This window comes from Flavobacterium geliluteum (genome assembly GCF_017948595.1).
Taxonomy (GTDB): domain Bacteria; phylum Bacteroidota; class Bacteroidia; order Flavobacteriales; family Flavobacteriaceae; genus Flavobacterium; species Flavobacterium flavipigmentatum.
On sequence record NZ_JAGFBV010000023.1, the window covers coordinates 1 to 57,671 of the forward strand.

The window sequence follows — 57,671 nt, forward strand, 5'->3', positions numbered from 1 at the left end:
CGTAACTTAATCGTACTGCTGATGATTTAAACTCAGCACTGTAAACTCGTTTTTTCATAATTCTAAGATATTTATTTTTATTTAAACAGTCTTAAAATTTATGTCCCAGTAAATGTAGCAACTCCAAGTTCCGAAATACCGCTTTCGAGATTCTTTTGTGAATTCCCAAGGAGCATGTCCAGTGCTACCTTTGCCTGTGCTGTTGATTTTACAAGCTTTTGATCTTTATTGAAGTTTTTATTCTTTTTCATATTAAAAATTTATAATTAGTATAGTTGGGAGTGTGCAGGTATTCTATTGTGTTACCGGATTGCTATCGTTAAGGCAGTCCTCTTTTTTAATCTTTTCAAGTCCTCTTTCCCGCATAAGCTGGCCTGCATCCATCATTTTAACCAAATAGATATAGGCTGTTGTCAGATCTCCATCAGATTCTACAGTGTGGGTAGACAGTGAGAGATGTGTTATTTCGCATAGGAAAAATTCAAATTCCCCCAGCGATTTCTCAGCAAATGCTTTTTGGAACACGGCAAAAGGATCTGCATACTCTTTGGCGGTCAGTGAAGCCTGATGCAGGACTGATCTGCAATCAGATGCTTCTTTGATTTTCCACTTTCTGCTCTTGGATTGCAGGCAGTAACAGGCTTTAATAAAAGAGTGCATTGCAGTATAGAAAACAAAGACTTCTCCCGGATAATCTTTTTTATATACTTCTCCCTTATTGGCATAAGAAACCACATCTCCCAATGTATGTTTATAGGAATCCAGATGCGCATAGTCAAAAAAAGCATCGACCACCTCAAACGGATTTCCTATCTCATAGGCTGACCAGAAACTGGTTTCAAAAGACATTTTATTCTTTTTCATAATTTATATAGTTTCATTATTCATTTTCTCTATTAATTTTCCTGATCACTGGCCTGCTTTTTTAAATTATCCAGTCTTTCAAGTTCTTGATATCCCAAAGTGTACATCTCATTATAAAAGTCTTCACACTTGGTGTAGAGCAGATTGCTGTCATCGATACTGTCCCGATTGAGATCTTTATGCTTTATCATGTCTATATGGGCAGAAAGCAGTTCCCTGAGTTTTCTGTCCTGTTCTGAATCCGAAAAAGGCAGCTTAATTTCTGGGATGCATCCCAAAAGCCGGAACAGGTAAGGGATTGAATATATAGCAGGATGGTAGCTTAGAAAAAGGTCAAGCTGGGCAGTTGCCACCAGCTGGACAGCCTGCTGGATCAGTGCATTTTTTACAAGTGCCTCGTCTGGCTCGGTGCACTCTTGGGCTGTCATCAGAAATTGTTCAGCCCCGAGCATGCGGTTCTTCCAGTAGTTTCTTGTAAATTCAATATCCCTTTCTGCATCTGCATTTATGGGATAGACAGTATACTGGCTGTCACTGCAAGCCAAAATGCCATTGTCCATAACTTTATCAAGGAAATACTTTTGGTTATGGCTCTGACTGCGCAGGTTTTTCACCCTGTGGATTAAAATGGTAGCCGTATATTTGTTTCCAAACTTTTCCTTTATCAAAGACTGTAATGACGGCACGGCATTTTCCTTATATTCACTGCTGAGCACCAGCAGGTAAAAGTGATAGCCCGGCAACTGCTTATTAAATAGCTTCTTGTTTTTTTCCTCTTCATCAATATTGATCCTAGAATATCCAAAGCAGTAAACCGCACGTATTTTTAAAAAACCTGATATGGCTCTGCTTATCTCTGACAGCGCATGTCCTATGAAATAGTTTGAGTTCATTTTTTGAGTCAGGATTGACTGGCCTGAAAATGACTGTTTGTCAAACTGCTTCATTTTTGATTTGAATTCCTTTTTATAGCCCGAAAAAAGACGGCGGAACTCTTTTTCCAAAAGTTCAAACTTTAGCTTTGCCCTTTCCAAGACCGCTGGATTGATGTTGATATCAATTGTATTGTCACTATGGTAAGTATGGGCAGAACTGAGCTGGCCGATAATTTCCTTGTCTTCAGGAGTGCCGTAATCAAGTATTTCCCTCAGCGATGGAACAAACCTCACCACTGTCTTATAATCATGCAAGAGGCTTGGCCTGCCCATATCTTCGCCGATCTCACCTACAAGAAACCACAAATAACAGCCATAGAGATTCCAAATAGCAATACACATGAAGTACCCCGCTTCTTTATTGTTGTTAATTGTCATGTAGGCTGATGCTGTATGAAAATGAGATATAGTATCTTCCACCTGATCTTTAAAAGAAAATTTTGCCCATTGCATAAGTTCTTTTGCATCGCCATTTAAAGGATAAAACACCTTATTATCCGGCTGGTAATAAACAAGTTCAGCGACAGTACAATGGCGCATAAGATAAGGGAATCCCTCTTTAAATCCATTCGAAGCCCGGAACGCATTGATAAACTTGAAAATAAACTGAGGATGGCAGTCCGTTATTTTTTTCGATACTTTCTCTATTGCATCCCCGCTGTATCCGCAGTTCTTTTTCAGGATAAAGGTTACTATAATCGGCTGACTGCCCTGCCCATTATTGGAGATGTAGATCGTTCCTGCGTGTACAAAAGTCAGCAGGTCGGTAATTGCTCCTTTCAATTGCTCCCGCATTGGCTGGTTCTCTGGAATTTTTAACTGATAATTCATAATTTAATAATTTGAAGTTGTACATAAAATGAAAAAATTGTATTTTTGCTTAACACACAGGCAAGTAAGCAATTACCCGTTTAGTACCGTATCAATTTGTCCCGTACCGTACAAGACTGATTTCTATATTGCACACAGGACTGCCTTTTTTATTCTTAATTATTATCTTTGAGCTATGAGTACAGTAACAAAACCAAATCACATAGGGCGCAAAATCAGCCGTATCCGTGAACTAAAAGACATGAAGCAGGAAGCACTGGCGCAGGCCTTGGGAACAAACCAGCAGGCGATTTCAATTATGGAAAACAGCGAGACGATAGAAGAAGAAAAATTAATCGAAGTAGCGAAAGCTTTGGGTGTAAGTGTGGAAGCAATCAAGAACTTTTCAGAAGAAGGTGTGTTTAATTATTTCAATAATTTTTACGATAATAGTCAGGGTGCAAATTTTGGAAGCAACAATACATGCAATTTTAATCCATTAGACAAGCTAATGGAATCCGTAGAAAAGAATGAAAAACTTTACGAGAGATTATTGAAAGCAGAACAAGATAAAATCGAATATTTAGAAAAACTACTAAAAGCGAAATAAGCTTTTATAAAATGATATATATTAATTCATTAAGAGACTTTCGAGTCTCTTTTTTGTTTCCAGACATTTATATATTTTAATAAAAGCGTTGTCCTAAAAATAGTGTGTACAATTTATAATTATTATTTTGATTTCTTAAAAATATTACTACCTTCAATATTATTCACCTTAAAATTAGTGACATATGACAGAAGAAGAAGATTTTATTAGAGTTGCAACAAATGTATTTAGTGGAGTTAAAGTAGTAGATTTTTTGAATGATAAAAGTGTAGTAAAAAAAGTAGAAGAAGCAGAAGGACGCTTAAATGAATTCGAGAAACAAACCAATAATGTTATACAGATATTAGATGATCGTATTATGTTTGGACTAATTGATAAAGATGAAAGAGATCGACTTGTTAATGAAATAGTGAGAATAAAAAACGAATATTTGAACAATTAAATAATAAGGAAAGTTGCTATTCAGCAACTTTCCTTATTTTATTAGAAATTAATATTTAAGTTCTGTATATGACTTTTTTTAATAATCTTAGATATATTAAGTTTCTTCTTTTGGCACTTATGCTGGCTAATGCTGTACTATGGGTTTTATTTATTGACAACTACTATCATACTTTAAAATTACAAAAAAAGCTTGATCAGATAAATAAAGAGCTTTATTTGAAAGAGATAATCCAGAAAAAACAGTTGAAAGAATATGAAAAGAAGGCAAAACAGCGTCAGAAAAAGCTTGAACGGATGAGATCTGAAATTAAAAATAGTATATAAAAAATTGATCAAGCAGATCAGTATTTGATTATTTTTGTATTGTAACATTTTAATTTTTCTAATGAAAAAATCACTTCTGACCTTTCTGGTTTTAGCTTGTAGCTCTATTTATAGTCAAACAAAAAAAGACACTACTGATCTTCTAAACTTCGAGTATCGGAATTATGATATAACTCCCTGCCAGACCTGTCCGCTTAAGCCAGGGGATAAAGTGCCTTACACACATCCTTATGCAAAATATATAAATGATGAAAGTCTATGGGAGTGGATAGAGATTGACCTTGGTGTAGGGAAACCGCAGAAAGTATATGATCTAAAACCTCAGTATAAAGATACCCTGCGATGTTATGACGGTACGATAATTGAAGTCCCGTTTTGGATTAAAAACAACACTAAGAAAAATAGAAAAACCACTCCATTGAATGAGTGGTTTTTTATTTTATTAAAAATTGCATATGCAAAATGAAGTAAATCTACAACATTGGTTTTGTGGGTATATCTACATTACTACTTTTTTGCTATCAATTTCCTATAGCAAAACCAGACTAATCCTAAAAAAGCTATCACCACTGAGACTATCTTAGAGATAACAAAATAGTCAAGAACATAGTATGTGTCGCCATAATTATAGACGAAGCGGTTTTCCTTCAGCAAAAAACCTGTGGTCAGTACAAGAGCAATAACCAAAGTTAACGAAATTATAATTCTATACTTTTTCATAAATTGACATCATCTAAAAAAAAAGCGTTAAAATAAGTAAAATTGCCCATATCTACATCTGCATAATTTATATTAGGTATTATTTCCGTCACCAATCTATCAGGGAACTTGTTAAAATTCATTTCACCTAGAATGTTACTTATAATTGCTAAATGAGATTGAAATTTTCCAGTTTCCGCTTGTAAGTCTCTTTCTGGCAGTGTTGTCCAACGATACGGCTCTAACTCTATAATGTTTTTTAAGGTATAAGCGTAGTAGTATGGTACCAATAAGCTTATATTAATGCATAATTGATATAACACATTTTCTTCAATAAAATCAATCTTATAGCTGAGACATCTATCCGAAGATTCTAAAGTTAAATTCTCAAAATCTTTTAAAATCTCGTTTTCCTTTAACTTGTCCAATATTTGTGAATCTAAGCGTTCTTTATGAATTACAGCAAATGAAGAATTTACTTTATCGATGAGATTTTTGAATTCAAAACTATCGACATATAAATCTCGATTGTTCATTGCACAAATACCTACAGGATAGAATGTATATGCTAAATTTTTTAAAATTATTTCAATCATAATATTACTCGTGTTTAAAGACGGTTGGAGTAACTGAATGGTTCTGTGAATTAAAATTTACTCTTGCCCCCGGTATACTCATTTGATATTCTCTTTTAAGTTCTGTTCTAAAATATTGTTCAATTTGCATTGGAGATGCTTCTGTTCCTGCAAATAGGTTAGCTGTTTTTGACATAACTCGATTAACAATATTTGCGGTCGCCTGTGATGCGACCTCGTTTGTTATATCGGTATTACCAACACTTAGATTTGCTGGAACAGTGAAAAGTATTGCTTGATTAAAAGTTAGAATAAAATCATAATTTATTTTTACTCCGTTTGGTCCTATTTTAACTAATGCTACATTAAAGTACATTCCCATTACTGCTGATTCTTGCCACCCCTTCTTTGTTTTAAATTTAAAGGACTTTGGGTCTGGATAGTCCTCAATTGATGCACTTTTAGTTGACTTGTTTGTCCCAAAAGAATCTGTTTCACTCTCAGCTCCATTTCCTTCTGATTTTTTTCCATCTCTATTTGCATCTGCACCGCCTCGACCATCTATATCATTTCCGTTATCATCTATTTGTTTTCCAGAATTATTCGAAAAAGTACCGTCATTGTTGTTTGTCCATTTTGTTCCACTTTCCGAATTCATCAGCTTATCCATGAACGATTGAGAAAGCATTCCATCAGGATCAAGGAAATACATTGGATTATCCATTGCGTAGCAATATGGCGACCATCTGCGACCTTTTTCCGCCAGAGGATCAATATTCATAAATCTTCCAATTGCTGGATCATAATTTCGAGCATCATAGTCATACAACCCAAGCCCCAACTCGTCTTGCAACTCCTTCCCATTGTACTTATACTTATAAGGGTTTGCGACTATTTTTACAAGTTTTACCTGTTAAATACAATATTTTTAAGAACATAATTATGCAGGATAAACTTAATGTTTTATTGCTCAAATCCAAAAATAAATCTTTAAAACTGCCATAAAAATCACTAAACTTTTACTGAAGCAGATTGTCCTGCGATTGAGTCTTTTAAGATGAGTTCTCAGTGTTAAATTTTTCCTATCAATATGATTGGTACCAAAACGTTTTACAGAATGTAATTCTCATTAATCAGATATCTGTAGTTTTTTAATCTGTCAGTAAATATCTTTTTAGCGTCGGATAGTTTTAAAGTATCCAGAACACGGCTTAGGGTTTTGTTGGTTCGTTTGCCAACATTAAAACTAACAACAGTTTTAGAATTCTTGTCCAATGCATAAACCAGCCAGATAAAATTTCGCTTATTGCTTATGTAAGTACACATTTCATCAACTTCATACGTTTTACCTTTGCTTATAATCGGCTGATTAATTTTTCTGGCAATTGACACAATTCTTTTCAACAATGTTGTCGTTGAAATTTTTAATAATCTTGCAGTGCTTCTTATCCCTAAACCTTCTTTGGTAAACAAAATTATATTTTGATTGATATTCCTTTTGTATGCATTATAGCCATAGCCCGATTGTTGTCGCTTTTGACAGACACGGCATTTATATCTTTGATTTCCGTTAGATTGAAATCCATTCTTTATGTATTTACCATTGCAAAAACTACATTTTATTTTCATGACCTAATTTGATACACTAAGGTACAATAAAAGCATTTTTAAGGCTTTTTAAAATATTAAAAACAGAAGAGACGACCTGCAGGTCGTCTCTTTTACTATTCAAAAATTACAAATTTATATTGTCTTTCAGGTAGTTAAATCGCTAATATGTAAAAACACCTAATCTGATACACTACCTGAAAACGCTACGTTCTGTCTTTATATTTAAGTTGCTACTCGTTTACAAACTAGCAATAGAGAAAGTGAACAAATGAGCGCTAGATGGGATAATAAGTTTTTAATTTAGTTGCATTACTATTCAAACTTAATAGTTTTAAAAGATTCAATTAAAATTTCTTGCTCTTCTTTATTTAAATTTTTACCTACAATTGATAATGCATTCTTGTTAATTTTACTAAAATAAATCCCTGTTTCACCTTGCTGATATTTTTTAGGAATTTTTATTTTTCCAACTTTTTTGTTGATAGTATCATAATAATAATACTCTTGTAAAAAAGTTCCTTGCGCTTGGTCAATTTCTGGAGTATCCGAAAAGTGAAGCCCATTAATATTCATTTTTAAAGAATCGTATTTTTGAATCTGTTCTTTACTAAATACTTTATTTGTTTCATTAAACTCTTGGGAATACTGTCCCAAATCAAAATATATTGAATCATTGTTTTTAGTTACAATTAAATTTACTTTCGAATCGATTCCTTTTACTTTAATTTTTTTCCAACTTGAAGGAAGAGACATAGAAAAACCATCGAAACTGAACTCTTGGAAATTATCCTTCTGATTACAGCTATAAAACAATAAAGATATAATCATATATTTTAACAATATTTGTCTTTTTTTCATTTTACCAAATTATATTATTAGTACTTACAAAATTATTTACTTGAGACTTGATACCACTTTTATAACTAGTGTTCACACTTGATTGGAGATAAGTACCATTACCTGTTGTTTGCGATATTTGACCAGCTCCTCCATTTATTATTTCTCCTCTTTCTTTTTGGTTTGTACTTAATGAACCATTTACACCAGGGTTCATTAAACCACCATTTTTATGAGATAAACCTAAAAGATGTCCAATTTCATGCGTTGCAACCTCATTAAAAGACTTATTTGCAATTGTACCTTTCTCTATTGCGCTTACCCTTCCGCCCTTATCAGCCAGTCCAACGGGGTCAATACCATCCTTCATCTTTGGGATATTATCAGCTAATATCATCACGTGGTCATTTTTCCCAACATCTGATAAAGATTTAACAACCTTATATGTTACTGATACGGTTAAATTATCTGAATTTGTAATATCAAGAGCTCGATTATCAGTTTGTGCATTTCCAGATAAGGATGATAACGCTACACTGCCTGAGGATTTATTGAACATTGTTTTAGATAAATCTACACTATCACTATTAACAATAGTTAAGGTCATAGTCATGTTAACATCTCTTTGTTTATAATGTTTATCTCCTTTTGTATTTGAAACTTTAGTTATGATATCATTAGGGTCGCGTGCTTCCATACCATCGGGGTCAATAAAATAAACAGGATTATTAAGAGCATATGTGTATGGACTGAACCTGCGAGATTTCTCTGCTAAAGGGTCAATGTTCATCCAGCGACCTAAAGCAGGGTCATAATTACGTGCCCCATAATCATACATGTTAAGCCCTAGCTCGTCTTGAAGCTCCTTTCCATTGTATTTATACTTTTGAGCATCATTATTTCCTAATGAAGTATTTGGTGGATTATACCCATTATGCTTCAACCCAAAAGGATAATAATTGTTTTCTTCGATAATTTCAAGAACATTTGTTACAGGGTTTTTAGCGTAACTCAAACGTATGTTACCCAAATGGTCTTTGTACTGAAACACATACGAAAGCACTCCCGCATTGTTTTTGACATAACCTTCTGCCGTTGGGAAAAACTGCAACACATTGTCTTTGTACTGAAAACCTCCCAAATAATCGGTGGTAGTTTCTACTGCTCCCTCAGTTACAATTTTCCTTAACTTTTGGCCTGCCGCATTGTAAATATAATCAATACTACCCGTTGTGCCAAAAGTAATTTTCTTAGGTAAATTGAGTTGATTATACTGTATCTGGGTGATGTTTTTGTTTTTATCAGTAATCATGTTGCCATTGGCATCATAGCTGTAATCATCACCACTTTTATTAGCATCATTATAACCACTAGTGTTATTAGCATTATCGTCTACTTTGTTTAACTGGTTAGAGTTAGCAGGATAATCATACGCCAAATTATCAATCTCAAAGGGTTGAATCTGTGGGTCGATATCGCCGTTTCTGCCCAACGATACAATATTTCCGTTTTTGTCGTACGAGAGACTTTCATTGTAGGCATTGGTTACCAATCCGTTTTTGGCGTACATCGCATTGGTCAATCTGTTGAGATTGTCATACTGGTAGCCATAACCACGTTCGGCATTATCCGAAGCGGTTTTCCAAAACGTTTCTGCAATGTTTCCGTTGTAAAGTGCCCTAACAGCAGGATTCATTGGGTTATCACTATAATTTAACTTAAAAGCAAACAAATCAACAGGATCGGTATCTTGCTGTAAATTATCCATTTTATTAATCTCTGTCAGCCAGCCTCTGATATTGTAACTAAAATTGACTTTCTGCATCGGATTTCCTGTGCTGTTTCCCACACTTTTGCCTTTCAGCTGGCCTAATTCATCATATTCATTAGCCGCCAAAAGCATGACCGTACCCCCATTAATCTGGTGCGTGTGTGTGAGCAAACGATCTTGCGCCGTATAGGTAAACTCTTCTCGTATACTGATCTCAGTGTCCCCCGAGCTGCGCTTGTGTTTGGTAAGGGTGTAAAGTGTTTTTCCCGAAAAATCGATTTTACTATTGGAAGAGGTGTACCCTCCTAAATGGTTTTGGGTATAGCTGCCTATGGGTCTCGCTTTGGCATCATAAAAAGTAGTAGTGGTTTCACCCAATATCGCCGCAGCGGTGGTTACCACGCGGGTCCAACTGCCTGTGGCAAGTGTTTTGGTATTGGCCAAAACAGTTTCTCCTTCGATACTCGTAGGCACTGCCGGAGCATTGGGATAAGCATAATTATCGTAATAATTAACCGTTAGGAGTTTGAAGACCTTAGGCTCTATATTGTTGCTGTAATTGACCGAAATCCCATCGATAGTACCTGAAGTTTCTTTGCTTTCGAACAATAACGTGGCTCCATTTTGAGCATCCTGCAATGACTTTCTTGCCGCTGAGGTACACGTTTGACCGCTCCAGCCTGTATAGACAGGCCTGCCAAAAGCATCGTATTTGGTAATGAGCCAACCCTGTGCTGTTTCGTCTTTAAAAGGTGAAAAAGCAGGTCCTGTGGCTACAGGTCGGTCTAGTTTGTCATAAACAATAAACTCCCATTGTTTGCCTGGTAATTTTTTCTCGACCAAACGGTTGCGATGATCGTATTTGTATTGGTAACAGAGTCCGTCTAAGACGTCAGAGTTAATAGCGCCTGATACTTTGGGCGGAAGCACGTAGGTTAAATTCCCGTAAAGATCATACACATAGTAAGTGTCGTGTTTATCACCCGCAGCGTAGGTTCTTTTGAGGATTACCTGTCCTTCTTTGTTTTTAAATTCTATGGTAGCACCTGCAGTCTCTATTGGAGTTGCAGTGGTATTCTCATCGTAGGTTACCGTTTTGTACAATTCGCCAGCTGTATAAGTACCGTCTTCTGCAAGGCTAATTTCGTACAAACCAGAACCCGCTTGCCAGCTCGCTGTGGCTCTGTATAATTTTACAACATCAGTAGCCGTATTGGTCTGATAGTCGAGTTTGATTTCGTGACCGGAATTCATAGCCCAAGAGCTACCAGGTGCTGCTTGTTTTAAGACCCTGTTTAAGGGTGAAGCTTCTAATTTCTTTTCAGAGAAAGGATTATCGGTATTCTGGTACTTGTTGTTATAAAATACTCTTGTGGCATCTATAGCAGATGTAGGGTCTATTTTTGGATAATAAGTACCGCCATTAGAAGCCGCGTACGGCAAATACTCCTTGAGCTGCCTGCCAAAACCATCATACTCTACAGGGGTAATAATATCCAAACCATTATTTCCCTGCCCAATAGCAATCGTTTGTATCGGACGGCCTAAACCATCAAAATACGTCACATTTTGACTGATTTCTTCTTTAGTTAAGGTATTAAAATTAGCCGCTTGCACCGCTTTTTTGGGCGCTGCAGTGTAAATGAAGTTATCATCGCTAAAGGTTTGGGCTACTACACCTGAACTCGTAAATCCTAATAAAATTAGTAGTAATATATATTTTTTCATGAAGGTACTTATTTGATTTTCGTTCCTATAATAAACAATTTATTGATCCGTATTGGTACATTTACCATTTGCATTGGCATAAGCTTGACCATCTAATTGTGCCTTATTATCAGCATCTGCTTGCGAAATAGTGGAAGAATATTTTCCTGCAGGAACGGTATAATTTACTTCGGATCCGTATTTTCCTTTCGGGCAATTATTTTTCCAAAAAGAACTTCCTGTTTGAAAATTTTTAAAAGTACAATAACCGTTGGTATTAGCGTAAGCTTGTCCGTTAGTATAAAACATAGTTAGGGCTCTTGCATCTGCATCAGCCTGAGAAACGGTTGAGGTAACGGCACCAGAGGCTAAACTAAATCCGACATTAGAACCTGTTCCACCAGAGGCGCAATTGTTTTTAGTAAAAGTACCGCCTATGGCATTGCTATAAAAAATACAATAGCCACTGGCATTGGCATTAACCTGACCTTGCGCATTAAAATAAGCAAGCGCCTGAGCATCGGCATCAGCCTGTGAAGTAGTCGAACTAAAAATACCTGCTGCCAGACTAAAACCAACATTAGATCCTGTTCCGCCAGAGGCGCAATTGTTTTTGGTAAAACCTCCGCTTCTGGCAACATTATAAAAAGTACAATAACCCGTTGCATTGGCATTGGCCTGACCTTGTGCATTAAAATAACTGAGAGCCTGAGCATCCGCATCGGCCTGTGAGATCGTAGAGGTAAAACTACCTGCCACAAGGTTAAAACCTACACTAGAACCCGATCCGCCTAAGGCGCAATTGTTCTTGGTAAACGTTCCACTTAATGCTCCACTGCTAAAAGTACAATATCCACTAGCATTAGCGTTGGCCTGACCATCAATATTAAATTTGTTTAAGGCTTGGGAGTCAGCATTAGCTTGAGAAATAGTTGAAATGACAACTCCTGCCGATTGGCTATACACAACGCTTGAACCAACTCCTGCTGAACCACAACTATTTTTTGTAAAAAAACCACTCAAAGCAACACTGCTAAAGCTACAACCGCCCTGAGCATTAGCATTGGCCAGACCATCGGCATTAAATTTATCAAGACCTTTTGAATCTGCATCTGATTGCGAAATAGTCGAAGTCACTGCACCTTCTGCCTGAGAAAAAGGTATACTTAAACCTGTACCTCCAGCTCCGCAATTGTTTCTTGTAAACGATCCACTTCTAGGAGCACTTTTATATAAAACTACACTAGTTGATGTATTATCTGAGCAATCCACTTGTTGCCCCTTATAATTGTAACAGTATTTTTGAAGAATATTTAAATCTTTATCTTTTATAAATTTTAAGCGATTAAAAGCATCGTACTCATAATAAGATGGTATTGCTTTAGGGTCGGTAATACTGGTTACACCAACAAGAGGATTATACGTGTAGGTTGTCACCATGGCGTTAGAAAAATTAGTTCTTAGAGAATTTAAGGCAACTCGCAAATTTTGTTCTTTACAACTGCTAGACATACAATTATCATCGTCCTGATTAGACAAATTTTGCAAATTCGATACGTATTGCTCTAGTGCTGTATACGCTACATTTTCTATTTTAGCAATAGGCTGTGTTTTATTATACCCCCAAATTATAGAAACGGGCATTCCACTTTCAATAGTATACTGTAAAACATTTCCCTTTTCATCATACTTATCGTAAGTTATTTTTTTATCATTAAGATTATCTATAGTAAGTTCTCCCTTATTTTCATAAACATATTTTGGCAATAAAAGATTTGCAGTAGAAAAATCAATAAGATATTCTGTTTTCTGTTCTGATAATTTTCCCCCTTGGAAACTCTTAGTACTAATAGGTCTGCCGACTAAGTTCCTAGCTATTAACTCATTTATAAAAGGCTCACTTTCCATTTCACTATCGGTTGGATAGAAATATTTTGTAATTAAATCTTCTTTTTTAGAATTTTTAGTGGCCTCACTTTTAAGATTTCCCGTATCTAGGTCGTATGTATTTACCGTACTTTTTACTAATTCATGACCATTGAGAAAACTGATATTATCAACTTTTTCTAAAAAATAATTTTCAGATTCTGACCTAAAAGTTTCTGTTACGAAATCACTCAATGGTCTAGGATTTATTGGAGAACATTCTAGACCTCCAATAGTAGTATTAAGACCGAATGTAGTTCGGACAGCCTTACATTCTAATCCTAAAACAAACCTCTGATTATTGGGCTTTATATTATTTAAGTAAGTATTCTTTTGTTTTTGGATATCTTCCCCAGCCTTTGATTTTATAGTTTTTTCTTCTAATTGTCCAACATCGAATCCTTCATCATGCAAAAAATTCACCGAAATTCCTGAATATGAAAACACTGTTTTTCCATTATTTTCATTATTAGTACCCTCAATTTGTTCTACAATTTTATACAATACTGGACTTCCTCTAAAATTAGAAAGGGGAGCAACACTATTATAGCTGTAGTAATATGTACTGCTGCTTATAGTACCATCATCTGATAAACAACTTCTCCTGTCAGTGAAAGAGGACCCTGAATAAAATTTTGGTTTTTGAAGCATTATACCCGTGCTCTTACCAGATTGAGAATAGTTGTAAGTTGTTGTAATACATTGATCATTAAAATCACAGTTTTTTACCTGTTTAACTCTTATTCCTCCAACAGTTTGGTCAAAACTTGGGGCAGATTGTTGGAGCGTGGTAGTGATATGCGCCATAGATCCCGCACTTGATCCTGCTTTTAGAAAATACTTGCCCGGCGAAGTTATAGTAATTCTGGTTTGATTAGTAAATGATGTTTGCACCGGATCCCAATTCCCATCTTTTGTCCAGACTTGCCTGTTTTGAAAAATTGGGTTAGATTCTTGTCCTTCCATGTATAAAAAGACTTCAGAAAATCTCTCACAACAACCACTTTTCTGAGTATCGTTCGATAATACATTATAAAGATTTAACGTTACAGGAACAGACGTAACATCAAAGCTCACTTGTTGAATTCCACCGATATTTGTGGTCGTTGTAGTTAAAGTTTTAGATATATTTGAATCACTTGGATAAGGAAAATTATAATCTATCAAATTCATAAAAACAGAATTAGGTTCATACTCAATAAGAGAATATCCCTGTGTTTGATATGTTATTTTTTTGAGACTTCCAATCTTAGTACTTGCAAAATTAGGTTTGATACCAGGGTTATCTAAAGGATTCAATGGAGCATTATTAAGTGGTAACGAACCATTACTATTGTAGTAACCCCATAAATCTTTTTTTGACAAATCAACCTCTGAAAAAACAGGATAAACTAAACTTTCATCATATTCCATTGTATTGATAACTTGACCATTATATTTTAAACTTAACAAATTTCTTCTTCTTCCTGTCCATTGTGAATATGTAAAATCGTATGTATTAACTGGATTTCCAATTTTATTCTTTATTTCCAATTTTGTGATTACAGAAACTGCTGATTCCGTTGGATTATCGCCGTATTGCAGTTCAATTGTACAGTTATTGGTGATTATTTTAGAAAGTTTTGTGACAGTAGAATTTGTTTCAGTCCGGCTCTTTGTTGTTGACCAATTATTATAATTATTCATAATAGTGTTGACCGAACTATAACTGTCATAAAGATCATGTAAGTTATTTGGAGATGCGTACTCAAATAGAATCTTGTTGTTAGTGTAAGGAAAATTGATTTCTGTTATTAAAAAAGAAGAGTTGTAAGCATAGCCCTCGCTACTTGAACTAGTATTTTGACTTATTTGAGGTAAATTAAAAATATAATTAATTCCCTTATCATCTGTTAATGTAAACCCTGAAGATGAATTTCTTACAAGCTTATAATTTTCATTTTTCAAAAAAACAGGATTATCATCTTTATCCAAATAAAAACTACAACCAATATTTCCAATATTAATAGAATACTTGTCCGGCCTACCATCTATTCTTCCCTCTGCAACCTTTTCAAATAAATCTAAGATACGAGCCTTTGATTGTGGAGAATTCTCGTCCTCATACGGAGCAAGCTTATTAAAATACTTATAAATTGTATTTTTATCCAATGGATGATCTTCATCATTAGCCCCTTTTATTGTATGCATAATGGCCCCTCCAATATTAAAAGTCCAGCCAACTCCTGCATATCCAGGAGTTTCATCTACTATAAGACCAGAGTAATTATATGATAAATTAATGGGCATCGTAAATTCCCCCTCCTTAATTTCGAAGATTGGAATATTATAATTGATTTTTCCAGTAGCGATGTCTACTGGAATTTCATTTACCTTGCTCATGGAAGCAACTTGCGGTGTTGCTACAGTTATATTTGGAATGTAAGATTTAGTGATTTCATCCTGACATTTTGCATTTTGAATATTAAAAAAAATTATAAAAAAAATAAGGGTAAAGATATTTGATTTCATACTAATTCAAACTTGATATAAGTAAAGTTTACGAAGAGATTATTTAACTGATTTTATAATTTTTACAGAATCCGTTTTTACATCAGTTTTCACATTAATTATATAAATTCCTTCTGGATAACGACTCAGATCGATAGGAACTGTGCGGTTTTTAATGTCCAGGTGTTGCAGGATTCTACCTGAAACATCAACCAATGTGGCAGAGCCACTCTCATAATCAAAACCGATAATGATATTGGTAAATGTTGCTGCAGGATTGGGTATGGCCTCTATATTGGATTTCTTTTTCTCAATTTTTTCTTTGTCTTTTAATTTGACAACCCAAAAATCATTGCCTCCTATATTCGAATTTTTGTCTTTTGAGGAACTTGAGTTAGATGTTCCTGCCATCAAATAACCACCATCCCGGGTTTCGATTAATTTTCTAAGGATATCTTCGCCTCCACTTCCTACTGTTTTATTCCAAAGTTCTTCGCCTTTATCGTCAATTTTTAGAGCCATATAGTCGTTTATACCGTCTTTTTCCTTGGCAACCAAGCCTTGGGCTTTACTTAGCACACTTTTAGAGTTGTTCTTCATTTCGCCTTGAGCGTAACCTCCAATCAAATAGGTGTGATCGTTATTTTCTACCAGTGAAGTCAGGATATCTACTTTTCCAAAATCATAGGTTTTGCTCCAAATCACGCCACCTTCTGGGTCTAATCGTAAAATCCAGTAATCGGTTCCGTTACTTACAATACCGCCAAGAGACGTTAGCGGATTTTTGCTGTTGGAATTTCCACCCACAATGTAACCGCCATCAAAAGTCTGTTTGATTACATACGGCTGATCATCGCCATCTGCGCCGTAGGCATTTTGCCACTGAATTTCGCCCACATCATTGATTTTTAGAATCCAGAAATCCCCAACACCTTTATTGGCAACTGTTTTATCGCCCGAGACAGGCGAACTGGAGTAACCTGCCAAAATATATCCGTTATCACTGGTTTGCTCCATGCTTCGAAGTAGGTCTGCATACTGACCTCCATAGGTTTTTTGCCACTGAATCACTCCTTCTTTGTCCAGTTTTACGACCCAATAATCCATGTTGCCTCTACTTTTTTCTGATTTATTGTACAAATCTGTTGGGGTAGTTGCAGGAGATTTTGAATCTAATCGATCATTAAGTGGTGGATTGGAGCTGGAAGAACCTCCTAAAATATAACCCCCGTCTTTGGTTTGAAATGCGCACAAGAGTTCGTCCTGACCACTGCCGCCAATAGTTCTTTGCCATTGCTCCTGACCAGAGGCATCTAACTTTATCACCCAAAAATCGGTAATCCCTTTACAGTCTTCTTTCTTCTGAAAACCTTGGGAAGATCCAGAAGTACCCGCCAGAATAAATCCGCCGTCTCTGGTAATTTTAATGCTTTGAAGCAAGTCAAAACCGCTTCCGCCAATGCTTTTTTGCCAATCAAGATCTCCTTTCTCGTTCATTTTCCAGATCCAATAATCCAGATCACCGTGGTTGTCGTCTGTTTTATTTCCTGTTTTATTAGACAGAGAACTTCCTGCTAAAATAAAACCGTAGTCGGCAGTAGGTTGCGCATCAAAAAGATAATCGGCATGTTGTCCTCCATACGATTTTTCCCAAAGAACATCTTGAGAATAACTAAAAAACGATAAAAGGAAGAGAAGTAATAAATAAAGTTGTTTCATTAGCGGTTTTTTGTAAGATTTAGCATAATTAAATTTCGCAAGCAAATCTAAATTATTTATTTGAAATAATTTTAAGCAATTATTTATTTTACTTTCTCTTTTAATAGGCCAATCAATTGAATTACGAAGTCATTAATACAAATCACTACTGTACAAGATATTAGCAAAACAGTCAAAAATCTTCGCATAGTACATTACGTAAAAAACAAGTATTTATACGTAATATTTTATTTATACAATATGAACAAGACTTCATCTTTAAATTTTGAGATAATATTAGGATCCAGACTTTTTTTTCTTATGAATTATAAATAAAATAAAATAATTTTATTTTTCGTTTAACGACTATCAATCACAACATTTAACGTGTTTACCTCATTTTGTTTAATCGGTGTACGATATCCATCTTTTTCAAACCCTTTTCATATCATACAAAAGATCGCATTTAAACAAAAAAGAATATTTATTTCTAATTTGTTTTAATTTAAAATATTCTACTTAAAATTAAAACATGTTTAATTTATTCAAATCATCTACAAAACGGTTCGAGAATTGTGCCGTCAGGGCTACTAGAATAAGTAAAAGCCTGAGAAATCTAGATTTCTTAGGCTTTTTTGTGATTCGGGAAATCTTGTTTCATTTTTTAAAAATAAAAACCACTAGTGTTTTCAAGGAAAATTGGTTCAAATCCCGTTAAGTTAAACCTACAAAAAACAATTAAGCACGTAAACTCAAAGTAAATCTTTAAAATGACAATCAAAACTACCAAACTTTTACTATAGCATATCGTTTTTAGATTTAGTCTTTTAAGATGAGTTCTGAGTGTCAAATTCTTCCTTTCAATATGATTTGTTCCGAAACGTTTTATCGAATGCCGTTTTTCATCAATCAGATATCTGTAGTTTTTTAATCGATCAGTAAATATCTTTTTAGCCTCTCAGATAGTTTTAGAGTTTCCAGAACACGGCTCAGCGTTTTATTGGTTCGTTTCCCTACATTAAAACTCACAACTGTTTTAGAATTCTTTTCCAATGCATAAACCAGCCAGATGTAATTTTTCTTGTGTCTGATATAAGTACACAGCTCATCGACTTCATAAGTTTTGCCTTTGCTGATAATTGGTTTGGTGATATTTCGAGCGATAAAAACGATTCTTTTTAATAATGTTGTCGTTGATATTTTCAATATTCTTGCTGTACTTCTTATTCCCAAACCTTCTTTAGTTAATTGAATAATATTCTGGTTTATATCTCCTTTATAAGCCAGATATGCATAATTTTCAACTTTGGTTTTCCCGCATACTCTGCAAATATATCTTTGATTACCAGACTTTGTCTTTCCATACTTTATCATCTTTCGAATATCACCAACACATCTGTAACACCTAGTCTGGTTTGACTCCATTTTTTTCGATTTAAGGCTTTATAAACTAAACCACTCTGCACTGAAAGTGCAGAGGTTTGTTTTACGAGGGACTGAAAGTCCCTCTTTCTATTTCATTCAAGAATGAAATTTGAATTATCATCTCCCTCTTTTCTTCTGTGATGTTCTAGATAATCATTTACCATTTCATCGGTAATATTTCCTGTGCTCCAAACTCCATAGCCACTTGCCCAAAAATGCTGACCCCAATAGCGGGCTTGAAGTTCTGGAAATTCCATTTGCAACTTTCGTGATGTTCTTCCTTTTAAACTTTTCAAAATTGTGCTGACATTCTGCTTTGGCGCATATTCGATATGCATATGCACATGATCTGAACTCACAACTCCTTTTAAAATCTCAATACCTTCTGCTTCACATATTTGTATTAAAAGTTCACGACAACGCTTTTGAACATCCCCTTTCAAAACTTTAAATCTATACTTGGTAACCCAAACAACATGACAGGTTAATCTGCTTACTGTATGCGAACCTTTTCTTATATCTGTACTCATAATCTAAAGATAAAGATTTTTTCGCATTACTAAAGTACTGCAATAAATTGCAGGGTTTTAAACCCGAATCTGAGACCAATAAAAAAACAGCCCAAAGACTGTTTTAATTTTTATGCGATATTAATATAAATATCTGATTTTCTGTAAATGTTATATGCAATAATTAACCACCAACCCATCTGATACATTACCAACACAGATTATAAATCTGCGCTATCGGGGAATCTATATTTTTTCAATGAACTCTATAAAAGTCTTATTTAAAAAAATTGCTTCTTCTTTTGACATTCCGATAAATGGCATTTCGTAAATGTCACCAGTTTTTTTTTCTATTGCAAAAGCAGTATCTCCTCCATCAGAGCCAAAAATAAAAAATTCAGGAGCGTATTCTTCTACATTATAATCAACATTAAGCTGAATCATATCAGTCAATGACCATAAAATAATATACTTTTCGTCGGTACTAATATCAGCACCATTTGCTTCTTTAAAAAAATTCATAAATCCTTCAGGTAAAATAAAATTTACTTGCTTTAAAAAAATTTCAACTTCTTCAGAAGTTGGTGCAGAATTCTTATCTATATTTTTCATTTTATTTTTTAATATTTCTCATTAATGAATTCCAATAATTAGTATATGCGCTGTGTTGCGGTTGTGTTAAAAAGGTCTTGTTTAACAAATCTGTTGCACTACCTCCAAATTTTACTGGATGTATTTCATGAATCTGTAAACCTTTTAATGCTTCAGGGTTTGCTCTACGGATAGTAGCATTTGTAGAGTTTGCTAAACTCACTCCTCTCCTTCTAATAATCTAAAAGGTCCTGTTGGCTTGACTCCACCTGCGGGATAACCATTCCAATCAACGACAGAATACGAGCCTTGCTCAATACTTGTGCCTGCTTTAACATTATTAGTTTCAGAATTTACAACCAATGGAGCTAATTCTGCTGTTGTTCCTAATTTTAAATATAATCCTTGTACACCAGTTTCCCAAACTCTACCAACAGATGCAAAGACTATTAAAACTTTATTTAATGGTAATAATTTTTCTTCATTATATTTTCTCCATTTTTCTTGTTCTTCTGGGGACTGCGGGTCTACATTTTTTTTCTTACTAGGAGGGTCAATTCCATTATCATTAGATGTATTTTCAACAGTATTTTCGTTTGCAGTATCTCCTGAATTATCTCCACTATCACCTCCATTCCTGTATTTATCACTCCAATGTCCTCCATTTTGATTTAAAAACGTGCTATGAAAAAAGGTGTTAGCTTGCCTTCCGTCAGGGTCAATAAAATATACTGGATTATCTAATGCATATGTATATTGATTAAATCTCCTCGTAAGTTCTGCTAATGGGTCAACAGTCATAAATCTACCAAGAGCCGGATCATAATTCCTAGCCCCATAGTCGTAGAAGTTAAGCCCTAACTCATCCTGCAATTCCTTCCCGTTGTAGAGAAGTTTTTGAGCTGGATTTGTAGAAGTAACCGTATTATTATACCCATTATGCCTGAGCCCAAATGGATAATAATTATTCTCTTCAATAATTTCAAGAACATTTGTGGTTGGGTTTTTAGCATAACTCAAACGGATGTTGCCCAAATGATCTTTGTACTGAAACACATACGAAAGCACTCCTGCATCGTTCTTGACATAACCCTCGGCCGTTGGAAAAAACTGCAACACATTGTCTTTGTACTGAAAACCTCCCAAATAATCAGTGGTAGTTTCCACTGCTCCCTCAGTTACAATTTTCCTTAACTTTTGTCCTACTGCATTGTAAATATACTCAATACTACCCGTTGTGCCAAAAGTAATTTTCTTTGGCAAATTCAGATGGTTGTATGCTATGGTGGTGATGTTTTTGTTTTTATCACTAATCATATTGCCATTGGCATCATAAGCATAATCATCGCCCGTTTTATTACCGTCTATAAAACCTGCGGAATCATTACCTCCTAAACCATCTGTAACTTTTGTCAACTGGTTAGAATTTGCATCTGCGTAATCATATGTTAAATCATCCATGCCTCCAACATAAGAATTAGATGAGCCTCCCCCCATATTCTGACGCATTAAATGTTGTATATTACCATTTTTATCATAATCCATGCTTTCTCCAAAATAATTTTTGTTATTTGTAAGAGAAGGAGTCTGATAAGTAGCATTTGTTAATCGGTTTAAATTATCATACAGATAACCATAACCACGCACAACACCTGTATTATCATTTCCAGTAATCCATTTGGTTTCAGAAATATTTCCATTAAACAAACCCTTAGCCGCATTTGCATCCCATTCAGGCTGATCATAATTCAACTTAAAAGCAAATAAATCTAACGGATCAGTATCTTGCTGTAAATTATCGATTTTATTAATCTCCGTCAGCCAGCCTCTTATATTGTAACTAAAATCGATTTTCTGCATCGGGTTTCCTATGCTGTTTCCCACACTTTTGCTTTTTAGCTGGCCTAATTCGTCATATTCATTAGACGCTAAAAGTTCTACTGCACCTCCATTGATTTGGTGCGTGTGTGTGAGCAAGCGATCTTGCGCCGTATAGGCAAACTCTTCTCGTATACTCAGCTCGGTGTCCCCAGAGCTACGCTTGTGTTTGGTAAGCGTGTAAAGTATTTTTCCTGAAAAATCGATTTTACTATTGGCTGAGGTGTACCCTCCTAAATGGTTTTGGGTATGGCTGCCTATGGGTCTGGCTTTGGCATCATAAAAGGTAGTAGTGGTTTCACCCAAAATCGCCAAAGCGGTGATTACCGCTCGTGTCCAACTCCCAGTGGCGAGTGTTTTGGCATTGACCAGAACAGTTTCTCCTTCTATACTCGTAGGCACTGCCGGAGCATTGGGGTAGGTATAATTATCGTAATAATTAACCGTTAAGAGTTTGAAGACCTTAGGCTCTATATCGTTGCTGTAATTGACCAAAATCCCATCGATAGTACCTGAAGTTGCTTTACTTTCGTACAATAGCGTTGCCCCGTTTTGAGCGTCCTGCAATGACTTTCGTGCCGCTGAGGTACACGTTTGACCGCTCCAGCCCGTATACACAGGCCTGCCAAAAGCATCGTATTTGGTGATCATCCAACCCTCAGTTGTTTCGTCTTTAAAAGGTGAAAAAGCAGGTCCTGTGGCTACAGGTCGGTCGAGTTTGTCGTAAACAATAAACTCCCATTGCTTGCCTGGTAATTTTTTCTCGACCAAACGGTTGCGATGATCGTATTTGTATTGGTAACAGAGCCCGTTTAGAACATCAGCACTAATAGTGCCCGACACTTTGGGTGGCAGTACGTATGTTAGATTCCCGTAAAGATCATACACATAGTACGTGTCATGTTTGTCACCCCCTGAGTACGTTCTTTTAAGGATTACCTGCCCCTCTTTGTTTTTAAATTCTACAGTAGCACCTGCAGTCTCTATTGGTGTTGCTGCGGAGTTCTCATCGTAAGTTACCGTTTTGTACAATTCGCCAGCCTCATAAGTACCGTCTTGGGCAAGGCTAATTTCGTACAAACCAGAACCCGCTTGCCAGCTCGCTGTGGCTCTGTATAATGTTACAGCATCAGTAGCTGTATTGGTCTGATAGTCGAGTTTGATCTCATGACCGGAATTCATAGCCCAAGAACTACCCGGTGCCGCTTGTTTTAAGACCCTGTTTAAGGGTGAGGCTTCTAGTTTCTTTTCAGAAAAAGGATTATCGGTGTTCTGGTACTTGTTGTTATAAAATACTCTTGTGGCATCTATAGCAGATGTTGGATCTATTTTTGGATAATAAGTACTGCCATTAGAAGCAGTGTACGGCAAATACTCCTTGACCTGCCTGCCAAAACCATCATACGCTACTGGGGTAATAACATCCAAACCATTATTTCCCTGCCCGATAGCAATGGTTTGTATCGGACGACCCAGACCATCAAAATAAGTCACATTTTGATTGATTTCTTCTTTGGTCAACGTATTAAAATTAGCCGCTTGCACCGCTTTTTTGGGCGCTGCAGTGTAAATGAAGTTATCATCGCTGAAGGTCTGGGCATGTGTACTTATCCACGACAACAAAAAAAATAATAAGGATGTATATATTTTCATATGGATTATTTTATGTTATAACAATTTCAATAAATTCAAATTTGTTAAAATTCTTTTGTAATTAAATTTTCAATAAAAATTGATACTAAACTTTAATTTTATGATCTCATCAATGATTGCTATAAGTACAGGTTCCATTTGAATTTGCATAAGCCTGACCATTATCATTTACCTCACTCAGGGCTAAAAGATTAGCTGCTCTTTGACTTGTACTTGAAAAATAAGTACCTGCAGGAATATTGTAAATCACCGTTGAGCCAACATAACCTATTCCGCAATCCTTTCTGGTAAAAGTACGGCTAGTTTGAATGTTATAAAATCCGCAAACACCATTTGCGTTTGCATAATTTTGTCCATTCAAAGTGACATCATTTTGAGCTTTCATATCGGCATCTGCTTGCGATATTTCGGAAGAATAATTACCCGCAGGAATGCTATATGTTACTATTGATCCCGTACCTGCTGAACAATTATTTTTTATAAATACACCACTGTGTGCTTTACTTTTAAAAGTACAAAAGCCATTTACATTTACATTATTTTGTCCAAATATGTCACACCTTCGAATAGCTTTGCTATCTGCGTCTGCCTGCGAAATATTCGAAGTAAAGGTTCCGGCACTTATCGTATAAGGCAAAGAAGATCCTACACTGCCTTGAATACAATCATTTTTAGAATATACTCTGTTGACAACTGTGCTGAAAAAAGTACATAGACCATGAGAATTAGCGTAAGCTTGACCATTTAAAGCTATTTCTGACAGGGCTTTTGCATCCGCGTCCGCCTGTGAAGTGTTAGAAGAATATATTCCTGCTGCTACTGAATAATTTACACCAGATCCTGTTCCACCTGAAACGCAGTCATTTTTTACAAACAAAACAGATTGAGCTTTATTTTTAAATGTACAAAAGCCATTAGTATTGGCATAATTCAGACCGTTTGCAGCAATGTCTGCTTGTGCTTTGGCATCAGCTTCTACCTGCGATACATTCGAAGAATATTTTCCAGCTGGTACGCTGTAATTCACTGATGATCCTATTCCTCCTAAGCTACAATCATTTTTTGTAAATACATCACTTTGGGCTGTATTTGTAAAGGTACAAAAGCCATTTACATTTACATTATTCTGTCCAAATATGTCACATCTTTGAATAGCTTTGCTATCTGCGTCTGCCTGCGAAATATTCGAAGTAAAGGTTCCGGCACTTATCGTATAAGGCAAAGAAGATCCTATACTGCCTTGGATACAATCATTTTTATAATATACTCTGTTGACAACTGTGCTGAAAAAAGTACATAGACCATGAGAATTAGCGTAAGCTTGACCATTTAAAGCTATTTCTGACAGAGCTTTTGCATCCGCATCCGCCTGTGAAGTGTTAGAAGAATATATTCCTGCTGCTACTGAATAATTTACACCAGATCCTGTTCCACCTGAAACGCAGTCATTTTTTACAAACACAACAGATTGAGCTTTATTTTTAAATGTACAAAAGCCATTAGTATTGGCATAATTCAGACCGTTTGCAGCAATGTCTGCTTGTGCTTTGGCATCAGCTTCTACCTGCGATACATTCGAAGAATATTTTCCAGCTGGTACGCTGTAATTCACTGATGATCCTATTGCTCCTAAACTACAATCATTTTTTGTAAATACATCACTTTGGGCTGTATTTGTAAAGGTACAAAATCCATTAGTATTGGCAAAAGCCTGACCGCTTGCGACAACATCTGCTTGTGCTTTGTTATCAGCATCCACCTGTGATTTATCCGATATATAAGTTCCCGCAGCTACAGTATAAGTCATTGAGGAGCCTACACCACCTGGAATACAATCATTTTTAGTATAAAATCCACTCTGAGCTATATTATTGTAAATAATTTGTCCTTTATAGTTATAAAGATATTTTTGTAAAACATTTGCATCTTTATCCTTAATATACTTTAATCTATTTAACTCATCATACTCATAAAAAGTTACCAAGCCTTTCGGATCAGTAATGCTGCTTATTCCTACAAGTGGTATATAAGTGTAGGTAGTTACCATTGCACTGGCTAATCCAGAATCATTGCGCAATGAGGTAAGGGCATTTAACAAAGCTGTTTCGTTACCAGTAGTACTGGAAGAGGCGCTTTCTATGGCTGTAATTAAATTAGGAGAGACAGTAATTGGTGTAGCGCTCTCTATTTTTGCGACTATTTGGCTTTTATTATATCCCCACACCACTGTAGTATTAAGTTCTCTAATCATTAAACGTGGTGTAGCATTATCTGTAGAAATCACTCCAAAATAATTAATATTCCCATCTGAATCGTAACTATAAGAATTTCTTTTTTCCAGAGGATTATTGTTTTTGCCCTTTGAAAAAGATATAGGTTTAAATAAATTAGTAGAGATAGAACTAAACTGATAATTGTATGAATCTGTAATTTCTCCATTTTTTTTATTTACAATTTTTACTACTGGCGAGATGAAGTTTTTATTTACCATCTCCTGAGAAACATAATCCGTAAAATCATAAGGATAAAATATTTCATTTGAAATACTATTATTTACATCCAAGGATGTAGTAATTTTTTTTTGCTTAAAATGAGTATTATATTCAATTGTGACGCTTTTCTCTGTAGGCTGATCATGGTGGTATTCAATTGTTTTTTTATTGTAGACAAATTTTTCTGTATCAAACTCTTTGTAAATATTAAAATAGTAAAAATCTTTAACAGTATTCAGTGGGTCAATTTCTTGCTGAAAGCTCCTAATAACCTTATAATCAACTTTTAAACTTTTAGGATAATTAGTATTATTTATGATAGTTGCTGGCGCATACTCTGGCTCTTTGGTGTCAAAATAAAGATTCGTTTCTTCAAAAAGTTTTTTATTATTTGTATTAATATCATTACCTGAATATATTAACTTCCCTTTTTCACTACCAATTGATAAATCCTGACCAGTTGGTTGAGATGGAAAAATATCTGGAGTTAGCGATGGAGTGTAAAATTGGGTCATTTTATAACCTTGAGGATAAATACTTTTTTTAACACCATATACTCCTGGTAAATAAGTATACGATACAGAATTATTTGTATCCCCTCCAAAATTACCACCACAATTTCTACAAAAAAACTTCTCCGATTTTATACTTTCATTTCTTATTACGCATTCTTTTACAGAAAGATATCCTACAGGAGAATTATTGTTTAATCCCAGATTATAAGGCTTTGAACTCACATTTAAAACATTAATATCTTGTGGTATTATAGCGTAGGGAAGCTGGTACCCTGATCCATTTAATATTGTTTCTTTCGTTCCAAAAGTGCTATGTAATTCAGTGCCATTAAATTGAATACCACTGCATAATCCATCAACATCTGTATAATCATAGTCTTTTGATATTGGTTCTCCTTCAACAGGATTATCAACCGTTGAACGAACTCTTATTCCCCCTACAGGAATGACCACCTCACCTTTAGTATATTGCGCTACATCAGAATCATAAAAATTTAAATTTATTTGCGCTTCTAAGTTTTTTGTTCTGTTATAATCTGTTCGAATTTTAAATTCATAAGTACCAGCAGGAATGATAAACTTACCGCCGCTATTTTTACTTACTGCACAATTATTAAAACTAATACAATTACTATCTATTTGGGACATTTCATTTAATTGCAAGGATATCTTAGGAATTTCTATTCCATCTCGAACACGAGTTAGCGCAAGCAAAAGATAATAAGGTGTGCTATTATCATTACCAAAGGGTTCACCACCAACTTTTTTAATACTGATATCAATAAAATTTACATCTCCAATATAATGACTCAAGGTTGCTAATACATCCTTATCAAAAGTTTTAGTAAATACACTTTCTTTAATAGGATTAGCCGCAGGTAAAAAATCGGACTTAAATTTTAACTGAATACCTACATTTGGCTCATTTTTCCCAGTTATACTAGTGCTAATTAAATTTGGTTCGTAGGTTACGACCGTAGTCCCTCCTGTAGGATATTTTATTGTTTTCAAAGCACCTTTCTCTGTTTCGATAAAATCTGACTTTCTATTAGCTTGATAATTAGTCCCTTCAACAAAAAATGGAGTAGAATTATTCGCACCATTTGAAAATCCCCAAAAATCCTGATTATTTGGATAATCATGAATAGACTTAATAAAATTTGGCAGATCTGTACCATAATACTCAAAGCCATAAAAAAACATATTATTTTTAATTATATTATCCAATAAATTTCTTCTGCCTGAATAACTAAAATTGTACGAGTCAACAATTTTACCACTCATATCTTTGACAATCATTTTACTGTAAACTTCATAATTATTCAATTTTATATAATCGAAATTAATTTTGAAATTTCTGGAATTAATAGATTTTAAAATCTTCCTTTTTATAATATCATTTGTACACCCTTGATTATCAACATCGGCAACAGCAGGAACTCGATTTCTTATCTGAAGACTTGCGTAAAAACTATAGGTTTTAAAATCATTGTCATCGTAAATAAAGTTTATTTGCTCACCATTATTTACTATGATCTTTGATAATTGCCAGCTCGAAGTATAGGAAGGGAAGCTCTCCTCAAAAAAAGAACTGTATCCTTGAAATGGCTCATTTATCTCTTTCTCTTCGAAAAAATACTGATTTGCATTAGCATCTGTCAAAATAAAAGCTTCAACAATTTGATTGTTACTTAAATTCTTTACAATTTGTACTTTATTTTCATGTTTTGATAAAAAAGCAGGAGTTCCATCTAAACCAATTTTAAAAGAAAAATGTATCCCATTAACGCTTACGTTATATTTATCTGCCTCCCCATCATAAAACCCAGAAGCTAGTTTGTTGGCATAATTATCCGTTATGGTATTGCTATTAATATAGTCATTAACTATTACTTTAACAGCTGTATTGTTATACCCTCTAGGATGTTCATCTGGTAACCCTCTTACTTCTCTGCTAACTACACCACCCAAATTCAATTGCCAACCTAAGCCTATTATCGATGGTGTTTCTTCTAATCTGTTTCCTGCATAATTATAACTTAGCTGAATAGGGAGATTAAAATCCCCTATATTACTGTTGAAGAGCTCAATATTTTTTTCTAATCTACCATAAAATAAATTTACAGGTATCTCTCCAAAAGTACCTAATCTGGATACCTCTGGAGATACTGGAAATGTTAACAAGTCTGGATTTAGGGTATTTTGCTGACTGTAACTAGTACTCCAAAAAACAAAAATCAACAAAAAATTGGGTATTATTTTCTTCATATATTATATTATTACCTAAAGACTAACATTCAAATAGAGAGCTACGTTCTGAATATTATTTTCTTTTAAAAAATCTTTTTTTATTTAATAGTTTTAATCACTTTAACAATTCCACTCCCGGCATTGGTCTTTACATTAATAATATAAATCCCTTCTGGATAACGACTCAAATCGATAGGAACTGTGCGGTTTTTGATGTCCAGATGTTGCAGGATTCTTCCTGAAATATCCACCAAAGTGGCAGAGCCGCTCTCATAATCAAAACCAATAATGATATTGGTGTAAGTCGCTGCTGGATTGGGTATGGCCTCTATATTGGATTTCTTTTTCTCTATTTTTTCTTTGTCTTTGAGTTTGACCACCCAGAAATCATTTCCACCAATATTCGAATTTTTATCTTTTGAAGAATTAGAGTTAGAAGTACCCGCCATCAAATAACCACCATCCCGGGTTTCGATTAACTTTCTAAGGATATCTTCACCTCCACTGCCAACGATTTTATTCCAAAGTTCTTCGCCTTTATCGTCAATTTTTAGAGCCATATAGTCGTTGATACCGTCTTTTTCCTTGGCAACCAAGCCTTGGGCTTTACCTAGCACACTTTTAGAATTGTTCTTCATTTCGCCTTGAGCGTAACCTCCAATCAAATAGGTGTGATCGTTATTTTCTACAAGGGAGGTCAGGATATCTACTTTTCCAAAATCATAAGTTTTACTCCAAATCACGCCGCCTTCTGGGTCTAATCTTAAAATCCAGTAATCGGTTCCGTTACTTACAATACCCCCAAGAGACGTTAGCGGATTTTTGCTGTTGGAATTTCCACCCACAATGTAACCGCCATCAAAAGTCTGTCTAATAGCATACGGCTGATCATCGCCATCTGCGCCATAGACATTTTGCCACTGAATTTCGCCCACATCGTTGATTTTTAGAATCCAGAAATCCCCAACACCTTTATTGGCAACTGTTTTATCGCCCGAAATAGGCGAACTCGAATAACCTGCCAAGATGTATCCGTTATCACTGGTTTGCTCCATGCTTCGCAGTAGGTCTGCATACTGACCTCCATAGGTTTTTTGCCACTGAATCACTCCTTCCTTGTCCAGTTTTACGACCCAATAATCCATGTTGCCTCTACTTTTTTCTGATTTATTGTACAAATCTGTTGAGGTAATGGCAGGAGATTTTGAATCTAATCTGTCATTCAGTGGAGGATTGGAGCTGGAAGAACCTCCTAAAATATAACCCCCGTCTTTGGTTTGAAATGCGCACAAGAGTTCGTCCTGACCACTGCCACCAATGGTTCTTTGCCATTGCTCCTGACCAGAGGCATCTAATTTTATAATCCAAAAATCGGTAATCCCTTTACAGTCTTCTTTCTTCTGAAAACCTTTGGAAGATCCAGAAGTACCCGCCAGAATAAATCCGCCGTCTCTGGTAATTTTTATGCTTTGAAGCAAGTCAAAACCGCTTCCGCCAATGCTTTTTTGCCAATCAAGATCCCCTTTCTCGTTCATTTTCCAGATCCAATAATCCAGATCACCGTGGTTGTCATCTGTTTTATTTCCTGTTTTATTAGACAGGGAACTTCCTGCTAAAATAAAACCGTAGTCGGCAGTAGGTTGCGCATCAAAAAGATAATCGGCATGTTGCCCTCCATACGATTTTTCCCAAAGAACATCTTGAGAATAACTAAAAAACGATAAAAGGAAGAGAACTAATAAGTAAAGTTGTTTCATAAAAAAGTTCGATATAGGCTATTTATTTTCGCTCGCAAATCTAAACAACTAATAGGTTACGATTTTATGCTTTCCCACATTTTTTGAATTTATAATTTAAAAAACAAGTATTTCTACGCAATATTATACCCACAAAACATACAAGTAATGATTTACCTTACAGAATGTTTATTTCTCTTTTTCTTGGATTTAAAAAGCATTTTATAATCAAAGCTTTTTCAATAATTTGTATCATTTAGTCTTTGTAAATCAGCCCTAAAATGGTTCGAGAAGTGTCCCGTTAGGGCTCCGAATTCATGTCTAGCAGCATAAAACATTGTTAATACGACTAAACCAAAAACCATAGAAACTCCTACAAACTCAATTCCTAAATTAGGAATTCCAAGTGCAAAGATTGCCCTTCTACAACCCTTCCTAATACCAAAGAATAGATTCCAAAAAATTATGCAAATAACATTTTCACGATTTAATTGTTTACTAGTTAATCTTATCATTTATAATGTTGAGCTTAACAAATAAAAAAGGTTATCTAAACACGAAAATAAAGTATGCTTAGTAGTTTACTTTCACCTTCAAATAGCAAAAAGTTATATGTGTTTTTCTTTTTAAATAGCTGTTTTGAAACCAACTAATGCATAAAATTGTAACTGAAAGATAATTTTATTTTTATAAATTCCTCCTTTAAAAGTAGTTAACGGGATAATTTATAGATTAACGTTCTAATTTTTTAAAGTATCGTAATCTTATATTTTTAATGTAGAACCATAAAGAGATCTGTTGTAGCTTATTTTTGTTAAAAACGACATTTATAAAAACAAGTGATCTTCCTCTTTTTTTCTGATATTATTTTTTTTTGATACTATTTGACAATTTCCAACGTCATTTCAATATTTTCAGTGATAAGAAAACACAGTAATATCATATTGGGGATCTGCGCAAGTTTAAAAGCTACTGTCACTACTGAGGATGTGGCTTAACTTTATTTGTTATTCTATTTGAGTAGATTTTAAATATCTACATCAAAAGGTCTCTTATTCTTCTATTATCTTATTTAATTTCGTCACAAAGTTCGGGAATCACTCGCGGGCGCTAGTAAAAAATTCCCCCATAAATGCAGGGAAAAACTCCTGCTTTATTGCGTTGCTTTTTGCGCTTGCTAAGCGATTCCCGGTGGATGTTCCATAATTAATTTAAAATATAGAAATTATGGAAACTTTAAATCAAAACTGGCAGACCGTATCTGAAATTGAACTGATTTATAAATCAAAAGTAAAAAACTCTGAAAGACCACAAATCAAATCTTCCAAAGACGCATACCGGCTGGCTCTCTCAGCTTGGGATTACAATAAAATAGAACTCTTCGAGCAGTTCAAAGTATTATTTATGAATCAAGCTTACAAAGCACTTGGGATTTACGAAATTTCTTCTGGAGGGATAACAGGAACTGTTGTAGATCTTAGATTAATATTCTCAGCAGCTCTTAAGGCAAATGCTACATCTCTGATGATGATTCACAATCATCCTTCAGGAAACCTCACAGCCTCTGAAGCTGATAAACAGATAACTCGAAAAGTAAAAGAAGCTGGTAGACTTCTTGATATCACATTACTGGATTCACTAATTATAACTACCGAATCTTATTACTCCTTTGCTGATGAAGGTGCTTTATAAGCACTTTTAACATACTAGGATCTCTATAATATTCTTAAATTTTCAATATATAAATTTAAGATGGTTCTGTCGCATCTATCAGAATCAAATATAAGAATTTAAGTAATTTAACAGTTAGCCCGCAAATTTACAGAATGATTTAAACATAAATATCCCTGATCCAACCATTTGATTCTTTCTCAGCATATGCACAACTTCAATTCCGCTTAACGTCCGTTTGGCCGATTCAAAACTTTTAAAACCTAATCCGTTTTGGATGCGCCACTTGATGAACCGATGGTCCTGTTCGACAATATTGTTGAGATATTTACACTGCCGAATTTTAATCTTTGAGAAAGAACGCCTGTTATAAACTTTAATTACTGCCGTATTAGAACCGCTTTTATCAATGTTTATTAATCTTGGCCGGCAGTTATTACTAATTGCTTTAATTAGAAAAGACTGAGCGCTCATTCTTTGTCTTTTTCTGGTCAAAAGAAAGTCAACCGTATTGCCTGATTTATCTACTGCCCTATATAAATAACAACAAATACCTTTCACTTTGATATAGGTCTCATCCATTCTCCAACTTACTGCCAACGTCTACTTTGCGCTTCTTCATTTGCATCTCCATTAAGGGTGCAAACTTAAATACCCAGCACTGGACGACAGCATGATCAATAAGAACTCCTTGCATTTTCATGATCTCTTCAACATCTCGATAACTAAGTGTAAATCTTAGTTTGAAATATACTGCCTGAAGAATTATGCATTTTGGATAACAATGACCTTTAGCATTCATCTTTTGATCGGTTTAAAATTCTAAAGATAAAAGTTATTCAAAGATGCGACAGAACCCAAAAAGTAATTTAGTGTAAACAAATATATAGTTACCAAAATTATTTTAGAGATTATATTCTAAGAGGAGTGTATCTTATATTTCTCTTTAATTAATTCTAATTCATTCTCAAGCCTGATCAGTGTCGTTAAATCTTCCTTTGACATTTCAATTTTTTCAGGGTTCAGTTTTTTATTCAGCAGTGTCATTTCCCGGCCTATAGTAGCTTGTTCTGTGATAGCGTAAGATTCTGTCTGTTTAACTGATGAATGTCCGAGCATTTCCTTTACCACATTCATTGGGACATTATTGTTTAATGTTACTGTACTTCCAAATGTTCTTCGTGCCATATGTGTATTGAGGGTGAAAGGAAAACCGCATAATGCAGCAATTTCTTTAAGGTATTCATTCATTTTCTGATTAGAAGAAACCGGTAGTACAGTTCCGCGCTTAAGACAGAGCGGATGATCTTTGTATTTTTCAAGAATTTCGATCGCCTTTGGAAGAAGCGGGATTCTTGCCGTAGAATTTGTTTTCTGCCTCTCAGATAAAATCCACTGATTTCCGTCAACGCCATCTTTTATATCAGCTTTCTGGAGCTGAAATGCATCAATATAAGCAAGTCCTGTGTAACACTGGAAAACAAAAATATCACGCACGGTATTGAGTCTTTCCGTTGAAAATTGGCGTCTTTCCAGTTCAGCCAATTCTTTTGCAGATATAGGCTTCTTTACAATTTTAGTTTTTTTCCCTTTGAAATTCTTAAATGGATCTTTGATAATGATTTCTTTGTCTATTGCTCGTATTACAATTTTCTTGAAATTGGAAATGTATTTAAGTGTGGTATTATTTGCGCACTTCCTTATAGTACGGAGATAGAATTCAAAGTCTTTTATGAATTCAAAATTTAAATCAGCAAATTCAAAATCACTAGTATTGTATTTGAATTTAATGAAAGCCGTTAGGTGATTTTTAGTGATATTGAATCTCTCCAGTGTGGCTTCTGTATATCCGTTGCCAATCAGGGCTTTCATTTCATCATTGTGTTTTTGAAATTCTTCCAGCACCTTGGCTCTGGGTGTCATTCTTCCCATAACATGATCCATAATCTTTTGGGAAGTTATGGGTTTTCCGGTGTACATAATTTCGGATTTGATTTCATGGATTTTCGCAGTGAGTGAATCCAGAAAAAAGTTCAGCGATTTCGCATCTTCTTTTGTGCCTGCTGCTCTTTCGGTTTTCTTGTTCCATCGCTCGGTGTCCCACTGGCGTCTGGTGGATGCTTCTCTCGGGATTCCATCAACGGTTATCCTGAAATAAACACTTCTAATGTTACTCTCATTGTGTCGGGGTGCTTTCAAAAAGAAAATCAACCCAAAGCTGTTCTCTAGCATAATTCAACTTATTAGATTAGTAAATGTAGAATTATAACCTCATTTAAACAAGATGTAAACGTGCTTAACCCCTTTGATATCGGGACTTAAGATGAAATTTTGTGGCGCAACTTTGAACTTTGAAAATGCGCCACGAGTGCGCCACAAAGTTTTTGTGCGATTTTAAAAATATTGAAAAGCGGTATAAAGGAAAAAACCCTGCAAATCGTTGGATTTGCAGAGTTTACCGCTCTTTTTGACCTTTTTTGAAAACTTTGAAAATGTTATTTTTCCTTTGTTTTCCGGCCTTCGCGGAGAAAGAGGGATTTGTTTTCCGACTTTAATACGTTGATATGTAGAATTTTAATTTTCTATTCCTAAATAGGGTCTCGCTTTTGCTCCTCAATTCTGACTTGCAAATTTTCGAATCCATCCATTACAAATATAATTAAAAAATATCACTAGCCAAAAAAGCTTAAATTTATTTGTTCAATGGTTGAACTGGTTGATGAACTTGTTTAAAAACTGAATAGCAAATCTGCTTTTTCTAATTTGATTTGAGGCTTGTTTAATTCGATTACTGCTGATTTAACTTTAATCTGGTCTTCCCTTGATAAAAATATTGGGATGAGTTCTTTTATATCAATTTTCAATAGTCTATTTATTATAATTAAATCTTTAAGAGTAAATGGCTTTATTCCGTTCATTAATTCGGACATGTGCGTTTTACTTTTGTGACCCAAAATATGACCTAAATTTTCTTGGGTCAAATCAAGAGCTTTTAATTTTTTGCGAATCTGTTGTTTTCTGTTTTCTAAAAAAACTCTTTCTCGTTCGGCAATAATTTCAGACTTATCACTTTCAATTACTTTTTCATCAGTCAAATTGTCTAAATTAGACCACTCTTTATTTTCATATACTTCAATTAAATCTCTTAATTTTTTTCTAAGATTTTTGAAATGCACACTTTCTTTAGATAGCAATCTTAACTTTCTATCAGCAATAATTGCTCTTTCTAAATCCAATTCATTATTAATTGAACCGCTCTCAATGAATTTTTCTATATCAAAATTTGTTTTCATTATTCAATATGGTTTTTATCTCTAAGCCATTTTTCAATGGTTGATTTATTATTTTTAAAAACTCTTTCATATTCCTGATGCGTTCCTGTCCAAATTATTGTGGCTTCGCCGTCATCATCTAACTCAACTAAAATTAATGTCCTGTGGATATTAATATCAAAAAAGTAGAAACCATCGCTGTGAACACAATCCGCATCTTTTCTTATTTCAGTTAGAACGGATTGCTTTGGGTCAAATTTTTCTAAATCTTCTATCAATTTATCGACTTCATCGCATAATTTTCTATTGCCGATGTTTTTCTTTTTTAATTTTAAAATTGTTTTCTTACCTATTACTCTCATAATAATTACAGCAAATATAAAAAATAAGTTCGGAATATAACCGAACTTTATGTTAATTTTTTAGTTGGACATTTTTGAGGTTGGAAATAAATCGTCCAAATCATTCTTAGGAATTTTAATTTCACTTTTTCCATATTCAAATATTTCAAGATATGGATAATTCAAAGGTCTTATAAAATTATTTGGAAATGGATATTCCTTCAAATGCTTTTGAATTTGATATAAAACTTCTACACCTGAAATGAATGGATTAGAATATGAGAAAACATCCTTAATTATCTTTTGAAATCCTTTTAAGTCTATGGTTGATTCAGCACTTGAACGGAAATAAATCAAATCTATACTTGAGTAAAATGATGAATCAATATCAATATTGTCAAAAACCTTTGTATTTGAATCAATACTATAGTCTAACTTATAAAGCCAAGCAAAATTCTTTAAAATACTATGTATTGGATTTTGATAATTATTGATGTTGAGATTTGCTGAATAAGACACTAGCACATTCAATCGAAATTTTCTTTTAACTTTCTCCATATTACTATGTGGATTCTATTTTATTTAGTTTCTCTAAAATAATTAATTAGGGTGTTAAAATTAAACCCTAAGCCTGCAATATTTGGTTCAAGAATTATTGAATCTGCTATCGCACCTCCAATGCCTTTTTTCTTCTTACTGATTATTTTGAAATCATCTAAATCTTGACCTTGCTTGATTTTTGAAAATATAGTTTGAATTAACGACACTACTTCAGTTGAATTTTCACAATACTTTTTTAAAGGGAATAATATGAGTTTTAAATTAGATTCTAATTTTTCCTCATCAGAATTATTAGAGCGTTTTCTAAATTCCGCAGGGTGTCTATTTGTTACTAATATGGCAGGTAATAATTCATTTTTATCTACATCGTCACCATTGATGTTATGCCAAGATAATACTTCATCGCTAAAATGAACACCTGCATCAGTTTTCATAATTACAACTGCATTCTTTTGTTCTGAAGCTAACGTAGCCATTTGTCCGAAGTTCTTCATCAAGATTTCGCTTAACGGCTCTTGCCAACCATAATCAAGTAAATAAATAAAGTAATCTCTACTGTGTTCTTCAGGCATTCCTTCCAAACTATGAACCATTAGTCCCATGTTTTACATTTTAAGTGTTTTTATATTGATGTTTTATTTTTGTATTAAAGGAGGTCTTCTAATAATTCATAGTCCTCTAACTCTTTAAAAACACTTGAAATTTCGCTATTTAATTGTATTAAATATTCCTTACAAATATTGTGATACAAATCTTCTGTTTCATCTTCTAGTTTAAATTGAAATAACCCATTTTTTAGTTCTTTAAGAAGTTTATTAAAAACATCTTTAACGTTATTAGGGTTATCATCAGTTAGAATAATTTCAAACTCTTCTGTGTTAACTTGCAATATCAAATGAGTATTTTGTTCTTCACGTCTAATTGTTGCTCTGTTAGTTTCCATAAATTTTTCCTCTTTCGCCGAAGGCTTCTTTGCCTCCTTCTAATGTTTTCATACTAATTTCTTTCCAATCTAAGTCTGGTCTTGTCCCATAAATACATTTCAAAGTATTTGAAAATGGATTTCCTGTTAAAGTAAAATATTGATTAGCGTCATGAAGACGATAAATAGAATTATAGGGTAAGGTTCTCACTGCAATGTTGGCATCGTGAGTTGCAATAATAACTTTTTTACCTAATAATGCTTTTTCTTTTAGCAAAGGAACAATTACATCATTAATATAATCATTACCTAAGCTTTTTTCCGGCTCATCGATAAGATAAATATCTTTGTCATCTTGTAATTCTTTGTGTAATAAAATCATTGAAGACTCTCCATTTGAGGGTTGGTACAATTTACCATTTAGTGAAAAATGTCGGTAGAAAAGCAATAAATCGCTCAAATTTTGAATGGTTTCCACACTTTCAACCTCATTCATTTCGGCTATTTTTTCAAATAGCATATTAGAATAAATGTGTTTTGAAATTGAAATAATTGCTTTTACGAATTCTTTCTGAGGAGTTTTTTTAACATTTTGAACAGTAGTATAGCTACTATCGGTAAATGCCCCATTTTGTATAGTTAGATTAGTTTGACAATATAACTCCCCTTTTACTCCAAGGCTTCCGATGTAAGCATCAATGGCGGAAATTTTATGGTTTATGTTAGTCAATATTTTATTAGTCGCAATTTCTATTTTGATTCTATTACTTGCGTATTCTGCAAATCCAGTTTTTGTTGGTTTCTGAGGTTGTCCAGTTTTTTTTGAAATTTCAGTTGTAAATACTTCAATTATGTTGTTTAGCAAATTTATACTTCGGGAATTGAAAAACGTATTTTCAGTTTCGGAATTGAGCTTTAATATTATTTTTTCAATAACAACAATTAATTCGTCTATGTATTCAATATCAATATATTCGTTAAGTTTTTCGTTCGATTCTATATAGATTTTAAATTCTCTAAACTTTGATAATATTGAGTAAACCTCATCCAATTTTCTAATAGGTTGAGATTCGTCAAGCTTAGTAATATTTTTTATTTTAAGTGTTTGCGAAATTTTATTTGTCTCTTGATTTGAAAAATGAAGAAAATATTTAGAAAGACTTGTAACTTCTTCTTCTGTAACTTCTTTGATGAATTCAATTTCAGATGTGCATTCATCAATTTGTAATTGGGAAATATCGATGCTGAAATTGCTCCCTTTGACATCAAAGACATCATTCAGATGCAAATCATTAGATTTATATACATTCGTTTTATGACCTTTAGCATTAAAATATTTAGATAATGCTTCAAGTATTTCTGTTTTCCCAGTTCCTTTAGAACCAAACAAAATATTAATATCATTGTATATGTCCAATCGTATTAGTTCAGCCGCTGAAAATGGTGCAATTTCAATGTTTTCTTTAACTTTTTTGTTTAAAAGAGTATTAATTGTTGCTTCATCCTTTTCAAGTAAAAGACAAAATTGTTCAAAACTTTCTACAGGCAATCTCAATTCTGGTAATTCTTTTGAAATATTTATGTAATCGTCCCAATTATGTACATCCGAGCCATAAATCGAATTATGACCATGACTTATATAAATCCCAGCGGAGATTGAATTAGTAGCTTCCTTTAATATTCTTTTCGGATTTGGGATTAATTGGGTCAAAATTTCAATTTCTTTATCTCCAAGATTAGGTTTCTTAACAAAATAATGAGCAATATATATACAATCTAAATCTTCAAAAGCCTCAACAGTTTCCTTGAGAGAAATAGTAAAAGTATCTGGACTGTTACCTAATAAAATTTTATTAGCTCTGTCGTTAAACTGTGTAGAATTTTGTGGATTTGCAATTACTAGTAGATGTGCTCTCTTACCATTTTCTAAAATGTCTAATTCGATTCCTGGCCAAATTTGACAACTATCTGCAACTTCATCCCTAAGTTCTTCAAATTGTTTTAAATCAAAATGATTATGGTTAGTAATTGCTAGTATTCTGACATCTGTGTTTTTTATAATTTCACCAAATCTATCAACTGCAATATTTCTAGTTTCAGCATCTCCAGATTTAACCTTTCGGGTATGAACGTGTATATCTATTTTCATAATTGTAAGGTTAATGAATACTAAGCAGTAATAAATTAAAATAACTTGTTGATTTCGACAAACATTTTTTCAAATTTATCAAGTGTTGTTGGTTTAAAATAATTTTTATCAACCCCTAATTGATTTAATTTATTGGCAGGTCGATAATGATTAAATCTAGGCTTATTAATTACCTTATTGATTTGTTTAAGAATTGTATCTAGGCTATTGTCTAAATCTGCTAACTTAATTTCTGAATATTCTTTGTCAAATGCTAAATTGAATAATTTTAAATATTCTTCTTTATCAAAAAGGTCTTCTATATCAGCAACTGATTTGCCGTTGTCTGTAAATTCATTAAAAAATCTAATATTTTTATCCTTAATAATTTTGTGCATTACCAAATCTTCAACTTTTTGTTTTCCTTTTTGATCTGTAAATGTATCGAGCAAACAAGCAACATTAAGTTTTGACCCTCTTAATAAAGATATGAAAGTAGTCACTTTATCTAAACCACCAACTGGAACTATCGTGATGTTTTCATTTAAAAAAGTTCTCTTTTCAGTTTCCAAAACAGAAGAAAGAACAGTTAAATAAATTAAATCCGCTGGACCTTCTACGAGTAAATTATTTTTTGAAACAAACAAATTTTGAGCAATGTCATAACCTAGTGCTGCTTGAAGCGGGAATAAAGTATTCGGGTCTTTTTCTTGTATTGAATCAGAAATGATAGTTCCATCTTCTGTTTCAAAACACGTTCTAACTCTATCTAAATGTTCCGTTTCTACCATAAATGGTGAATGTGTTGTGTAAATAATTTGATATTTTTTTGATAGGTCATCAAAGAAGCGAAGTAAATCAGCTTGAGCTGAAGCGTGCAAATTTAGTCCAGGTTCATCAAGGAGTAAAATATAGTCAGAATTTTTATCTGCTTGAATTTTGCTAAACCAAATTATAAACGAAAAAAACCAATTAAATCCTTTGCTTCGTCTGTCCAATGGCAATGTAATTTTATGACGTTGGCTTTTAACCCTGATGTCAAGAATTTTTTCTGGTTGACCTTGTTTATTGGTAGTGTTTTGGATTTTAAATTCAATATCAAGGTTTTTATTTGTTGACCAATATTTAAAAATTTCAGAAGTAATTTTGTTAGATGACGCTTCCAAAAGAGCAATATACTTTTCATATTCTTCTTCGGTTGCATTTAATATATCTTCGGGTTTGATTCTTGCTAATTCAAATAAAGCTTTTGATGTTTTATCTTTCTCACTTGTTGGAGGCTCATTAATTAATGTATTGATGTTTATTTTACCACGAAGCGGGTAGTAGTCATCGAAGTACCAAAACTTTGGCATCTTTGTTTTTATCCATTGTTGTCCTATATATCCCGCGAGTGCATTTTCCCAAGTTGGGTATGCTCCATCAATGATTTTTTTAATGGCTACTTTGAAAACTGGTAAATCTGCATCAGCTTCTACGCCTACAATTTTTGAAGCTTCATCTAAGGAAGTCGTTTTTTTTATTAATTCTTTTGTTTCAGGAGATAACTCATATTTTTCAACTTCAACTTCTAGGAACTTTTTAAGGTTAGCTGAAATTCCAGTAAATGTATTTGCTTTGGCTTTATAATGAATTGTATAACTAAATTCCTTAACAGTAAAAACGCCTTTACCAAATTCATCTTCAATTTCTTTTAAAAGTTCAGGCGAAATTTCATATTTACAACTAATTATATCAGAATCTTCATCACCATGCTGAAAGTCAATTAATTCATTTCTAGGATAATCTTGAGTAATATCAAATTCAAAATCGGAATCCACAGTAAAATAATTGGTCTTTGCAAGTGCTGTTAAAAAAGAAGTTTTTCCAGCCTCATTCATTCCGACAATTGTAGTTATAGCTGAATCAATATCCACAACTTGCTTTTTTTGAATACTTTTATATTTATCAATAGTTACTTGAGTTAACTTAATCATTGTCATAGTTTAGTTTGTTTTTATAGTTGTGCTTCGTAATTTACTGCCTCGATATTTTTATAACGTGGAAATAAATTATAGATTTTATCAGAAAAAATAAAAAATTAACTCAAAATTACTACAAATAATGTGATTATTATAGCAATAACTTCAAAATGTTCTGAAATAATTAAAATGCAAAAAGCCGTGCTACAATTCTGTAACACGGCTTTCATTAAACAACAATTAAAAACTATTTTTTAGCTTTTGCCTTAACTACTCTACCACCCTTGATATAGCGATACCCTTTCTTTAATGTTCCGTCTTTTTTAACGCCTTCTCGAACAATTACTCTGCTACACAATTTTTTTGCTGAGATTCTCTTTTTACTTTTCGGCTTTGCTTTTTTACTTACCATGATTTTGAATTTTAATTATTTAACTTTAAACGACAATTTTCTTTTACTTTTTGATTCTGTTGATTGATTTACTACTTTTTTGTAATACATCGAGTATTTTAAAGTGAGGTCATTGCCTCTGTTTTTTTCCAATGTTGCAAACCTTTGTTTAGGGTCTTGATGCGAGGAACAATGAATAACCGAAGTAGGGTTGTGAGCCATCTTATTACCGCCATACATCGCCCCATTTTCTTTTACTTGAGATATAAAACACCAAATTACTTTTGGGTAAGTGGTTCTTAAAAAATTCAACTGGTCGGCTGTAATTTTTAAATCCGTAACAGAATCCGCAATAATGACTTTAACCACTTTACAGAAATCCTGTAATTCCTGAAAGGGTTTTTCTAAATAACCTTTTATAGCTATGTACAGTCTTCCTTTCTCGGTTGTATTTCGGTTAATGCTGTCTAAGGTGTCTTTACTTTCAATTCCGCCTTGCTCATAATCAATGTAGGCAACTGGCGTTTGCTCTTCTCCAAAAGCATTAGCGATTTGCATTGCCAACTGTGATTTTGAACTGTGCTTGTTTCCTTTAATAAGAATTAGTGCCTTGTGAGGTTGTTGTTTCTGTAAAAACTTCCCAATCTCTCCACCCAATACAAAAACATCTTTAGCTTCTTTTGGTGCTGAACTTGCGGAAACAAAGCCTAATTTCTCTAATTGATTTAAACTTTTATTCTGATCCAAATTTGGGTGTCTTGTACTTACCCTCGTTGGTGTGTTTTTTGTTACTGGTTTAACTTGTTTTTTCTTTACTTCAGTTGCTTTTTTTGTTTTGGCTCTTGCTCCCAATCCTGCGAACAAATCCAACTGCTCACCCTGTTTGGTTTTGCTTTTAGCTTTGATTTTAGCAGGTTTCTTTACTGGCATTTTTACAACAACTTTTTTTACTGGTGCTGTGTTTTTTTCCTCTTCTTCATCTTTTTCGCTATCGGAGTTTCTATTCAAAATATAATTGACTGCCTTTTGAGATTGTGCTGAAGCTTTGAGGAAAAAACGGTTATCGTTCTCTAGTTCACTCACTAAAACTCTGTTCCAGTTTTTAAGATATTTTGCCGAGTTTTCTTTCGTCTGAAACAATATTCCTGCTTCCGAGCATAAAAAAACTGCTCCCAATTCCGCAATAAGTTCCTCATAAGCATAATTTTTACTGCCAAATTTTCCGGAGAAATCTCTACCTAATCGTTTTACTGCTCCTGTCGAATGGGTCAGCTCATGAAAGTAGGTGCAGTAATAAGATGCCTCTTTGTTAAAGGCAGTTATTTTAGGCATATTTAGTGTGTCGGTGGCAGGTTGATAATAAGCCTTGTCTCCAACAAAAGTATAGGCAGGCGGGTTTTTATATCCGTCAATAAGTACCTGCGCCTGTTCTATCGGATTAACCTTTTTACTATCTGTTTTATCGCTTGGAAATTTTAATCCTGTACAATCATCGGCTCTGAAAACATTGTAATATTTAATTACTGGAATTTTCACTAGATGCGCCTTTAAATCTTCTTTTGTTAGTCCGTGAGATTTTACAAACTCGGTAAACTTTGCCTTGTCAGTAGTTTTAAATTTTAGTGTTCCGTTATCATAATTAAAAATCATAGTATAGTAAATCACACGTCTTGCTTTACTATCTTTTTTTAATGATGCTTTGGTTTCTCTGATTTGATTGAAGGTTAAATAGTAGGGTTGTATAAATTTTATCGGCACTAAATACCCTTTACCGTCTTCATCAAATCTTACATCGAAATTCAACAGGAAATTTGCTCCAGTATATTCTTTCTTGCTTACATAATTCCTGGCTGTTCCATCAGCTCCTGAACCGACCCATTCCTTTTGCCAAGGCAAATGCCCAACTTTCTCAATGGTATTGATAATCAAATCTGTTATATAGCTGTAAATATCATCGGGAGAAACACCATTTAAACCGCCCTCTGTATCGGGTTCGGATTGATATTCCAAAGTCGGTAAAATGATACTTTGTTCTGCGCCACTTAACCCTAATTCAGTAATAAAGTCATTTATTTCAATAGTGAAAACAGAATCATTATTTTGCTTTAAAACGTTTGTGATGCGTTTTGAAATAAGCGCATGATTTTGCTTTTTAGCTCTTGCCAAAAGTTTTTTTAGTGCGCTTCGGGAAACTTGTTTTCCGTTGAGATTATTAAATGATGTTATTAAATCCATACTATTGAATGATTGAATATTCTTTGCCTAAAACCCCTAAAATGGTTTCAATTTGAATGTCTTTTATTCCTGTGATTTTTATTAAACTTTCCATATTAGAAAGGTTCTCCAGTATTGGAATCTCAACAACCAAATCCTTTAATATAAACTTGCCTTTGGCGGGAACTGAAACAAAGGATTTGTTTACCATAATCGTTGCAATCCTTTTGGCTGTCTTGTCTTTAAGGACAATTCTTTTGACTACTGCAATAACACCATCGGGGCTGAAATTTTCATTGGTGGGATTAAAAAGTGTTACATCTATAGTGAAGCGCATCCGCTTAAAATTGATGTCGAAATTTCTAAATCCAGTCGGTAATGCTTTTAGTTTACCCATAGTTTCTCTCCACTTATTTACCTTGTTTTTGTACCATAATAAACCAACGCCCACAAGTGCGCCAGTAATGACAATATGCTTTGCTTTTATTAACATAGACTTGTTTTATTTTTGATGAAAACAACCGTTTTATAACCTAAAAACAGCAGCGTTAAAATTCCCAATCCAATTAAAAATTTCTCCAATTTTGATAATGGCTTTTCAGTCACGACAGGAATCTTTTTTATCTGAATGATTGTTTTATCATTACTGGTTTTGGTGGTTGAATTCTCGTTTTTAGTTTGTGCCATTTTCGAGTAAAACTCTAGTTGTTTGGCTAGTTTATCATAAATCAGTTTATAGCTGTTATCTCCCGAATCCTTTGAAGTATTTAGTTTTGATAGGATTTCATCAACCTTAGCATTAACAAGGCTGTCAAGTTCTCGGTTTCCTGTATTGCTTTGAACAACTGGAGTAATAAGTTTATCATCAATCGCCTGATTAATAATTACAGTTTTTAGGCTGTCTCTTTTCTGAATTTCACTTTTGAGAGTCGTGTTTTCGGCTTTATATTTTTTAGCTGAAGAACAACTGATGAAAACCAAAGAAAGTAATGTCAGTATTAAAAATTTAGTGATTGTCGTTTTCATTTTTGATATTTATAAAAGTTATTTTTATTTTGTAGAATACTATTTCGCCTGCTTCAATTATCTGAAACAAATCAATATCATAGTAAATACTAACTGCTCCGACGATTTTATTAAAGAGATTTCTTTTCACTTATTAATTGTTTTAGCTTGTCGAAAATTGCCCCCAATAAATCTTCCATTCTTTTGTGAAAAATGGTAGAAAAAGAACCGCACCAAGCGCAAACCACATAAGTAAAGAGTGTGCTTGTCTGCATGAACTGGTCAAAGAAACCATACACCAACAAAGCCACGAAAAATGAAACGATGGCTTCGGCTAAAAACCATTTCCAAGAGGCTTTTGCTCCCTGTCTAACTTGTTTTAGTATCTTAACAAATGCTCCCATACTAACTAAGGCTAGAAATAAAAGAAAATCTAATATTTGTTTGGAATGGTTGGCGAACCATTCCCAAATTTGCTGTTTTGTCATTGTTTGTATAGTTTAGTAATCAAGATGCAAGAACCCAGACCAAAAATTGTAATAGGGATTAAGTAGGAATTTTGTCTTGACTTTTTTTTTTAATATCCCTAGTGTATCAATGGTGATGTAATGGTTGAGTTGTTTTACTCTTTCATCCAAGTTGGTTAAGCCCCCGTTTATCTTTTTTGTTATGGAATTGATATTGTTGGTATCGGCAATCGGATTTAGTTTAAATCGCACCGACCAAAACCAACCCGCTATATCAATGGCTATATCAGGTCTTGAAGCCAAATCAGGATTGGCAATAACATCATGCCCCGAATAGTCTTTATAGGCTTGGTAATTGGCTCTTCCTGTTAATTGAATTAATCCACGACCTCGAAAACGCCAACCATCGCCAACCAGCGTATTGCCTAAATTTATCTTTCCCCAATTGCCACCATACACAATATTGGCAATGGCTTGTTGGTTGGCTTTTTGCTTCGCCGTTCTTCCGTAAAGGTTTGCCTGTGCAACCGAAATCTGATTAGTTCCGAAAGTTTTAATTAGTCCCTGCGGGGTGTAATTCAAACTTTCATTGAACTTTATAAATCCGCCACTTTCCTCGTGAAGTTGCGCCAAAAAATGGGCAATCCGTCTTGGGGTATTGATGGCATATTTATTAAAGATGCTCAAAAATGTGATGCTGTTTGTGAGTAAAAAATCCATTACAATACTACTTTTTTAGGTTCTGTTTTTGGCTTGTCCTCTTCCTTTATAACTTCGGGAGCTTTTGCATCATCTAAAGTGGCAACAACCAAAATCCCTGCTACTGCTAGTGAAAGCCATAATGTTGCGTTTGTACTCATTACTTAAAGTCATTTAGTTTGATTTGTTTAACCTTTTTCTGTGTGTATAATGCGTTTTCAGTATTGCGCCCAAAATCTCCGTCAACCTTTATTTTCAGTAATGTTTGCAAGGCTCTTACTTCCAATCCCTTGCTTCCTTTTTTCAGCAATTTGTTTTTATCGATGCTTGATTGATTTGATGTGTTAACTGCTGAAACGGTAGGATATATTTTGCCAACTGGTTTTATTACATCGTGGTCGGCAATCCAATAAATATCATTGAGAAGCAAACCGTTTCGTTGCACCACATAGCGGTACGTTCCATCTGGTCGAAGTCCAACCCAAATAATAGTTCCGATTTTATCGCCTTTTTTAAAAGTGGCTTTTCTAATTCCCTCGCTGGTATAATTACCATCAGCCATTTTCCTTGCGTCATAGGTTTTTGTTCCATAAAATCCTGTTGCCATTACTTCCTGTCCGATACTGTATCTGAAACTATCGGCTACAACTGGAGCTTTGACTGGCGTTTGAGTTTTTACTGAAGTTTGTACCTTGATTGGATTGGTAGCCAATGTTGGTGTTTTTATGGTTACTACTGGCTCTATTGGTTCTTCAAAATATTCCTGCTTTTTATCACTCGCTTTTTGAACAAAATAATAGACACCACCACCAACCGCTAGGGCTATACCGCCACCAATCCATAATTTATCTTCTGTGGTCATTTTATAATTGTTTAGGATAATTTGATTTTAATAATTGGTAATCTTCTTTGCTTAATTCCTCACTGAGCCAAACCTTTAAAGGATGTTTTGTCGGAGTTTGCCAAAGAGCAAAGTAGGTGTTGCCTGTTAGGGTGTTATAGTATCTATTTCCAAAGGCTGTAATCACTTTTGAAAATTGCGCTTCAGTTACTCCAGTAAGAGCCGTGAAAATAGTTTTACGTTTTTCAGTATTAGTGAAATTGGCTTCTTTCATTGCATCATAGAGCATTGTTGCCACTTCTTTAGCGTTGAAACTCGAATCGGTGGAACTGGAATCCAAATACATACCTGCTTTTTTGTTTTTACTGGTTTGCGAAACCGCAAAAAGCATAATTCCCAATCCTGCAAGTCCTATCGTGATAGGGATTATTTTAGTTGTCTCCATCTTAAAAAAAGTGTGGTATTAAAAAGCGTAATTCCATCAGTTCGCTTGGATTAAACTGGTCTGAAAACCATTCTATCATTGTCATTTTTTTCGATAATGGATTGATGCCTTTTCGCTGTCCAAACTCATTATAAATTCTGATAAATCCATTGTGATTAACCCCTATAAGATTTTGCTTAACCGATTTAAACCCATTGCCTAAACCGTACATTGCGCTAAAAATAGCTTCGGCTTTGTTCTTTGCCATTCCGCTTGAGATATTGCTTGGTTTCTCTCTTCGGTCTTCACTTAGTTTGGAAAAGCCATTAAAAACTTTCTTGTAAACGAAATAGCCAACTCCTAGAAAAAAACCTGTTTTGAGAACTCCCTTTACTATTGAAGCCGTAGCATTTACTGTACTGTTTGCGTTATCAAGAGCATTGCCAATTGCCTTTTGTCCTTGTGGGGATGAAGCGACAGCCATTATTGCGGGATTATGTAAACCTTGCTTTTTCATTGTCATTTTCGTTATTGGCATTGGTTAAACTAAACAGAGAATCTATTTCACTCCTTTTGCAAGGTTCTTTTCAATGTTGAAGTATTGTTTTTTAAAATTTTCAGGACTATCACCTGCTATAAATAGGTCACATATTCCAATGTTGTTAATACGCTACATCAACCTCTGTTTAGTTTTAATCTCGGCTCTGTTATTACACACTCATTAAGCGATGGACACTTCTAATCCTACGCACCAACCCAATGCTATTTTAAGAGTTGTTTCGCCTGCCTGTAAATGGAGCTTACAGACAAGCTACTCCAACTACATTATGAACTCTTTTATGGTTTGCCAACTCTGTGCATCTGTAACCATTGCAATTGCTTTTTGGGAGTTTTTAAGTTCTACCAACTTCTCCAAAACCTCATTATCCAAATCCGCTAATTGTTCAATCAGTTTTGTCTTTTTCTGTAATTTGAAAGGGTTTGTTTCCTTTGTTTTTATGGTCATTGCGCTCATTATACCAGCATTTGATGTTTTTGTAATAGTTCAAATAATTCCTGTGAGAAAACATTGTTCTCACTTTTCTCATTGATTTTTTGATAGATGACCTGTAAAAGTGCAATCGTATCATCATCAAGGGTTTTTATGGTTTCCAAAAATGATTTCTTTGTCTCTGAATGAGCCTCATTTTCAATATCATCGGCAGAGGCAAGACCCAAACCAGTTGCTTCAACTGGCACGTTAAAACCCAGTCCTTTTAAAATAATCGGGGCTTGTTTTACCACTCCCAAAAGCATATTGTTTAAACTGTCGTTGCTCTCTTTGGTATATCGTTTTTGTAACTTCTCCTCATTGAGTGCCTCGTTTTTGGCTTTGAGTTCCTTGTTTTCCTTTTCCGATTCCTCCAGTTTTCTAGCGAGTTCCCCTCTGTCATAGGCTTGCATTTTCAAATCGAAAATTTCAGTCATTCCTAGTCCCATCAGTCCGCTTTTCATTTTCTTTTTTTTCTTCTTTTTGGAGGTTTGTTTTGGTGCTGCTTCAGTAGTATTTCCAAAACTCACATCGAAAGTATCTCCCTCCATTTTAAAAGCATTCGCTCCATTTTTTCGCTTTTCCTGTAGGGTTAGTTTTTTGTAACCATCGGCAAAAACTTTCTCAAAAAACTCTTCGGCTGTACCGTAATCATTCTTTATTTGTTCGTGGGTTACATTGCGAAAAATCGGCTTGGAAGTATCCCTGTCATAAACTGTAACAGCACAAAACTTGTCGCTGTTTAGTTTATCCATCAAATCATCTAATTGCTCCATTTTAAATTAGTTTCTTGTAGATAAGTAATATCTTGTTTTGCCCAGAAATACGAATGCCTTTTTTTATGGGAATGCCTCTTCTAAGGGTTTCATAAATTTTGATGTCTCCATCAATTTCAATATTTCTCTCCTTTTTTGTGGGAATGTCTCTTTTAATATTGGTGTTAGAGTAAGTTACAACTAGCTGAACTTTTGAATAAGTGCCATCAGGAACAATCAAAATTTGCTTTTGGGTTGGATGTATTACAACTCCGTTGATAGTTGCAATGCTTGTGCCTTTATTGACAACACAAAGGGAAGTAACATTCTCTAATACTGGGATTTGCTCTTCTCTAAATTCTTTTGTTATAAAAGCCGATTCTACAAACATTGCTACATTTTTTTAACGTTATTATTGTACAGAAACACCACATGAAATTTTAAGGGTATATTGGTTTGAAGTTCTTCATCTAAGGAAAAAATCAAAGTGTAATCCTTATTTCCTGTATCGAAATTCAGAGGCTTGAAACTCTTCTCATATTCGCCACCGTTTGACTGTCTCCAGTTGTCAATATGCACCGAAGGGATAATGGCAATACTGTTATCGTCTTTCATTTCAATGGATGCCATTGCGCTAATTGATTTCTCAACGCCATTGGTATAAAGTGCTGCACCAGTTGTAAAGCCTGTAGGCAGTTTAAAGTTTACCGATGTATCACTTTCTCCTGGTTTAATTATTGCCTTTACAACGTATTGAATTTGTCTCATATCATTGGGATTTTAAAAGCCATAGCCTTGAACTATGGCTTTTTGGGGTTTTGGAATACTATTTTTTTGCTTCTGTTACTCTAAACTCCAATCTCATAAAAAGTGGCTTTCCTACTGGAACTGTAACCCCTTTTGGAAATTCCAGTTCTATTTTAAATTCTTCTTTTGCTCTTAAAAGCGGAGTAGTGGCGATAGGTCTGTGGTCTGAATCCTTAAAGTTTTGAGTGTCGGTCATTGGCAGATCAATCAGCATATCGTTAGTTTGGATAAGCCTCATATCTGCATTTTGTAATTCAGCAGGAATCCTTTCTGTATTTTGCCAGTTGGCATTTTCTACCGATGTTCCAGATGAAGTAAACAATGTGCGGATTGAATCAATGACAACATCACGCCCAGAGTTCAAAAGGTTTCCGTCAAAATTGGTTACTCCAACTAATTTCTTGGTGTTGGAATCAACCAATTGGTTAATTCCGCTCATTCCGTCAACTTTTACATTGATATAAAATGTTTTATCTACTAATTTGGTTGCCTGTGGTCGCACCGCTTGTGCGTGTTGACGTTGTCTTGCTCCTAAAACTTTGATTGCTCTTTGCAATTGTGGATTTCTATTTTCCATTTTTTGTTTGAATTATATTTTTAATTTTTCTTTTTTGGACTACAAAATGTAATTTCCGTTTTCATCGATGTATGCTCCCAATCCGTCTTCATCTTCATAAGCACCCAAACCGTCTTCATCGTCGTAAGCACCTAGACCATCTTCGATATAGTTTCCTGCTTCATCATAGTAGCCGTTTAGTCCATCTTCCTCGTAACCACTTAAACCATCCTCTACATAATTGCCATTTACATCAATGTAACCGCCCAATCCGTCTTCGTGATAATTTCCATAGCCATCGATGTAGCCATTTAAACCGTTTACTGCTCCCGAAAGACCCGCTGCTTTTTGCATAAATCTTCCCATTGCGCTATCTGAACTCAGTTTTGAGGCAATCTTTTCAGATGAAAAAATGTTCTTTACTACTTCCAATCCGTGCGCAATGGAAACCCCAATTGCTGAACCTCTCATAAGGGAACTTTTGCTATCACTCCCTTTTACCTTTACTGCCAAGAACCCTGCTCCGACAGCCACCACACCATTGACAACACCTTTTACCGTGTTGGAAGATGTCTCTGTCATTGTGCCTGTAAGTCCTCGTGAGAGTGCGCCTACGGCAACGGCAGAACTAATTGTTATTAACTCCTGTTTCATTTTTATTTTTATTAATTACTTTTTGAACTCGTTGCTAGTAGAACCGCACCCACAACACCAACACCTATAACTATCGGAATAGTATAATTAGGCTTGTCTGTTGGTGCAGCACTTTCATTTTTTGCCATTTCTTTTTGAGTGGCAACCTCTTCTTTTAAATTCTCTATTGGAATGTCTTTAACCTTTGAAATAGCTTCCAATTGGGCTTCATTTGGCGAAGCTTCGTTTGCCTCTGAATCAGAGGTTAAAGTTTCAGCAGAAACTCCCTTAACCTGTGCAATGGTTTCCAATTGCTGTGGCGTTGGAGTGGCATTTTGCATCACTTCTCCCTGTGGCGCATCATCATAAACCTGCTGTGAACCACCACCCGAAATGGCGTTTTTAATAGTAGGTTTTATCAAATTATTCATAGCAAATTGACCTACTTTTGTCCCTGCAATTTTTTTGACTTTCATTGCAATTCTTCCAATCTTACCCGCTTTAGCCGCTATTTTTGCGAACTTCCCTGCTTTGGCAATTTTTGCAGCTATCCCAATGGGGGCAGTAGCAGGGAAAAAACTCATTGCAGTAGTGGCTATCGGAACAATCACTTTACCTGCTTTAATGGCATTTTTTATAGAGATATTTTTTAACCTGATGTTCTTTTTGAGCATCTTGCCAAGTTTGAATCCTTTATTCAAACCAGCGTTTAATCCTGCTTGTTCTTCTAATATCAACATAGACTTATCTTTTTAAAAATGTGTGTGGTGCAAATGCGCCTTTGATTAATCTGTTTCTTTGATGTTTTTTCATCAATAAATGGGGTGCTAATGCTCCTTTTATAAGCATTCCTCTTTTATTTTTTGGAATCAGTAAATGCGGGGCAACTGCCATTTTAATAGCATTCTTAAAATTGAATCTCTTAAAGAAACCTCGATTTAAACCCCCATTCAGCCCTGTTTGTTCTTCTAATATTATCATACTCTTATTGTTTAAAAAGGAAATCTTCCTCTTGTAGCCTTACTACTTTTTTTGGTTGTTGTACTCCTTTTGGTTTTCCTTGTTGCACCTTTTAATCCCTTTTTTGGTACTGGACAATTAAGCCCGATGTGTGGCAATTTTAAACTCATAAAAACATCTTCTTTACTTGTATAATTTGGTTCTTTGTTACTCTGTACTGTGCCGTCAATTACACAATAGCCATCGTCCAGTTTTCCGCTTGTTTGATTATTCGGCACTACAACGTAAACATGGGTGTACAGCTTTGGATTAAAATTGGGCTGTTTGATTTGCCTGATGTAATGCTTAATCCCTAAATTCAGTAACACGCAACTGGCAAAAATCGAGTAGCTTTTACAATCAATTCCCTCTCTTCGGTTGAACCAACTATTAGCAGGGCTTCTTATATTTTGCGTCACTCCATCAGCCTGATACTGGATGTCGTAGAATAAGAAGTATTGTATCTTATCGCACGTTTCTTTAATGGTTTCCCCTTTTAAAATCTGCGATAGTTTGGCTACCTGCTTATAAAAAGTCTTCGCCCAAACACTCATTATTGAAACCGAATAAAATGTATCTCCCTTTTGAAGATTTACTTTTTGATTCTTTGGCTTTTCAATTAAATGGTTAAACTCATCTCCGTTTTTTATCCTGCGTTTTAGAATTGCGTTTATCTCTTCTTTTGTCATTTCTAAATCCTGTAACTTTCTTTTACAAATCTTTGAAATAAAAAACCTCCGTCAGGTTGATTGACGGAGGTTAGCGGTGATTTCGATTGATTCAATCTAATTGCAATTGAATATTATAAGAATTGCAATTGTATAATAGCATAATTCGTTGCAATCAATCATCTTCAATATAAAAGCCTACAGGTAAACCATATATAGCTACGAACTCTTCTAAAATATCGGGAGGTACTGTGTGCATCCCAATTGTATATTCACATTTTTCTAGCTCTTTTATTTTAGCTTCGATTATAGTGTTTACAGCTTTTTTTATGGTGGCTTCACTCATCTTATTTTTTAAATACATACTTACCAGTTCTGATTTTGTGACAGCATTAGGCAATAACTTTTTTCCTTTTTTATTCATTTGAAGAAGATTAAATATTCTTTCTCAGATCATTGATATGGAATAGAATTTTGAAAACTCTATCTTCTAAATATTTCAATATTCTGTTTTGCCCATTAAGGATAAAATCCAAAAATTGCAATGGTGACGTTAGAATAATTGTAAAGCATAAAATAAGTGCAAATAAGTTGTAGCGAACTATTTTAAGGCGGTTTATAAATTTCATTTGGTTAGTTTTAAATATTGACAAGTTTTTCGTGTAATAAATCGGAAGTTGTTTGCATCACAAATCTTTGTGATTCAGTTCTCTGTTCTCGTTCCCATTGGCAACAAAAGAGCAGTATGACCGATTGTGTAGGTGTTAGAATAATGTTTGTTACTAATTTTTTACTTTCAATTTTTGTTCTGAAAATAAAAAACATACTTTGGAGCGTATCGATTACAATAATATCATTGCAATACTTTTGATAATCATTGCAATTGGAAATATTATCTACTTTTTCTCTAATAAATTTCAGCAGTTCGGATTGTATAATCTCAATATCTACTATCTTGATTTTTTTTAAGGTTATTTTCATAATGATATTTTTATTATCGTTTGTCTCCAGTATTTTTGTCAAAGGCAATTAAGTTGAGCATTCCTCTCAATCTTGAACGAACTCGATTACCATAAGCTACTTCTATTTCGGAAGCTGATAAATTACTTGTAATGTGGGTTTGTATTTTTTTGGACACAAATAGATCATATCTTGAAAGAATTATTTCTGCCATAACATTACACTCATTTCCAAAGTATTTTAAGTTTTTCTCAACACCCAAATCATCAAAACAATAATTCTTATATTCTGTTTGTGAATAGCTACCACGACTGTAACGATGGATAATTTCATAACCATCTTTGATGAATTCAAAACTTATATCTCGACAAGTTTTTATATAAAATTTGTTGTTTGGTTGCGTTACATATTTCATCAATGTTATCAATGTTGTTTTGCCACAGCCTACCTGACCAGACAACAAAATTCCTTTGGTTAAGTCGATACCGAACTGCTTTGTCATAATCTCATCATTTAAAAAATAAGCGATTAATTTTGTGATGTTAGGAATGTCTTTTTCAAAGAATTGAAATTTTTCTCCATAATCTTTTTTGCCTTTTTGTTCCAACCAAGCTAGAATCTCTGGGTAATTGTATTGTGACTTCATAGTTGATTATTTTACAATGGTTCTGCATAGTCCTTGTCTTCATTGGTTTGTAAATTATTGGCTCTTGATTGTTCTTTAATGGGGTTACTTTGTGGTAGATTAATAGCAAATTTGGAAGTATTGAGTATCCAATTTCGAGCAGAAGCTTTCCAGTCAATCATCTTGGTTTTACCTCCAATTAGCCAACCATTACTGGTGTAGTAATTGAAAAATCGTTCAGCTTCAAATTCTGTATTCCTTTTGAAATTGAAATACTCTTTTACCAATTCTAAATTTGGATTTTCTTTTCTTTTAGCGGAACTTTTTTTTTCTTTTTCCGAAGTGCTTAAAAAATCTTCATCATTTAAAATTTGAAAATTTGTATCTATAGATATGTTTTTATTGTTTTTATATGTTTGTTTATTATTATATATATGGGGTTCATTAACCTGTTCAGCAACCATAACAATAGCTTGTTCATTGATTGATTTTGTTGCGCTATTAGATGAACTGGTTATTGTTTTTTTAAACCAATTTCCATCTGATAGATTGTGGATGATAACCTCTGTGCCGGAATAAGGATTATACGACGGCAAATAGTCGATAAAACCAAGTTCTTGTAATTCTTTAATGCACTTGTGATAGGTAGCCTTAGAAGCAATTCTGCTAGCTTTCATCATTTCATCACGAGAAATTGCAATTGGATTTTTAAACCGATTTACATTCCAACTTTGAAATAATGCCAAATACAAACTAATGTGGGTGGGATAAATGGTTTCTTCTATGGCTATTCGAGTGAAAAAGCCTGTTAGATGCTTAATGTAATTCATATTTTAAGATTACATTATTTGAAAAGAGTAGGTGTGGTAACTACTTTGTTACCATTTAGCACTTTATCAATATCTGAATGATTGTAGTAAATAATTCCGCCAACTCTAGTGTGAGTAAGCGTTCCATTAATACGGAGGTTTTGTAGCGTACCCGGAGAAATGTTTAAAAGTCTACGGACTTCATTGGATTTGAGCCACTGTTTTGTTTGTAGGGGTTTTTGAATGAGTTCCTTCAAATCATTCAAAAGAAGACTTCTGAATTCGTTTAAGTCTTGAACGGTAATAACTTCGATTGCCATAACTTTAATTTTAGATTGTTATGGCGCAAATTTGTGAAGATTGAATTGTTTTGTTTCACAACGGGGTTCGTGTTGTGAACGATTTAATTAAATTATATCATCTGCATTATCCATACGTTTTATAAGCGTTTCATTTAATGAAGTAATAAATTTGGTTCGGTCTGTTTTACGAGTTCTGATTTCGAGGAAAGTACGACGATATTGACCTAAATCTATTTCAAAAATATGCTCAAAGTATTCAGCTATATCTTTTAAATCAACTGCGCCATTATTGAAAACTCCTTGCGAATGTAGCGCATACAAGAGTTCCGTTAATGAAACTTTCGGAGCTGTCCACGTTATTTTCACGTTCGGTTTGTGTTGTGATTTTTCATTATTGTCTTTATTTTCAATCATAATTAATTGATTTTCTAAATACAATTGGATTAAGTCATTTGCTAAAATCTTGGCTACTTTAAAGTCGTGTGATGTTGCAAAGGTTTTATCAGCTTCAAAATAATAGCTATCCAACGAAAGTTTAATATCAAACTTCCCTCTCAAAAAATACTTATAATCTAAATAGATATTGCCCGACCTATAATATTTGTAAAAATCTAATTCGTTATCAAAAAAAGCTTTCAACTTTATTAACTCGTTATTGTAATACTTTTTTAAAACTCTTGTTCCACCATTCGGCTTCTTCATTTCAATATTAAAAATAGTATTGTAATAAATAACTTTAGATGTGAATTGAGGTTTTATTTCTTTAAAGAATTGTATCTCTTCTTCATCAGATTTAAAATTTGTTTTTTGAATTAATACTCTTAATTTTTCTTTTGAGTTTATGCTGATTTCGATAGCTTTCTCGCATTTTTTTATTGGATTATCAATTTCTAAATCTATAAAATTTAATTGTTCATTAAGGTGGGAAAGGAGCAAATTTATTTTGAAATTCAATTTATTTATTTTAAGGAAATTTTAATGTTACGATACGCTTGAGGTAATCCATTGAAGAAATTTAACCTAATTTGGTACGAGGTAAAGACGAGCATTTTGAAATTATGTTTACAATAAACCCTTTTGCATGATTTTAACAATGCAAAAGGATTTAAGGATTATAATTGTGGTCAATATTTCACTTAAAGTATTAATTACTAATGCATTTCTTCAAAATCTGACTTAATTTTTCAACAGAAGGTTTATCAAGTTCATTTAGTGGACTTCTTAAAAAACCACCGTTTTGACCTTGAATTTCTAATCCTGCCTTAATTGCTCTAGGTAAACCTGTTTCTACGATAAAACGTAATAAATCTAACTGCTTATAAAATATATTTTGAGCTTCTTTCAAATCGTTTTTTTGAATTGCATTAAATAAACTAATGTTTAATTCCGGAATTAAATTGGGAGCAGCAGTACACCAACCATTTGCACCAGCCGCGAATGCCGCCAAAGCGAGTGGATTAGAACCATTAAAGAATGCAACATCATCACCTAATTCATTCCTTAAAAAATGCATTCGTTGAATATCACCCGTACTTTCTTTAATCATAGTAACATTAGGGATTTTTAGTAACCTCTTTAATAATGTAGTAGACATATCTACACCGCTGGTGGCTGGATTGTTGTAAGCCATAATCGGAATTCCAATGTTTTTAGCAACTGTATCATAATGTTTTACAATTTCATCATCAGAAAGTTTCCAATAGCTCATTGGAATAATCATAACAGCTGCTGCTCCTGCCTTTTCAGCAAATTTGGCATGATGTATTGTGCGCTCGGTTGTGAGATTTGAAACACCAACCAAAACAGGAACTCGTCCAGCGACCTGCTGTATCGCAGCTTCTGTGACAGCTTCTTTTTCGTCATCATTTAAATAGGGCAATACACCAGTGCTACCCAATGGGGCAATTCCGTGAGAGCCATTGGTAACTAACTTCTCCACTAATGTTTTAAAAAGTGGTATGTCGACTTTCTCTGATGCGTCAAATGGTGTTATTGGATATGCAATGACACCACTAAAAGGAACGTTTTTCATTTTTCTAGTTTTAAATTATAAGTCTCTTCCTTCTTCTTCTCTTAATGCCACACCTAAGTTTTGGAGTTGAGGGGCATTTTCGCAAGCTAAATATTTAGCAGATTCTGTAGAACTCAGATTGCCATGTCTGTGCCAAGCCCATGATGGTATATAAACCGCATCGCCAGCTTTCCATTCTACTTTTTCATCTTCTATTTCAGTCCAGCCTGTACCCTCAATGACATATAGAACAGTTTCATAAGTATGTC

General features: G+C 34.2%; 55 protein-coding genes and 2 pseudogenes (1 of these 57 running past the window's edge). 5 read left to right on the forward strand and 52 right to left on the reverse strand.

Features of this window, described 5'->3' with window-relative positions; all coding sequences use genetic code 11:
• Positions 1-98 precede the first annotated feature (98 nt).
• Genes J3495_RS13725 through J3495_RS13735 form a run of 3 tightly spaced genes read right to left on the reverse strand, consistent with a single transcriptional unit; the run spans position 99 to position 2,630 of the window.
• Complete coding sequence (locus tag J3495_RS13725; protein ID WP_210667114.1) at positions 99-251, reverse strand: hypothetical protein; 153 nt, start codon at positions 249-251, stop codon at positions 99-101.
• 43 nt (positions 252-294) lie between these two features.
• The gene (locus J3495_RS13730) at positions 295-864 is read right to left on the reverse strand and encodes a hypothetical protein (RefSeq protein WP_210667115.1); all 570 of its coding nucleotides are present in this window, start codon (positions 862-864) and stop codon (positions 295-297) included.
• A gap of 32 nt (positions 865-896) precedes the next feature.
• Entirely contained in the window at positions 897-2,630 is a 1,734-nt protein-coding gene (locus J3495_RS13735) for a hypothetical protein (protein ID WP_210667116.1), read from the reverse strand.
• Between the two features lie 175 nt (positions 2,631-2,805).
• Between J3495_RS13735 and J3495_RS13740 the strand changes: the two genes are divergently transcribed.
• The 4 genes from J3495_RS13740 (at position 2,806) to J3495_RS13755 (ending at position 4,453) form a co-directional block, all read left to right on the forward strand.
• The gene (locus tag J3495_RS13740; protein WP_127340898.1) at positions 2,806-3,219 is read left to right on the forward strand and encodes a helix-turn-helix domain-containing protein; all 414 of its coding nucleotides are present in this window, start codon (positions 2,806-2,808) and stop codon (positions 3,217-3,219) included.
• 184 nt (positions 3,220-3,403) lie between these two features.
• Positions 3,404-3,661 (forward strand): hypothetical protein, encoded by a 258-nt coding sequence (locus tag J3495_RS13745; protein WP_210667117.1) that lies wholly within the window; start codon positions 3,404-3,406, stop codon positions 3,659-3,661.
• A gap of 68 nt (positions 3,662-3,729) precedes the next feature.
• Positions 3,730-3,987, forward strand: coding sequence for a hypothetical protein (locus J3495_RS13750; RefSeq protein ID WP_127340900.1), 258 nt, complete (start codon positions 3,730-3,732; stop codon positions 3,985-3,987).
• A gap of 61 nt (positions 3,988-4,048) precedes the next feature.
• On the forward strand, positions 4,049-4,453 hold the full coding sequence (locus J3495_RS13755; protein WP_210667118.1) for a hypothetical protein: 405 nt from the start codon (positions 4,049-4,051) through the stop codon (positions 4,451-4,453).
• Positions 4,454-4,703: 250 nt separating this feature from the next.
• Here the strand turns inward: J3495_RS13755 and J3495_RS13760 are convergent, their stop codons facing one another.
• From J3495_RS13760 to J3495_RS13820, 13 genes and pseudogenes are all read right to left on the reverse strand, one after another.
• Positions 4,704-5,282, reverse strand: coding sequence for a hypothetical protein (locus J3495_RS13760; RefSeq protein WP_210667119.1), 579 nt, complete (start codon positions 5,280-5,282; stop codon positions 4,704-4,706).
• 4 nt (positions 5,283-5,286) lie between these two features.
• Positions 5,287-6,156 (reverse strand): RHS repeat domain-containing protein, encoded by an 870-nt coding sequence (locus J3495_RS13765; RefSeq protein WP_210667180.1) that lies wholly within the window; start codon positions 6,154-6,156, stop codon positions 5,287-5,289.
• Between the two features lie 75 nt (positions 6,157-6,231).
• Positions 6,232-6,890 (reverse strand): IS1 family transposase gene (locus J3495_RS13770; RefSeq protein ID WP_449536206.1). Its coding sequence is split into 2 segments (ribosomal slippage): positions 6,232-6,386 and positions 6,386-6,890, totalling 660 coding nucleotides; the frame shifts between segments, so codons are not numbered across the junction.
• A 294-nt stretch (positions 6,891-7,184) separates the two neighbouring features.
• Positions 7,185-7,730 carry a hypothetical protein gene (locus J3495_RS13775; RefSeq protein WP_210667120.1) on the reverse strand — a complete coding sequence of 182 codons (546 nt, stop codon included), beginning with the start codon at positions 7,728-7,730 and terminating at the stop codon, positions 7,185-7,187.
• Position 7,731: 1 nt separating this feature from the next.
• Positions 7,732-11,208, reverse strand: a complete 3,477-nt coding sequence (locus J3495_RS13780; protein WP_210667121.1) for a DUF6443 domain-containing protein — start codon at positions 11,206-11,208, stop codon at positions 7,732-7,734.
• A gap of 39 nt (positions 11,209-11,247) precedes the next feature.
• The gene (locus J3495_RS13785; protein WP_210667122.1) at positions 11,248-15,624 is read right to left on the reverse strand and encodes a DUF5977 domain-containing protein; all 4,377 of its coding nucleotides are present in this window, start codon (positions 15,622-15,624) and stop codon (positions 11,248-11,250) included.
• Positions 15,625-15,663: 39 nt separating this feature from the next.
• The gene (locus J3495_RS13790; protein ID WP_210667123.1) at positions 15,664-17,322 is read right to left on the reverse strand and encodes a T9SS type A sorting domain-containing protein; all 1,659 of its coding nucleotides are present in this window, start codon (positions 17,320-17,322) and stop codon (positions 15,664-15,666) included.
• Between the two features lie 733 nt (positions 17,323-18,055).
• Positions 18,056-18,726 (reverse strand): annotated as a pseudogene (locus J3495_RS13795) (IS1 family transposase); the annotation flags it as partial.
• A 92-nt stretch (positions 18,727-18,818) separates the two neighbouring features.
• Positions 18,819-19,256 (reverse strand): IS200/IS605 family transposase, encoded by a 438-nt coding sequence (gene tnpA, locus J3495_RS13800; RefSeq protein ID WP_194620508.1) that lies wholly within the window; start codon positions 19,254-19,256, stop codon positions 18,819-18,821.
• A 225-nt stretch (positions 19,257-19,481) separates the two neighbouring features.
• Entirely contained in the window at positions 19,482-19,847 is a 366-nt protein-coding gene (locus tag J3495_RS13805; RefSeq protein ID WP_210667124.1) for an SMI1/KNR4 family protein, read from the reverse strand.
• A gap of 198 nt (positions 19,848-20,045) precedes the next feature.
• Positions 20,046-23,357 (reverse strand): DUF6443 domain-containing protein, encoded by a 3,312-nt coding sequence (locus J3495_RS13810; protein ID WP_210667125.1) that lies wholly within the window; start codon positions 23,355-23,357, stop codon positions 20,046-20,048.
• 109 nt (positions 23,358-23,466) lie between these two features.
• Positions 23,467-28,632, reverse strand: a complete 5,166-nt coding sequence (locus J3495_RS13815; protein ID WP_210667126.1) for a DUF5977 domain-containing protein — start codon at positions 28,630-28,632, stop codon at positions 23,467-23,469.
• Positions 28,633-28,712: 80 nt separating this feature from the next.
• Complete coding sequence (locus tag J3495_RS13820) at positions 28,713-30,371, reverse strand: T9SS type A sorting domain-containing protein (protein WP_210667127.1); 1,659 nt, start codon at positions 30,369-30,371, stop codon at positions 28,713-28,715.
• A gap of 1,206 nt (positions 30,372-31,577) precedes the next feature.
• On the opposite strand from J3495_RS13820, the gene J3495_RS13825 reads away from it, so the two are divergent.
• Complete coding sequence (locus J3495_RS13825; protein WP_210667128.1) at positions 31,578-32,042, forward strand: JAB domain-containing protein; 465 nt, start codon at positions 31,578-31,580, stop codon at positions 32,040-32,042.
• Between the two features lie 114 nt (positions 32,043-32,156).
• Here the strand turns inward: J3495_RS13825 and J3495_RS13830 are convergent.
• From J3495_RS13830 to J3495_RS14005, 36 genes and pseudogenes are all read right to left on the reverse strand, one after another.
• Positions 32,157-32,823: pseudogene (locus J3495_RS13830) on the reverse strand (IS6 family transposase).
• Positions 32,824-32,939: 116 nt separating this feature from the next.
• A complete protein-coding gene (locus J3495_RS13835; protein ID WP_210667129.1) occupies positions 32,940-34,253 on the reverse strand; it encodes a site-specific integrase in 1,314 nt (437 codons plus the stop codon).
• Between the two features lie 497 nt (positions 34,254-34,750).
• On the reverse strand, positions 34,751-35,314 hold the full coding sequence (locus tag J3495_RS13840; protein WP_210667130.1) for a transcriptional regulator: 564 nt from the start codon (positions 35,312-35,314) through the stop codon (positions 34,751-34,753).
• Positions 35,314-35,655 (reverse strand): type II toxin-antitoxin system HigB family toxin, encoded by a 342-nt coding sequence (locus J3495_RS13845; RefSeq protein WP_210667131.1) that lies wholly within the window; start codon positions 35,653-35,655, stop codon positions 35,314-35,316. The genes J3495_RS13840 and J3495_RS13845 overlap by 1 nt, the downstream gene beginning before the upstream one ends.
• Before the next feature lie 60 nt (positions 35,656-35,715).
• Positions 35,716-36,192 (reverse strand): hypothetical protein, encoded by a 477-nt coding sequence (locus J3495_RS13850; RefSeq protein ID WP_210667132.1) that lies wholly within the window; start codon positions 36,190-36,192, stop codon positions 35,716-35,718.
• Between the two features lie 20 nt (positions 36,193-36,212).
• Positions 36,213-36,797, reverse strand: coding sequence for a hypothetical protein (locus J3495_RS13855; RefSeq protein ID WP_210667133.1), 585 nt, complete (start codon positions 36,795-36,797; stop codon positions 36,213-36,215).
• 44 nt (positions 36,798-36,841) lie between these two features.
• The gene (locus J3495_RS13860; RefSeq protein ID WP_210667134.1) at positions 36,842-37,138 is read right to left on the reverse strand and encodes a hypothetical protein; all 297 of its coding nucleotides are present in this window, start codon (positions 37,136-37,138) and stop codon (positions 36,842-36,844) included.
• Complete coding sequence (locus J3495_RS13865) at positions 37,128-39,266, reverse strand: hypothetical protein (protein WP_210667135.1); 2,139 nt, start codon at positions 39,264-39,266, stop codon at positions 37,128-37,130. The genes J3495_RS13860 and J3495_RS13865 overlap by 11 nt, the downstream gene beginning before the upstream one ends.
• A gap of 35 nt (positions 39,267-39,301) precedes the next feature.
• A complete protein-coding gene (locus tag J3495_RS13870; protein ID WP_210667136.1) occupies positions 39,302-41,227 on the reverse strand; it encodes an AAA family ATPase in 1,926 nt (641 codons plus the stop codon).
• A gap of 226 nt (positions 41,228-41,453) precedes the next feature.
• Positions 41,454-41,618, reverse strand: a complete 165-nt coding sequence (locus J3495_RS13875; protein WP_210667182.1) for a hypothetical protein — start codon at positions 41,616-41,618, stop codon at positions 41,454-41,456.
• 15 nt (positions 41,619-41,633) lie between these two features.
• Positions 41,634-43,832 carry a zincin-like metallopeptidase domain-containing protein gene (locus J3495_RS13880; RefSeq protein ID WP_210667137.1) on the reverse strand — a complete coding sequence of 733 codons (2,199 nt, stop codon included), beginning with the start codon at positions 43,830-43,832 and terminating at the stop codon, positions 41,634-41,636.
• 1 nt (position 43,833) lies between these two features.
• Positions 43,834-44,304, reverse strand: a complete 471-nt coding sequence (locus tag J3495_RS13885; protein WP_210667138.1) for a hypothetical protein — start codon at positions 44,302-44,304, stop codon at positions 43,834-43,836.
• On the reverse strand, positions 44,298-44,837 hold the full coding sequence (locus tag J3495_RS13890; protein WP_210667139.1) for a hypothetical protein: 540 nt from the start codon (positions 44,835-44,837) through the stop codon (positions 44,298-44,300). The genes J3495_RS13885 and J3495_RS13890 overlap by 7 nt, the downstream gene beginning before the upstream one ends.
• A gap of 110 nt (positions 44,838-44,947) precedes the next feature.
• Positions 44,948-45,304, reverse strand: coding sequence for a hypothetical protein (locus J3495_RS13895; RefSeq protein WP_210667140.1), 357 nt, complete (start codon positions 45,302-45,304; stop codon positions 44,948-44,950).
• Positions 45,305-45,316: 12 nt separating this feature from the next.
• Positions 45,317-46,003 (reverse strand): glycoside hydrolase family 19 protein, encoded by a 687-nt coding sequence (locus J3495_RS13900; protein WP_210667141.1) that lies wholly within the window; start codon positions 46,001-46,003, stop codon positions 45,317-45,319.
• Positions 46,003-46,143: a hypothetical protein gene (locus J3495_RS13905; RefSeq protein WP_210667142.1), complete on the reverse strand. Its 141-nt coding sequence runs from the start codon at positions 46,141-46,143 to the stop codon at positions 46,003-46,005. The genes J3495_RS13900 and J3495_RS13905 overlap by 1 nt, the downstream gene beginning before the upstream one ends.
• The gene (locus J3495_RS13910) at positions 46,143-46,844 is read right to left on the reverse strand and encodes a peptidoglycan-binding domain-containing protein (RefSeq protein ID WP_210667143.1); all 702 of its coding nucleotides are present in this window, start codon (positions 46,842-46,844) and stop codon (positions 46,143-46,145) included. The genes J3495_RS13905 and J3495_RS13910 overlap by 1 nt, the downstream gene beginning before the upstream one ends.
• 1 nt (position 46,845) lies before the next feature.
• Positions 46,846-47,268 (reverse strand): hypothetical protein, encoded by a 423-nt coding sequence (locus J3495_RS13915; protein WP_210667144.1) that lies wholly within the window; start codon positions 47,266-47,268, stop codon positions 46,846-46,848.
• Position 47,269: 1 nt separating this feature from the next.
• A complete protein-coding gene (locus J3495_RS13920) occupies positions 47,270-47,764 on the reverse strand; it encodes a hypothetical protein (protein WP_210667145.1) in 495 nt (164 codons plus the stop codon).
• Between the two features lie 303 nt (positions 47,765-48,067).
• On the reverse strand, positions 48,068-48,262 hold the full coding sequence (locus tag J3495_RS13925; RefSeq protein WP_210667146.1) for a hypothetical protein: 195 nt from the start codon (positions 48,260-48,262) through the stop codon (positions 48,068-48,070).
• A complete protein-coding gene (locus J3495_RS13930) occupies positions 48,262-49,053 on the reverse strand; it encodes a hypothetical protein (RefSeq protein WP_210667147.1) in 792 nt (263 codons plus the stop codon). Before J3495_RS13930 ends, J3495_RS13925 begins: the two co-directional genes overlap by 1 nt.
• 1 nt (position 49,054) lies before the next feature.
• A complete protein-coding gene (locus J3495_RS13935; protein WP_210667148.1) occupies positions 49,055-49,423 on the reverse strand; it encodes a hypothetical protein in 369 nt (122 codons plus the stop codon).
• A gap of 2 nt (positions 49,424-49,425) precedes the next feature.
• The gene (locus tag J3495_RS13940; protein ID WP_210667149.1) at positions 49,426-49,800 is read right to left on the reverse strand and encodes a hypothetical protein; all 375 of its coding nucleotides are present in this window, start codon (positions 49,798-49,800) and stop codon (positions 49,426-49,428) included.
• Between the two features lie 58 nt (positions 49,801-49,858).
• Complete coding sequence (locus J3495_RS13945) at positions 49,859-50,416, reverse strand: hypothetical protein (protein WP_210667150.1); 558 nt, start codon at positions 50,414-50,416, stop codon at positions 49,859-49,861.
• A gap of 39 nt (positions 50,417-50,455) precedes the next feature.
• A complete protein-coding gene (locus tag J3495_RS13950; RefSeq protein WP_210667151.1) occupies positions 50,456-51,049 on the reverse strand; it encodes a hypothetical protein in 594 nt (197 codons plus the stop codon).
• Between the two features lie 11 nt (positions 51,050-51,060).
• On the reverse strand, positions 51,061-51,768 hold the full coding sequence (locus J3495_RS13955; protein ID WP_210667152.1) for a hypothetical protein: 708 nt from the start codon (positions 51,766-51,768) through the stop codon (positions 51,061-51,063).
• A gap of 4 nt (positions 51,769-51,772) precedes the next feature.
• Entirely contained in the window at positions 51,773-52,009 is a 237-nt protein-coding gene (locus J3495_RS13960) for a hypothetical protein (RefSeq protein WP_210667153.1), read from the reverse strand.
• Positions 52,010-52,020: 11 nt separating this feature from the next.
• Entirely contained in the window at positions 52,021-52,716 is a 696-nt protein-coding gene (locus tag J3495_RS13965; protein WP_210667154.1) for a transglutaminase-like domain-containing protein, read from the reverse strand.
• A 154-nt stretch (positions 52,717-52,870) separates the two neighbouring features.
• The gene (locus J3495_RS13970) at positions 52,871-53,119 is read right to left on the reverse strand and encodes a hypothetical protein (RefSeq protein WP_210667155.1); all 249 of its coding nucleotides are present in this window, start codon (positions 53,117-53,119) and stop codon (positions 52,871-52,873) included.
• A 215-nt stretch (positions 53,120-53,334) separates the two neighbouring features.
• A complete protein-coding gene (locus J3495_RS13975) occupies positions 53,335-53,676 on the reverse strand; it encodes a hypothetical protein (protein WP_210667156.1) in 342 nt (113 codons plus the stop codon).
• A gap of 13 nt (positions 53,677-53,689) precedes the next feature.
• Complete coding sequence (locus tag J3495_RS13980) at positions 53,690-54,301, reverse strand: AAA family ATPase (RefSeq protein ID WP_210667157.1); 612 nt, start codon at positions 54,299-54,301, stop codon at positions 53,690-53,692.
• Between the two features lie 11 nt (positions 54,302-54,312).
• Complete coding sequence (locus tag J3495_RS13985) at positions 54,313-55,110, reverse strand: transcriptional regulator (protein WP_210667158.1); 798 nt, start codon at positions 55,108-55,110, stop codon at positions 54,313-54,315.
• A gap of 14 nt (positions 55,111-55,124) precedes the next feature.
• Positions 55,125-55,409, reverse strand: a complete 285-nt coding sequence (locus J3495_RS13990) for a helix-turn-helix domain-containing protein (RefSeq protein WP_210667159.1) — start codon at positions 55,407-55,409, stop codon at positions 55,125-55,127.
• 87 nt (positions 55,410-55,496) lie between these two features.
• A complete protein-coding gene (locus J3495_RS13995; protein WP_210667160.1) occupies positions 55,497-56,345 on the reverse strand; it encodes an RteC domain-containing protein in 849 nt (282 codons plus the stop codon).
• 190 nt (positions 56,346-56,535) lie between these two features.
• On the reverse strand, positions 56,536-57,423 hold the full coding sequence (locus J3495_RS14000; RefSeq protein WP_210667161.1) for a dihydrodipicolinate synthase family protein: 888 nt from the start codon (positions 57,421-57,423) through the stop codon (positions 56,536-56,538).
• 15 nt (positions 57,424-57,438) lie between these two features.
• Positions 57,439-57,671, reverse strand: the 3' portion of a protein-coding gene (locus J3495_RS14005; RefSeq protein ID WP_236025469.1) for a cupin domain-containing protein. Its footprint extends 229 nt past the window's final position; 233 of the gene's 462 nt are visible here — the last part of the coding sequence; its start codon lies beyond the right edge, outside the window; its stop codon occupies positions 57,439-57,441.

What these genes read in the sequence shown, in the direction of transcription:
- J3495_RS13875 (WP_210667182.1), bottom strand. Translation starts at nt 41,618, where the DNA reads ATGGTAAGTAAAAAAGCAAAGCCGAAAAGTAAAAAGAGAATCTCAGCA.
- J3495_RS13735 (WP_210667116.1), bottom strand. Translation starts at nt 2,630, where the DNA reads ATGAATTATCAGTTAAAAATTCCAGAGAACCAGCCAATGCGGGAGCAA.
- J3495_RS13985 (WP_210667158.1), bottom strand. Translation starts at nt 55,110, where the DNA reads ATGAATTACATTAAGCATCTAACAGGCTTTTTCACTCGAATAGCCATA.
- J3495_RS13935 (WP_210667148.1), bottom strand. Translation starts at nt 49,423, where the DNA reads ATGTTTGTAGAATCGGCTTTTATAACAAAAGAATTTAGAGAAGAGCAA.
- J3495_RS14000 (WP_210667161.1), bottom strand. Translation starts at nt 57,423, where the DNA reads ATGAAAAACGTTCCTTTTAGTGGTGTCATTGCATATCCAATAACACCA.
- J3495_RS13920 (WP_210667145.1), bottom strand. Translation starts at nt 47,764, where the DNA reads ATGAAAAAGCAAGGTTTACATAATCCCGCAATAATGGCTGTCGCTTCA.
- J3495_RS13825 (WP_210667128.1), top strand. Translation starts at nt 31,578, where the DNA reads ATGGAAACTTTAAATCAAAACTGGCAGACCGTATCTGAAATTGAACTG.
- J3495_RS13810 (WP_210667125.1), bottom strand. Translation starts at nt 23,357, where the DNA reads ATGAAAATATATACATCCTTATTATTTTTTTTGTTGTCGTGGATAAGT.
- J3495_RS13990 (WP_210667159.1), bottom strand. Translation starts at nt 55,409, where the DNA reads ATGGCAATCGAAGTTATTACCGTTCAAGACTTAAACGAATTCAGAAGT.
- J3495_RS13870 (WP_210667136.1), bottom strand. Translation starts at nt 41,227, where the DNA reads ATGACAATGATTAAGTTAACTCAAGTAACTATTGATAAATATAAAAGT.
- J3495_RS13775 (WP_210667120.1), bottom strand. Translation starts at nt 7,730, where the DNA reads ATGAAAAAAAGACAAATATTGTTAAAATATATGATTATATCTTTATTG.
- J3495_RS13755 (WP_210667118.1), top strand. Translation starts at nt 4,049, where the DNA reads ATGAAAAAATCACTTCTGACCTTTCTGGTTTTAGCTTGTAGCTCTATT.
- J3495_RS13940 (WP_210667149.1), bottom strand. Translation starts at nt 49,800, where the DNA reads ATGAGACAAATTCAATACGTTGTAAAGGCAATAATTAAACCAGGAGAA.
- J3495_RS13945 (WP_210667150.1), bottom strand. Translation starts at nt 50,416, where the DNA reads ATGGAAAATAGAAATCCACAATTGCAAAGAGCAATCAAAGTTTTAGGA.
- J3495_RS13835 (WP_210667129.1), bottom strand. Translation starts at nt 34,253, where the DNA reads ATGCTAGAGAACAGCTTTGGGTTGATTTTCTTTTTGAAAGCACCCCGA.
- J3495_RS13890 (WP_210667139.1), bottom strand. Translation starts at nt 44,837, where the DNA reads ATGAAAACGACAATCACTAAATTTTTAATACTGACATTACTTTCTTTG.
- J3495_RS13840 (WP_210667130.1), bottom strand. Translation starts at nt 35,314, where the DNA reads ATGAAAACAAATTTTGATATAGAAAAATTCATTGAGAGCGGTTCAATT.
- J3495_RS13915 (WP_210667144.1), bottom strand. Translation starts at nt 47,268, where the DNA reads ATGGAGACAACTAAAATAATCCCTATCACGATAGGACTTGCAGGATTG.
- J3495_RS13970 (WP_210667155.1), bottom strand. Translation starts at nt 53,119, where the DNA reads ATGAATAAAAAAGGAAAAAAGTTATTGCCTAATGCTGTCACAAAATCA.
- J3495_RS13895 (WP_210667140.1), bottom strand. Translation starts at nt 45,304, where the DNA reads ATGACAAAACAGCAAATTTGGGAATGGTTCGCCAACCATTCCAAACAA.
- J3495_RS13860 (WP_210667134.1), bottom strand. Translation starts at nt 37,138, where the DNA reads ATGGAAACTAACAGAGCAACAATTAGACGTGAAGAACAAAATACTCAT.
- J3495_RS13885 (WP_210667138.1), bottom strand. Translation starts at nt 44,304, where the DNA reads ATGTTAATAAAAGCAAAGCATATTGTCATTACTGGCGCACTTGTGGGC.
- J3495_RS13905 (WP_210667142.1), bottom strand. Translation starts at nt 46,143, where the DNA reads ATGAGTACAAACGCAACATTATGGCTTTCACTAGCAGTAGCAGGGATT.
- J3495_RS13820 (WP_210667127.1), bottom strand. Translation starts at nt 30,371, where the DNA reads ATGAAACAACTTTACTTATTAGTTCTCTTCCTTTTATCGTTTTTTAGT.
- J3495_RS13745 (WP_210667117.1), top strand. Translation starts at nt 3,404, where the DNA reads ATGACAGAAGAAGAAGATTTTATTAGAGTTGCAACAAATGTATTTAGT.
- tnpA (WP_194620508.1), bottom strand. Translation starts at nt 19,256, where the DNA reads ATGAGTACAGATATAAGAAAAGGTTCGCATACAGTAAGCAGATTAACC.
- J3495_RS13930 (WP_210667147.1), bottom strand. Translation starts at nt 49,053, where the DNA reads ATGGAGCAATTAGATGATTTGATGGATAAACTAAACAGCGACAAGTTT.
- J3495_RS13880 (WP_210667137.1), bottom strand. Translation starts at nt 43,832, where the DNA reads ATGGATTTAATAACATCATTTAATAATCTCAACGGAAAACAAGTTTCC.
- J3495_RS13910 (WP_210667143.1), bottom strand. Translation starts at nt 46,844, where the DNA reads ATGACCACAGAAGATAAATTATGGATTGGTGGCGGTATAGCCCTAGCG.
- J3495_RS13725 (WP_210667114.1), bottom strand. Translation starts at nt 251, where the DNA reads ATGAAAAAGAATAAAAACTTCAATAAAGATCAAAAGCTTGTAAAATCA.
- J3495_RS13730 (WP_210667115.1), bottom strand. Translation starts at nt 864, where the DNA reads ATGAAAAAGAATAAAATGTCTTTTGAAACCAGTTTCTGGTCAGCCTAT.
- J3495_RS13780 (WP_210667121.1), bottom strand. Translation starts at nt 11,208, where the DNA reads ATGAAAAAATATATATTACTACTAATTTTATTAGGATTTACGAGTTCA.
- J3495_RS13865 (WP_210667135.1), bottom strand. Translation starts at nt 39,266, where the DNA reads ATGAAAATAGATATACACGTTCATACCCGAAAGGTTAAATCTGGAGAT.
- J3495_RS13790 (WP_210667123.1), bottom strand. Translation starts at nt 17,322, where the DNA reads ATGAAACAACTTTATTTATTACTTCTCTTCCTTTTATCGTTTTTTAGT.
- J3495_RS13975 (WP_210667156.1), bottom strand. Translation starts at nt 53,676, where the DNA reads ATGAAAATAACCTTAAAAAAAATCAAGATAGTAGATATTGAGATTATA.
- J3495_RS13815 (WP_210667126.1), bottom strand. Translation starts at nt 28,632, where the DNA reads ATGAAGAAAATAATACCCAATTTTTTGTTGATTTTTGTTTTTTGGAGT.
- J3495_RS13845 (WP_210667131.1), bottom strand. Translation starts at nt 35,655, where the DNA reads ATGAGAGTAATAGGTAAGAAAACAATTTTAAAATTAAAAAAGAAAAAC.
- J3495_RS13785 (WP_210667122.1), bottom strand. Translation starts at nt 15,624, where the DNA reads ATGAAATCAAATATCTTTACCCTTATTTTTTTTATAATTTTTTTTAAT.
- J3495_RS13750 (WP_127340900.1), top strand. Translation starts at nt 3,730, where the DNA reads ATGACTTTTTTTAATAATCTTAGATATATTAAGTTTCTTCTTTTGGCA.
- J3495_RS13965 (WP_210667154.1), bottom strand. Translation starts at nt 52,716, where the DNA reads ATGACAAAAGAAGAGATAAACGCAATTCTAAAACGCAGGATAAAAAAC.
- J3495_RS13855 (WP_210667133.1), bottom strand. Translation starts at nt 36,797, where the DNA reads ATGGGACTAATGGTTCATAGTTTGGAAGGAATGCCTGAAGAACACAGT.
- J3495_RS13955 (WP_210667152.1), bottom strand. Translation starts at nt 51,768, where the DNA reads ATGTTGATATTAGAAGAACAAGCAGGATTAAACGCTGGTTTGAATAAA.
- J3495_RS13925 (WP_210667146.1), bottom strand. Translation starts at nt 48,262, where the DNA reads ATGAGCGCAATGACCATAAAAACAAAGGAAACAAACCCTTTCAAATTA.
- J3495_RS13950 (WP_210667151.1), bottom strand. Translation starts at nt 51,049, where the DNA reads ATGAAACAGGAGTTAATAACAATTAGTTCTGCCGTTGCCGTAGGCGCA.
- J3495_RS13805 (WP_210667124.1), bottom strand. Translation starts at nt 19,847, where the DNA reads ATGAAAAATATAGATAAGAATTCTGCACCAACTTCTGAAGAAGTTGAA.
- J3495_RS13960 (WP_210667153.1), bottom strand. Translation starts at nt 52,009, where the DNA reads ATGATAATATTAGAAGAACAAACAGGGCTGAATGGGGGTTTAAATCGA.
- J3495_RS13850 (WP_210667132.1), bottom strand. Translation starts at nt 36,192, where the DNA reads ATGGAGAAAGTTAAAAGAAAATTTCGATTGAATGTGCTAGTGTCTTAT.
- J3495_RS13760 (WP_210667119.1), bottom strand. Translation starts at nt 5,282, where the DNA reads ATGATTGAAATAATTTTAAAAAATTTAGCATATACATTCTATCCTGTA.
- J3495_RS13900 (WP_210667141.1), bottom strand. Translation starts at nt 46,003, where the DNA reads ATGGATTTTTTACTCACAAACAGCATCACATTTTTGAGCATCTTTAAT.
- J3495_RS13980 (WP_210667157.1), bottom strand. Translation starts at nt 54,301, where the DNA reads ATGAAGTCACAATACAATTACCCAGAGATTCTAGCTTGGTTGGAACAA.
- J3495_RS13740 (WP_127340898.1), top strand. Translation starts at nt 2,806, where the DNA reads ATGAGTACAGTAACAAAACCAAATCACATAGGGCGCAAAATCAGCCGT.